The organism is Streptomyces sp. NPDC048659, assembly GCF_040650575.1.
Classification (GTDB): Bacteria; Actinomycetota; Actinomycetes; order Streptomycetales; family Streptomycetaceae; genus Streptomyces.
In genome coordinates, this window is record NZ_JBEZHM010000026.1 from 54,772 (window position 1) to 107,666 (window position 52,895).

Below are 52,895 nucleotides of genomic sequence, written 5' to 3' on the forward strand. Positions count from 1 at the left end.
GCGAGGGCGACCAGGTCCGCGTAGTCCGGGCCCCACAGGTCCTCGACGCCGTCCGGGAGCAGGATGATCCGCTCCGGGTCCAGCGCCGCGACGGCGCCCTCGTCGTGGGTGACCAGCACGACCGCGCCCTTGTACGTGCGCAGCGCGCCGAGGATCTCCTCGCGACTGGCCGGGTCGAGGTTGTTGGTGGGCTCGTCGAGGAGCAGCACGTTGGCCGAGGAGACGACCAGGGTCGCGAGCGCGAGCCGGGTCTTCTCGCCGCCGGAGAGCACCCCGGCCGGCTTGTCGACGTCGTCGCCGGAGAAGAGGAAGGAGCCGAGCACCTTGCGCACCTCGACCAGGTCGAGGTCGGGCGAGGCGGAGCGCATGTTCTCCAGGACGGAGCGCTCCGGGTCGAGGGTCTCGTGCTCCTGCGCGTAGTAGCCGAGCTTGAGGCCGTGGCCCGGGGTGACCTCGCCGGTGTCGGGCTGCTCGACGCCGCCGAGCAGGCGCAGCAGGGTCGTCTTGCCGGCGCCGTTGAGGCCGAGGATGACGACGCGGGAGCCCTTGTCGATGGCCAGGTCGACGTCGGTGAAGATCTCCAGGGAGCCGTACGACTTGGACAGGCCCTCGGCGGTGAGCGGGGTCTTGCCGCAGGGCGCGGGGTCCGGGAAGCGCAGCTTGGCGACCTTGTCGGAGACGCGGACCGCCTCCAGGCCGGAGAGCAGGCGCTCGGCGCGCTTGGCCATGTTCTGCGCGGCGACCGTCTTGGTGGCCTTGGCGCGCATCTTGTCGGCCTGCGAGTTGAGCGCGGCGGCCTTCTTCTCGGCGTTCTGGCGCTCGCGCTTGCGGCGCTTCTCGTCGGCCTCGCGCTGCTGCTGGTAGAGCTTCCAGCCCATGTTGTAGACGTCGATCACGGAGCGGTTGGCGTCCAGGTAGAAGACCTTGTTGACGACGGTCTCGACCAGGTCGACGTCGTGGGAGATCACGATGAAGCCGCCGCGGTAGGTCTTCAGGTAGTCGCGCAGCCAGATGATCGAGTCGGCGTCGAGGTGGTTGGTGGGCTCGTCGAGGAGCAGGGTGTCGGCGTCCGAGAAGAGGATCCGGGCCAGCTCGATCCGGCGGCGCTGACCGCCGGAGAGGGTGTGCAGCGGCTGGCCGAGGACCCGGTCGGGCAGGCCGAGCGCGGCGGCGATGGTGGACGCCTCGGCCTCGGCCGCGTACCCGCCCTTGGTGAGGAACTCGGTCTCCTGGCGCTCGTACTGCCGCATGGCCTTGTCGCGGGTGGCGCCGGCGCCGGTGGCGATGCGCTCCTCGTTCTGGCGCATCTTGCGGATCAGGGTGTCGAGGCCGCGGGCGGACAGGATGCGGTCGCGGGCCAGCACGTCCAGGTCGCCGGTGCGCGGGTCCTGCGGCAGGTAGCCGACCTCGCCGGAGCGGGTGATGGTGCCGCCGGCCGGCTGGCCCTCGCCCGCGAGGCACTTGGTGAGGGTGGTCTTGCCGGCGCCGTTGCGGCCGACCAGGCCGATGCGGTCGCCCTTGGCGACGCGGAAGGAAGCGGACTCGATGAGGACGCGCGCGCCGGCGCGCAGCTCGATTCCGGAAGCGGTGATCACGGACGGACTCCTGGGCGGTGGGAAGGGCGGAAGGACGGCTGATGCGGGCTTCGACGCCGCTAATGCACCCAGAGGAGACAGACCATGAGGTCAGTCTAACGGGCTTCCGCAACTGATTTTCGGCCGAGCGGTGGATCTCACATACCTCGCATGACGCACAAAAGGGGTGACAATCGGCGGTGCGCTCGATACTCGGCAGAGACGCGGAGGGCGGTGGCCATGCAGTTCGACGACGATGCCGACCTGGACACCTCGGAGGTCAAGGACGTCCGGGGCAGCCGGGTGCCCGGCGGCCGGGCCACCATCGGCGGCGGGATCGCCGGTGTCATCGCGCTGATCCTGGGCCTGCTCTTCGGGGTGGGCCCGGAGCAGCTGGGGCTGTCGTCCGGGCACGACGAGCCGGCCGTGAGCGCCTCGTCGGCGGCCCAGGTCGACCAGGCGTGCCGGAAGGGCTCGGACGCGAACGCGCGCGAGGACTGCCGGATCGTGGCGGTGGTCAACAGCGTGCAGGACTTCTGGCGGGCCGAGTACACCCGGCGGGGCGGCACCTACTCCCCCGCGCGGACCGTGCTGTTCACCCAGCGGGTCGCCACCGCCTGCGGCAACGCGACCTCCGCGGTCGGCCCGTTCTACTGCCCGGGCGACCGGCAGGTCTATCTGGACCTCGGCTTCTTCGACGAGCTGCGCACCAAGTTCGGCTCGACCGGCGGGCCCTTCGCGCAGGCGTACGTGGTGGCGCACGAGTACGGGCACCACGTGCAGAACCTGATGGGGACGCTGTCGAAGGCCCAGGACGGGCGGACCGGGGCGAACTCCAACGCGGTCCGGGTGGAGCTCCAGGCCGACTGCTACGCGGGGGTGTGGGCGCGGCACGCGACGACCACACCGGACGAGCGGACCGGCCGGCCGCTGTTCACGCGGCTGACCGACCAGGACATCCGGGACGGCCTGGACGCGGCGGCGGCGGTGGGCGACGACCGGATCCAGGAGCGCTTCCAGGGGCGGGTGACGCCGGAGAACTGGACGCACGGCTCGGCGGCGCAGCGGCAGCAGTGGTTCTACACCGGCTACAGCACCGGCGACATGGCGAAGTGCAACACCTTCCGGTGACCCGGCCTGGGTCACCTTCACTCATGCGAGAGGAAGTGGTCGGGATGGCCGAGGCACCCGACATCTGTCCGACACTGCGGTACGCGGACGCGAAGGCCGCGATCACGCTGCTGACAGAGGCGTTCGGCTTCACCGCGACGGCGGTGTACGAGGGCGAGGACGGGCGCGTGATGCACGCGGAGCTCACGTACGGGAACGGGATGGTGATGCTCGGCAGCGCGGGTTCGGGCAGCGAGTTCGACCGGCGGATGGCGGGCGGCGGCCCGACCGGGGTGTACGTGCACGTCGCCGACGTGGACGAGCACCACGCGCGGGCCGTGGCGCACGGCGTGGAGATCGCGATGCCGCCCACGGACCAGGACTACGGCTCCCGGGACTACATGGCGCTGGACGCGGAGGGCAACGTCTGGAGCTTCGGGACGTACGCGCCGGGCGCGGCGGACGAGTAGAGGACCGGACGGCCGGACGGGGCGGGCCGCCACCCGGCGGTGGCGGCCCGTCCCGTGTCCGGTGTCTCAGGCGCCGCCCGTGTGGACCTGGAAGGCGGCCCGGCGGACCGCCTTGGCCAGGGCCGGGTCGGGGTGCGCGGCGGCGAGCGCGACGAGGACCTGGACGGTGCGCGGGTGGCCGACGGCCCGGACCGCGTCGAGCAGGGCCGGGACGGTGCCCTGGACGGCCGAGTCCAGGTGGCGCACGAGCAGGGTGCCCTCGCCGTGGTCGGCGACGGCGGCCGCGGTGTCCACCCAGAGCCAGGTCGCCTCCTCGCGGGTGAGCACCTCGGGGGCGTCGTCGGGGTCGGCGCCCTCGTACTCGGCGAGCCACAGCAGCGCGTAGGGGCGCAGCGAGGGCTCGGCGAGGGCGGCGCGGACCTCGGGCTCGGCGGGGGCGCCGACCACCCGCAGGGCCTCGAAGGCGAGGCCGCGCAGCAGGGCGTCCTCGCCGCGGGCGACGGCGAGGAGCTCGGCGACGGCGCTGGAGAGGGTGCGGGCGGCGAGCCAGGCGCGGTACTCGTCGCGGGCCGGGCCGGGGGTGAGCCGGGCGCAGCCGCGCAGCATGTCCTCGGCGGACTGCTCGATGTTGCCCGCGGGGCTCTGCGCGGCGACGCAGATCTGCTCCAGCTTGACCCAGACCGCCCAGTTCCCGAGCGGGGTCAGGGTGGCCTGGCCGGGGCCGAGGGTGAGGGCGCCGACGTCGGCGAGGCCCTCCAGGGCCCAGTCGAGGAGCGCGGGCAGCCCTTCGGCGGCGGGGGCGGTCTCGACGGGGGTGCCGGGGGCGGGGACCTCGCAGCGCTCCTCGCGGAGCTCCTCGACGCGCTGGCCGAGCAGGTCGAGCAGGCTCGGCACCGGGACGGGTCCGGCGGAGAGCTGGAGCAGCGAGAGGACCTGGGGGACGGCCTCGACGACCTCGGCGACGGCACCGGGGGCGACGCCCTCGGGCGCCGGGTGGACCAGCGACCAGGCGTCGAAGAGGGCGACCCAGCCGCGCAGCACGGCGGAGTCGTCGCGGTCCCAGGCGTGCAGCCGCCAGCCGGGGCGGGCGGTGTCGCCGTGCAGTTCGACGAGTCCGGCGAGCCGGGCCCGGTCCCAGCCGGCCAGGACCTGGGCCGGTGTCAGGGCGAGGGCGGCGGCGGCGCGTTCGCCGTCGCCGAGGTCGGGGCCGGCCGCGCCGGCGGTGCGGTCCACGGCGGCCCAGCGGGCGATGCGTACGGCGTCGGCGAGGACGGCACGGGCGTGGCCGGCCAGCTCCGCCCGGGGCGGTGTCCCCTCGGGCGGCCGGGGTGCCGGGCGGGTGCGCCGGGTCGTCACGGCCCGCCGCGCGGTGGCGAGGGCCCGCGGACGGACGAGTCGGAGTCTGGAGTTGCGCGCCAATGGTTCATCGGGCTTTCGAGACGTCACGGGGGCAGTCTTCCCGCTGACGGCCCGAAAGCCCAATCGGAATCCGCAACGCCGCTGCATCGGTCCGGGCTTCGGGGCCGCCGCGGCCGGGGCGGGGAGGCGGGGCGCGCGGGGCCGGGTCCGGGCGGCGGGCCTCAGACGAGGGGGGTCAGGAAGCGCCGCAGGGCCTCCTCGTAGCGGAGCGGGTCGGCGTTCCACATGGCGGCGTGGGGGGCGTCGCGGACGGCGGTGAGGGTGACCAGGTCGGGGCGGAGCGCGGCGAGCTCCTGGGAGCGGGCCCAGGGGGCGATCGTGTCGTCGGGCCCGTGCAGGACGAGGGTGGGCACCCGCAGGCCCCGGGGGTCGGCGGCCTCGGCGAGCCGGTCGCCGTGGAGTCCGGTCCGGCCCTGCGCGGCGCGGACGGCGAGCGGGACGAGCGGTCCGGGGACGCCCCGGGCGGCGGCGAGGTTGCGCAGGGTGGCCTCCCAGTCGAGGACCGGGGAGTCGAGGACCAGGCCGCGGATCCGGTCGCGGACGCCGGAGCCGGCGGCGGCGTGCAGGGCCATCGCGGCGCCGGCGCCCCAGCCGAGCAGGACGACCTGTCCGGCGCCCCGGCTCACGGCGTAGCGGAGGGCGGCGTCGACGTCGCGCCACTCGGAGTCGCCCAGGTGGGCGAGGCCGTCGGGGGCGGGCGGCGCGCCCTCGTCGCCCCGGTAGGCGGGGACGAGGACGGGGATCCGGCGGCGCTGGAGGAAGGGGACGAGGTTGAGGGCGTGCTCCCGGGTGGTGCCGAGGCCGTGCAGGGCGATCACCCAGGTGGAGCGGGCGCCGGGGACGAGCCAGCCGGGGAGGGGGCCGAGCTCGCCGGGGATCTCGACGTCCTCGTGGGCGAGGCCGAGGGCGGTCTCGGGCGTGCCGCGGTGCAGCTGGGGGGTGAGGCGGACCCGGGCGCCGGTGGCGAGGGCGCCGAGCTCGACCCGTTCGAGCCGGCGGACCACGGTGTCGGCGGTGTGCGGGACACGGTCGAGGACGGGGCCGACGACGGCGTGCAGGCCGGGGGCCTCGATCCCGTAGGTGCCGGGGCGCAGCGAGGCGAGGCTGCGGGTGAGGGTGATCCGGCCGGGTGCCGTGGTGTGCACGGTGAGCCGGGGATCGCCGGGGAGGGGGCGTCCGGACGGCACCCTGAGGGCGGCGTCGCTGGCGTACCGGCCGGCCGCCACCGCGGCCGCGCCGACACCGATCACTGTGGTGACGGCCGCTGCCGTCGCTGTAGCCGGGCGCACGCTCCCAGTGTCGGCAGTGGGCGCGGAGGCTGCCACCGGACGGCACCCCGGACGGGTGACGGCGCGTGACGAGGGTCTCGTCGGCGGGGTCGTCCGTACGGCTGACGGGGGCGCGCGGGGTCCACGGGGCGGACCGGGCGGCGGGCGGCGGAACGGCCGGATGTCGCGGGTGTCCCGTTTCGCCTGCGATTACCCCGGGTCGCACCCTGCCCGCATGGTGGACAGAGGGCCGGCCAGGAGCGGAAGCGGAAGCTCCGGACCCCGGTTGGGGACACCGCGCAGCCCGGCTCAGTTCATCTTCCGTTCACCCAGGTTGCGTACGTTCGACCAGCCACTGACGTCAAACGATTGCCTGGGTAAATGGAACACATCACGCTGCTGCTCGCGATTGTGGTCGTGACAGCTCTCGTGTTCGATTTCACGAACGGTTTCCACGACACCGCCAACGCGATGGCGACGACCATCTCGACCGGTGCTCTCAAGCCCAAGACGGCGGTGGCCATGTCCGCCGTGCTGAACCTCGTCGGCGCGTTCCTGTCCGTGGAGGTCGCCAAGACGATCTCCGGCGGGATCATCAACGAAGAGGGCATTCGCACAGAAGTGATCTTCGCGGCGCTCGTCGGCGCCATCCTGTGGAACCTGCTGACCTGGCTGCTGGGCCTGCCGTCCAGCTCCTCCCACGCCCTCTTCGGCGGCCTCATCGGCGCCGCCGTGATGTCGGCGGGCTGGGACGCGGTCAACGGCCCGACCATCGTCACCAAGGTCCTCATCCCCGCCATCGCCGCCCCGATCGTGGCCGGTCTGGCCGCGATGGTCGCGACCCGCCTGACGTACCGCCTCGGCAAGAAGTCGAACACCGGGACCAAGGCGACCGCCAAGGGCTACCGGGCCGGCCAGATCGCCTCCGCCGGTCTCGTCTCGCTCGCGCACGGCACCAACGACGCGCAGAAGACGATGGGCATCATCACCCTCGCCCTGGTCACCAGCGGCGTCCTCGCCCCCGGCGCCAACCCGCCCATGTGGGTCATCGTCTCCGCCGGTGTCGCCATCGCGCTCGGCACCTACCTCGGCGGCTGGCGCATCATCCGCACCATGGGCAAGGGCCTCACCGACCTCCAGCCGCAGCAGGGCTTCGCCGCCCAGACCAGCGCGGCCACCGTCATCCTGGCCTCCTCGCACCTGGGCTTCTCGCTCTCCACCACCCAGTCCTGCTCGGGTGCCGTGATGGGCGCCGGCCTCGGCCGCAAGGGCGGAGTCGTCCGCTGGTCGACCGCCACCCGGATGTTCGTCGCCTGGGGTCTGACCCTGCCCGCCGCGGGCCTGGTCGGCGCCGCCGCCGAGTTCCTCACCAAGCAGGGCACCTGGGGCATCGCCGCCGTCGCGGTCCTGCTCGTCGCCGGCTCGGCCGTGATCTGGGCGCTCTCCCGCCGCAAGCCGGTCGACCACACCAACGTCACCGCCGACGACCTCGACAACCCGGGCGCCCCGGCCGAGCCCGCCGGCGTGGTCACCACCGCCATCGCGGCCGTCACCCCGCCGCCGGCCGCGGGCTCCGTCGCCGCCGTCGCGGACGCGGACCTGAAGACCACCATCCCCACCCCGGGCCCCACGGACCCGGCCGCTCCCCCGGCCCCCGCCGCCGCGGTCTAAGGAACTGGAACCAAGCATGAAGATCGACTGGGCAGCCCTCGGCTCCGTCTTCGGAGTCAGCCTCGTGGCGACCGTCGCCCTGGTGGGCCTCTTCACCCTCGGTGTCATGGGCCTCTCCAAGCAGGAGGAGGCCGCCGAGAACGGCGGCTCCGCCACCCTGGCCGTCACCGGCGCCTACGCCTGCTTCGCGCTGTGCCTGGCCGCCGTCTCCTACGGCATCTACCTGATCGTCGCCTGACGCACCGCGCACACCCGGCCGGGCGGTCCGCACCTCGTGGTGCGGGCCGCCCGGTCCTCGTGTCTGTGGCGCTCCGCACAGTGACCCGACGCAGGTCAAGGGTGAGTTGACGGCTGTTCGCACAGCGTGGTGGACTGCCGGGGCCATTACGGCGGCAGTAGAGGAAGTCCGGTGCGAATCCGGCGCGGTCCCGCCACTGTGACCGGCCCCCAGGGGCCGGGAGCCAGGAACTCTCGCCGCCGGTCACGTCGATCCAGGGCGCGGACCCTGAGTGAGGACAGAGCGCCATGCCCGGCCGCGGCCTCAGCCTTCCCGGCACCGACAGCGCCACCGGTGTCTTCGCGTACGGAGCGGCCGCCGGCCTCGCCGTCGACCGGCTCGCGGGCGACCCCCGCCGCGGCCACCCCGTCGCCGCCTTCGGCCGGGCCGCCGGCGCGGTCGAACGGCGCCTGTGGCGCGACCACCGCGGCTGGGGCGCCCTGCACACCGCCGTCTGCGCCGGCTCCACCGTCGCCCTCGGCGCGCTGGCCGCCCGTACGGCACGGGGCAGCCGCGCCGCCACCGTCGCCCTGACCGCCGCCTCCGTGTGGGCCGTGGTCGGCGGTACGACGCTGGGCCGCGAGGCCCGCGCGATCGGCGGGGCGCTCGCCGCCGGGGACCTGGAGGTCGCCCGGGAGCGCCTGCCGCACCTGTGCGGACGCGACCCGCACTCCCTGGACGGCCCCGCGATGGCCCGCGCGGTCGTCGAGTCCGTCGCCGAGAACACCTCCGACGCCGTGGTCGGCGCGCTCTTCTGGGGCGCCGTCGCCGGCGTGCCGGGGCTGCTCGGCTTCCGCGCGGTGAACACCCTGGACGCGATGGTCGGCCACAAGTCGCCGAGGTACCGCCGCTTCGGCTGGGCCTCGGCCCGCCTGGACGACCTGGCCGGCTGGCCCGGCGCCCGGCTCACCGCCGCGCTCGCCACCGTCGCGGGCGGGAACCCGCGCGGGGCGGCCCGCGCCTGGCGGGCGGACGCGGCGAAGCACCCCAGCCCCAACGCCGGACCCGTCGAGGCGTCCTTCGCCGGGGCCCTCGGCGTACGGCTCGGCGGCACCCTGGCGTACGGCGGACGGGTCGAGCACCGGCCCGTCCTCAACGGGGCGGGCCGTCCCGTCGAGGTCGCCGACATCGACCGGGCGGTGCGGCTGTCCCGCCGGATCACCGGACTGACCCTGGCCGCCTGCGTGGGCGGCCGGCTGATCGCGAGCACGCTGAAGCGGAGGAACGCATGAGGGGCGGGGGGCTGCTCGTCGCCGGGACCACGTCCGACGCGGGCAAGAGCGTCGTCACGGCCGGCATCTGCCGCTGGCTGGTCCGGCAGGGCGTCAAGGTGGCGCCGTTCAAGGGACAGAACATGTCCCTCAACTCCTTCGTGACCCGGGAGGGCGCCGAGATCGGGCGCGCCCAGGCCATGCAGGCGCAGGCCGCGCGCGTCGAGCCGACCGCGCTGATGAACCCGGTGCTGCTCAAGCCGGGCTCCGACCGCTCCAGCCAGGTCGTCCTGATGGGGAAGCCGGTCGGCGAGATGAGCGCCCGCGGCTACCACGGCGGACGGCAGGGCACCCTCTTCGAGCCGGTGCTGGCGTGCCTGGAGGAGCTCCGGGGCACGTACGACGCCGTGATCTGCGAGGGGGCGGGCAGCCCGGCCGAGATCAACCTGCGGCGCACCGACATCGTCAACATGGGCATAGCGCGGGCCGCCCGGCTGCCCGTCGTGGTCGTCGGCGACATCGACCGGGGCGGCGTCTTCGCCCAGTTCTTCGGCACCACCGCGCTGCTCGCGCCCGAGGACCAGGAGCTCGTCGCCGGGTACCTGGTGAACAAGTTCCGCGGCGACGTGACGCTCCTGGAGCCCGGCCTGGACATGCTCCACGGCCTCACCGGGCGCCGCACCTTCGGCGTCCTGCCGTACGCGCACGGCCTCGGCATCGACGAGGAGGACGGCCTGCGGGTCTCGCTGCGCGGCACGGTCCGCGAGTCGGTGGTGGCCCCGCCGGTCGGCGCCGACGTGCTGCGGGTCGCCGTCTGCGCCGTCCCGCTGATGTCGAACTTCACCGACGTGGACGCGCTGGCCGCCGAGCCGGGTGTGGTCGTCCGCTTCGTCGACCGGCCCGAGGAGCTCGTCGACGCCGACCTGGTCGTCGTGCCCGGCACCCGCGGCACCGTCAAGGCGCTGGCCTGGCTGCGCGAGCGCGGGCTGGCCGACGCGCTGGTCCGGCGGGCCGCCGAGGGCCGCCCGGTGCTCGGGATCTGCGGCGGCTTCCAGGCGCTCGGCGAGCGGATCGAGGACGAGGTCGAGTCGAAGGCGGGCCTGGTCGACGGGCTCGGGCTGCTGCCCGTACGCATCCGCTTCGGCGTCGAGAAGACCCTGGCCCGGCCGGTCGGCGAGGCGCTCGGCGAGCGCGTCGAGGGGTACGAGATCCACCACGGCGTCGCCACCGTCGAGGGCGGCGAGCCCTTCCTGGACGGCTGCCGGGTCGGCGCGGTCTGGGGCACCCACTGGCACGGCTCGCTGGAGAGCGACGGCTTCCGGCGCGCCTTCCTGCGCGAGGTCGCGGCGGCGTCCGGCCGGCGCTTCGTCCCGGCCCCCGACACCTCGTTCGGCACGCTCCGCGAGGAGCAGCTGGACCGGCTGGGCGACCTGATCGAGGAGCACGCCGACACGGACGCGCTGCTGCGGCTCATCGAGGAGGGCGCCCCGAAGGGGCTGCCGTTCGTGCCGCCGGGGGCGCCGTGAACGCCCCGGCCGGCCCGCCCGGCCCCACCACCTCCGTACGCCCCTCCGTACGCCCCTCCGCACGACTCGAAGGAGTGATCACCCGATGAGCACCCGCTATCCGTTCACCGCCGTCGTCGGCATGGACGACCTGCGGCTCGCGCTGCTGCTGAACTCGGTCAGCCCGGCGGTGGGTGGCGTCCTCGTGCGCGGCGAGAAGGGCACCGCCAAGTCCACCGCCGTGCGGGCCCTCGCCGAGCTGCTGCCGTCGGTGGCCGTCGTCGCGGACTGCCGCTTCAGCTGCGACCCGGCCTCGCCCGACCCCGGCTGCCCGGACGGGCCGCACGAGGTAGGGGCGGCCGACGCGCGGCCCGCGCGGATGGTCGAGCTGCCGGTCGGCGCGTCCGAGGACCGGCTGGTCGGCGCGCTCGACATCGAGCGGGCGCTCGCCGAGGGAGTCAAGGCGTTCGAGCCCGGACTGCTCGCCGCCGCGCACCGGGGCATCCTCTACGTCGACGAGGTCAACCTCCTGCACGACCACTTGATCGACCTCCTGCTCGACGCCGCCGCCATGGGGCAGTCGCACGTCGAGCGCGAGGGCGTCTCCGTGCGGCACGCCGCGCGGTTCCTGCTGGTCGGCACGATGAACCCCGAAGAGGGCGAGCTGCGGCCGCAGTTGCTCGACCGCTTCGGGCTGACCGTGGAGGTCGCCGCCTCCCGGGTGCCCGAGGAGCGCGTCGAGGTGGTCCGGCGGCGGCTCGCCTTCGAGGACGACCCGGCCGCGTTCGCCGCCCGCTGGGCCGGCGAGGAGGCCGCGCTGCGCGCACGGATCGTCGCCGCGCGGGAGCTGCTGCCGAAGGTGACCCTCGGGGACGCGGTGCTCCTCCAGATCGCCGCGACCTGCGCCGCGTTCGAGGTCGACGGGATGCGCGCCGACATCGTGATGGCCCGCACCGCGACCGCGCTCGCCGCGTGGGCGGGGCGGACCGAGGTCACCTCGGACGACGTGCGGCAGGCCGCGCTGCTGGCGCTCCCGCACCGGCGGCGGCGCAACCCCTTCGACGCCCCGGGCCTCGACGAGGACAAGCTGGACGAGACGCTGGAGCGGTTCAAGGGCGAGGACGAGCCGGACGACGAGCCGGAGCCGGACGGTCCGGGCGACGGCGGTCCCGGTGACGGCGGTCCCGGCGGTGGCGGCGGCGGGATCCCGCCGCAGGGCGACGGGCCCGCGCCCGAGCAGGCCCCGGCCCCCGAGGAGGCTCCCGCCGAGGCCCCCGCTCCCGCGCCCGCCCCGCAGAACAGCGGCTCCGGGTCCGGCCCCGGCTCCGGCGACCGCGCCGCCGTCCAGGCCGCCGAGCCGTTCCGTACGAAGACCCTGAGCGTGCCCGGTCTCGGCGAGGGCGCCGCCGGGCGCCGCTCCCGGGCCCGTACCGAGCACGGCCGCACCACCGGCTCCACCCGGCCCCGGGGCGCGCTGACCAAGCTGCACCTGGCCGCCACCGTGCACGCCGCCGCCCCGCACCAGAAGGCTCGCGGGCGCAGCGGGCCCGGCCTGGTGGTGCGCCGGGACGACCTGCGGCAGGCGACCCGCGAGGGCCGCGAGGGCAATCTGGTGCTGTTCGCCGTGGACGCCTCCGGTTCGATGGCGGCCCGGCAGCGGATGAGCGCGGTCAAGGGCGCGGTGCTCTCGCTGCTGCTCGACGCCTACCAGCGGCGCGACAAGGTCGGCCTGATCACCTTCCGGGGCCGCGCCGCGGAGCTCGCGCTGCCGCCGACCTCCTCGGTGGACGCGGCCGCGACCCGGCTGGAGCAGCTGCCGACGGGCGGCCGCACGCCGCTGTCGGCGGGGCTGCTGAAGGCGCACGACGTGCTGCGGATCGAGCGGCTGCGCGACCCCTCGCGCCGCCCGCTGCTGGTGGTCGTCACCGACGGCCGCGCGACCGGCGGCGGCCCCGATCCGCTGGCGCTCGCCGCCCGCGCCGCGCGGCTGCACGCCGCCGACGGCACGGCGAGCGTCGTCGTGGACTGCGAGACGGGACCGGTGCGGCTGGGCCTCGCCGGGACCCTCGCCCGTGAACTCGGCGGCACCGCCGTCACCCTGGACGAGCTGCGCGCCGACTCGATCGCGGGTCTCGTCAGGGACGTCAGGGACGTACAGGACAACCGTTTCGCCAGGAGGGCCGCCTGATGCCACAGGGACAGCCGACCGTCGTTCCCGACGACGGTCTCACCACCCGCCAGCGCCGCAACCGCGCACTCGTCATGGTGCACACGGGGGTCGGCAAGGGGAAGTCGACCGCCGCGTTCGGCATGGCGCTGCGCGCCTGGAACCAGGGCTGGCCGATCGGGGTGTTCCAGTTCGTCAAGTCCGCCAAGTGGAAGGTCGGCGAGGAGAACGCCCTCAAGGCGCTCGGCGAGACCGGCAAGGGCGGCACGGTCACCTGGAACAAGATGGGCGAGGGCTGGTCCTGGATCCAGCGCGAGGTCGCCGAGGGCGAGCAGTCGCACGAGGACAAGGCGCGTGAGGGCTGGGAGCAGGTCAAGCGGGACCTGGCCGAGGAGCGCTACAAGTTCTACGTCCTCGACGAGTTCGCGTACCTGCTGCACTGGGGCTGGATCGACGTGAAGGAGGTCGTCGAGGTGCTGCGGGACCGCCCCGGTCACCAGCACGTCGTGATCACCGGCCGCAACGCCCCGCAGGAGCTCGTGGACTTCGCGGACCTCGTGACCGACATGTCGAAGGTGAAGCACCCGATGGACGCGGGTCAGAAGGGCCAGCGGGGCATCGAGTGGTAGCACGTCTCGTCATCGCCGCGCCCTCCTCGGGCGCGGGCAAGACCACGGTCGCGACGGGCCTGATGGCCGCGTTCGCCGGCCGTGGCCTCGCGGTCTCCCCGCACAAGGTGGGCCCGGACTACATCGACCCGGGCTACCACGCGCTGGCCACCGGCCGGCCGGGCCGCAACCTCGACGCGTACATGTGCGGTACGGAGCTGATCGCGCCGCTCTTCGCGCACGGCGCGCGGGGCTGCGAGCTGGCGGTCGTCGAGGGTGTCATGGGGCTGTACGACGGGGCCGCCGGACAGGGCGAGCTGGCGTCCACGGCGCAGGTGGCGAAGCTGCTGCGGGCGCCGGTGGTGCTGGTGGTGGACGCCTCCTCGCAGTCCCGGTCGGTGGCCGCGCTGGTGCACGGCTTCGCGTCCTGGGACCCGGAGGTGCGCCTCGGCGGGGTGATCCTGAACAAGGTCGCGAGCGACCGGCACGAGCTGCTGCTGCGGGAGGCGCTGGAGGAGTCGGGCGTGCCGGTGCTCGGCGTGCTGCGGCGGGCGCCCTCGGTGGCGACGCCCTCGCGGCACCTGGGTCTGGTGCCGGTCGCGGAGCGGCAGGCGCAGGCCGTGGAGGCGGTGGCGGCGCAGGCGGAGCAGGTGCGGGCCGGCTGCGACCTGGAGGGGCTGCTGGCGCTGGCGCGTTCGGCCCCGGAGCTCGGCGCCGGGCCGTGGGACCCGGCCGCCGCGCTGGGCCCGCTGCCGGGGGCCGTCACGGGCGGCGGCCGGCCCCGGATCGCCGTCGCCGGGGGCGCGGCGTTCACGTTCTCGTACGCCGAGCACGCGGAGCTGCTGACGGCGGCGGGGGCGGAGGTCGTCACCTTCGACCCGCTGCGCGACGAAGCGCTCCCCGAGGGGACGCGCGGCCTCGTCATCGGCGGCGGCTTCCCCGAGATGTACGGCGAGCGGCTGTCCGCGAACGAGCCGCTGCGCGCGGCGGTGGCGGAGCTCGCCGCGTCCGGGGCGCCGGTCGCGGCCGAGTGCGCCGGGCTGCTGTATCTGGCGCGCTCGCTGGACGGGCACCCGATGTGCGGGGTGCTGGACGCGGACGCGCGCATGTCGGAGCGGCTGACGCTGGGCTACCGGGACGCGGTCGCGGTGAACGACAGCGTGCTGGCGGCGGCGGGCACCCGGATGCGGGGGCACGAGTTCCACCGCACGGTGATCGAGCCGGGCGCCGGGGAGCTCGCGGCCTGGGGGCTGCGGCAGCCGGAGCGCAGGGTGGAGGGCTTCGTACGGGGCGGGGTGCACGCCAGCTATGTGCACACGCACTGGGCGGGGGCCCCGGGCGCGGCCGCGCGCTTCGTGGAGCACTGCGGGTGAGTTCAGCCGCTGGACAGGCCCACCACCAGCCAGATGAAGCCGACACCCGCCACCGTGCACAGCAGGGTGGTGCGGGCGGGGTGGTCGTGGTGGGCCTCGGGCAGGATCTCGGCGGCGGCGAGGTAGAGCAGGGCGCCGCCGAAGAAGCCGAGATAGCTGCCCAGCAGTTCCTCCGGAAGGGTGAACAGCAGCGTGGAGGCGGCGCCGACGATCGGGGCGAGGGCGTCGGCGACGAGCATGGCGAGGGCCTTGCGGCGGGCGTTCCCGTACAGGCTGGTGATCGTGTACGTGTTGAAGCCGTCGGCGAAGTCGTGGGTGATGACCGCGAGCGCGACGGTGGCGCCCATGCCCCCGCCGACCTGGAAGGCGGCGCCGAGGGCGATGCCGTCCATGAGGCTGTGGCCGACCATCGCGGCGGCGGCGGTGAGCCCGACCTGGGGGACGCGCTCCCCCGGCTCGGCGCCGTGCGCGGCGCTGCGGACGGCGAGGAGGCGTTCCACCACGTGGGCGAAGAGGAAGCCGCCGACGAAGAGCAGCAGGGCCTGCGGGACGCCGAAGACCTTCTCGCCCGCGGCCTCCATGGCCTCGGGGAGCAGGTCGAGTCCGACGACGCCGAGCATGAGTCCGCCGGCCAGGCCGAGGACGAGGTGGCGCCGGTCGGTGACGCGTTGGGCCGTCCAGCCGCCGAACAGCGTCATCAGGAACGCGCCGAGCGCGACGACTACAGCCATGGGCCTTTGCTATCCGATGGCGGCTCGACCCCGCACCTCGAAGCGGGGGCCGGCCGGCTCGTGGCCGGCGTCGGCGCCCGGTCCGGGGCGACGGCGGACGAGGTGCTGGCGCTGATCGGGGCGGCGCTGGCCGAGGCGGGCCTCGGGTCCGGCGCGGTGGCCGCGCTGGCGACGCTGGAGGCGCGGGCCGGGGAGCCGGGGGTCGCGGGCGCGGCGGCGCGGCTCGGAGTGCCGGTGCGGGCCTTCCGGAGCGAGGAGCTGGCCGGGGTGCCCGTACCGCATCCGTCGGGGCGGGCGCTGGCGGCGACGGGGACGGCGTCGGTGGCGGAGGCGGCGGCGCTGCGCGGGGCGGGTCCGGGGGCGGTGCTGGTGGTGCCGAAACGGAAGGCGCGGAGCGTGACGTGTGCGATCGCCCGTTCTGTGGAGGTTCGTTCGGGTGACACGGTTCACTGGGGCGAAGTTGACTTAAGCGTACGGTTGTTGGGCCGGGGCCACGGGTACATCGCAGGCGAGCCCGGCTCATCCCCCACACGCACGTTCCCCCTCCCCACCCCCCACGCGACGGCGGCCATGGACATCCACACACATGCTGATGCACACGATCTGCGCCATCACGGCGACGCCGAGGTCCGGGACGAGAAGCTGACCGATCTCGCGGTCAACGTCCGGACGAACACCCCGCCGGACTGGCTGCGGGAGCGGATCGCCGACTCCCTGACCGGCCTGGCGGCCTATCCGGACGGGCGGGCGGCGCGGGCGGCGGTGGCCGAGCGGCACGATCTGCCGGCCCGGCGGGTGCTGCTGACGGCGGGGGCGGCGGAGGCGTTCGTGCTGCTCGCGCGGGCGCTGCCGGTGCGCCGGCCGGTCGTGGTGCATCCGCAGTTCACCGAGCCGGAGGCCGCGCTGCGGGACGCCGGGCACGAGGTGGAGCGGGTGCTGCTGCGCGAGGAGGACGGCTTCCGGCTGGATCCGGCCGCCGTGCCCGAGGACGCGGACCTGGTGGTGATCGGCAACCCGACGAACCCGACGTCCGTGCTGCACCCGGCGGCGGCGATCGCGGCGCTCGCCCGGCCGGGGCGGACGCTGGTGGTGGACGAGGCGTTCATGGACGCGGTGCCTGGTGAGCGGGAGTCGCTGGCGGGGCGGACGGACGTGCCGGGTCTGGTGGTGCTGCGGAGCCTGACGAAGACCTGGGGTCTGGCGGGGCTGCGGATCGGCTATGTGCTGGCGGAGCCGGAGACGGTCGCGGCGCTGGAGCGGACGCAGCCGCTGTGGCCGGTGTCGACCCCCGCGCTGGTGGCGGCGGAGGCGTGCGTGTCGCGGGCGGCGCTCGCGGAGGCGGAGGACGCGGCGCACCGGATCGGGGTGGAGCGGGCCCATCTGCTGGCGGGGCTCGCGGAGTTCGACGAGGTGCGGGTGGTCGAGGCGGCCGAGGGCCCGTTCGTGCTGGTGCGGATCGAGGGCGCGGACGCGGTGCGGGACCGGCTGCGGGGGCTCGGTTTCGCGGCCCGGCGCGGGGACACCTTCCCGGGCCTGGACCGGAACTGGCTGCGGCTGGCGGTACGGGACCGGGCGACGACGAATCGTTTCCTCCAGGCCCTGGACCAGGCGCTGCTGATGCTGGGCTGACGGCGGGCCGGTTGCTTGCGGGGGCCCGGATCCCCCACCGGGGCGGCGCCGTGTGCGCGGCGCCGCCCCGGTGTCCCCTGGTGTTCCCCCTCGGGCCGGTCAGCCGCGGGCGCGGGCGCGCCCGCGGGCGAGGACCATGGCGCCGCCGCCGACGCCGAGCAGCAGGACGGCGCCGCCGGCCAGGTACGGCGTCATGGAGCTGCCGCCGGTCTCGGCGAGGTTCTCGGTGGGCGTGGTGCCGCCGTTGTTGGTGCTCACTCCCGTGGCGTGGCTGGGCGAGGGCGAGGGGCGCTCGGAGGGCCGCTCGGACGGCTGCTGCGAGGGCTGCTCGGTCGGGCGCTCGGTGGGCTTGGTGCCCTTGGGCGTGGCGCAGGTGGCCTCGGCGAGGGTGACGGTGCCGTTGACCTCGGCGACGTTGAGGTTGAGCGGGTTGAGCGTGACCTTCAGCTCCAGGGCGGTGGCCGCGGCGGTGCGGGAGGTGGTGGCGGTGCGGGAGAGGTCGAGGACGACGTCTCCGACACCCGGCACGCTCACCTTGGTCTGGCCGCCGGTGGACAGGGTGGTCTTCTTGCCGAGGACCGTGATGTGGCCGAGCAGGTTGGACTCGGCGACCGGGCGCTTGCCGGCCTCGCAGACCGCCTTGGAGGTGACCTTCTCGATCTCGACGAGGGAGAGCAGCGGGAGGCCGGGGACGTGGACGCGGGCCTTGACCAGGTTGACGTAGCCCCGGGCGGTGTTGCCCTCGACGGTCGCCTCGGAGGTGGCGACGTCGGCGCGCAGGACGTCGACCGGCTCGTTGTTCTCCGCGCCCCGCACGGTGACCGAGAGGGCGGTCTTCTTGGCGGTGGCCGGGGCCTCGACCGCGTTCAGGGAGGCGCGCAGCGGCACGCTCACCGCCTTGTTGAGCAGGTTCACGTCGAGGCCGGTGCGCAGGACGACGGCGGTGGCGTGCCCCTCGGTGGTGCCCTGGCCGCCCGTGGCGTGGGCCGCCGGGGCGGCGAGGAGCACGGGGCCGACGGCGAGCGCGGCGACGCTCGCGGCGGCGGCGGAACGGCGTACGGGCAGGCGGAAGGTGTTGCTGTTCAAGACGGTGGAACCCCCACGAGAGACAAATGGCGTCGCCGGCCGCTCGCCACGGGGACTGTGGGTCGTTGCGGCTGCGGCGACTTGAGACACCGGAATCTTTACGCACTGTGGGTGAACTGACAGTCACCTGACGTGAGTTCACTCCAAAGGGTGGTTTCCGCGCTCATATTCGAATCTTTCGACACACGCGTTCTCGCGAGCCCCGCGTGTCGCGGCGGGGGCGGGGAGTGGGGGTGCGGAGCTGTTTTGGTTTAACGATCCGCGCCGAGCAGGGGTAACGGAACGTCAACCGGGCGCATGACGGGCGGGGGGTGGCGGGCGGCGGGCTACGGCCGAAGGCGGAGCGGCGACCGGGGACCGGCGACGGACGACCGCGCGATCCCGTCAGGGCCTCCGGCGGCGTCAGGGCCGCCAGTAGCCGAGCGCGTGGGTCCGCTCCTTGGGGAGGGCCAGCTCCTTGCGGACGAAGCCGGCGAGGGCCCGGGTGGTGGCGGTGTCGCAGGCGATCCAGACGTACGGGTCGGGGGCGGCGGCCAGGAGCGCGGGCAGCTCCGCCCGGACCCGGGCCGCGAGCGCCGCGCCCGCGTCCTCGCGCGGGACCCGGCGGAGCTCGTGCAGCGCCGGGTCGAGGCGCACCGGCAGGGCCTCGTCGGAGGCGTGGGCGGTCTCGAACCAGAGCGTGGCGGGGGTGGCCGGGAAGGCGCCGAGCAGGGAGTTCAGGGCGGGCAGCGAGGCGGCGTCGCCGACCAGGAGGAGGTGCCCGGGGGCCGGGTCGGGGGCGGTGAAGCCGGTGCCCTGGAGGGTGGCCTCGACGGTGTCGCCGGGGGCGCAGGAGCGGGCCCAGCGGCTGGCGACGCCGTCGTGGAGGGCGAACTCCAGGGCGAAGGTGCCGGTTTCGGGGTCCGGGTCGACGAGGGTGTAGGCGCGCTGGTGGGGCTTGCCGCCCTCCTCGAACCAGAGCCGCACCCACATGGTGGGGTGCGTCCCGGCGGCGGCGAGTAGCCCGCCGTCGGCGAGGCGCACCCTGCGGTAGTCCTCGGTGACCTGCTCGGCGCCGGTCACCGTGAACGTGAAGTCCCTGCCGCGGAACAGCTTGAGGACGACGCCCTCCCAGCCGTGGCCCGTACGACCCACCCCGGTCCCCTCTCCTGCCGGGCGCGCGGATCCGGCCGGTCCCGGGGGTCGGTCGGCACCGCGCGTCCTGTAGATTAATTTAGGTCAGCCTAACCTAAGAAACGACGATCGGATCGGGGCGGGACGCAGTGAGCATCGAGGTCTACCGGGACCCCTACGGCATCCCGCACCTGCGCGCCGACGGGCCGCGCGAACTGGCCCGCGCCCAGGGCCTGGTGACCGCGCGGGACCGGGCCTGGCAGCTGGAGGCCGAGCGGCACCGGGCGCAGGGCACGACGGCCGCGTTCCTCGGCGCGGCGGAGACCGGCTGGGACACCTTCGTACGGCAGGCCAGGCTGGCCGACACCGCGCGCCGCTGCCACGACCGGCTGGACGCGGAGACGGCGGCGTGGGTGCGGTCGTACGTGGACGGGGTCAACGAGGGCCTCGCGGAAGGCGCCCTGCGGGCCCCGGAGTTCGCGGCGACCGGCCTGGAGCCGGGGCGCTGGGAGCCCTGGACGCCGCTCGCGGTGTGGCTCTCCACCCACATCCTGTTCGCCGGCTTCCCCACCAAGCTGTGGCGCGACACGGTCGCGCGGCGGCTCGGCGAGGAGTGGACGGAGCTGTTCGCGACGGACGGGCCCGGCACCGCGGGCTCCAACGGCTGGGTCGTCTCCGGCGCCCGGACGGCGAGCGGGGCGGCGATCGTGGCCGGCGACCCGCACCGGTTCATCGAGGCGCCGGGCGTCTACCAGCAGATCCGGCTCTCGTGCCCCGACCACGACGTGCTCGGCCTCGCCGTGCCGGGCGTCCCCGGCCTCGCCCACTTCGGGCACACGGGCCGGGTGGCCTGGGCGATCACCAACGCGATGGCCGACTACCAGGACCTCTACCGCGAGCGGCTGCGCCGGCTGCCCGACGGGCGGGTCGAGGCGCTCGGCCCGGCGGGCTGGGAGCCCGCGACCGCGCACACGGAGACGATCCGGGTGGCGGGCGGGGCGGAGCCGGTCGAGATCGAGGTGATCGAGACGGCGCGGGGGCCGGTGATCATCGGGGCGGACGGCGCCGACGGGGCGGAGGGCTCGGACGAGGCGCGCGGTCCCGAGGCGCGCGGTCCCGAGGCGCGCGGCCCCGAGGCTCCCGCCGCCGGGACCCCCGCCGCCGAAGGCCCCGCCGCCGAGGCCCCGGTCTGGGAGGCGGTCAGCCTGCGCTACCCGCCCCGCGTCACCGGCGAGTCCGGCTTCGCCGCGCTGCCCGCGCTGCTGCGGGCGCGGAACGTCGGGGACGTGGACCGGGCGCTGGACCGCTGGATCGAGCCGGTGAACGTCGTGCAGGCGGCCGACGCGGACGGCGGGCTGCTGCACCGGGTCGCCGGGTACGTGCCGGTGCGCGACCGGCTCAACTCGCTGCGGGTGGTGCCCGCCTGGGAGAGCGCGTACGCCTGGACGGGCGAGGCCGCGGCCACCCCGCGCGCGGAGGTCGACGGGCACGCGGTGATGGCGAACGCGCGGGGGCTCGCCGCGCCGCTGGGCGTCGAGTTCGCGCCGCCGCACCGCGCCGAGCGGATCTCCGCGCTGCTGGACGGCTCGAAGGCGTGGACGCCGGGCGCGATGGCCGCCGTGCACACCGACACCGACAACCCCTCCGCCCGGCGGCTGCTCGACGCGCTGCGGGACACCGACGAGACGGCCCTCTCGCCCGCCGCGCGGGCCGTGCGCGGGACGCTGCTCGGCTGGGACCGGCGGATGGACGCCGACAGCGCCGACGCGGGCCTGTACGCGGCGGTGCGCGGGGCGGTCGTGCGCCGGCTCGCGGCCCACGACGCCTTCGCGGAGCTGCGGGTGCCCGCCCCGTACCCGGCGCTGTTCCAGCCCTGGCTGGCGCTCGGCCCGAGGGTCGCGTTCGCGCTGGAGACGCTGCTCGTCACCGGGCCCGTACCCGCCGGGGACGTACGGCGGATCGTGCGGGAGGCGGTCGAGGAGGTCGCCGCCGGCGAGGCGCCGCCCGCCTGGGGCGTCACGCACCGGCTGGCGCCCTGGCAGGCGCTGCCCGATCCGGACGACGCGCGGTGGCCGGGGCTCGGGGGCGACCACGACTGCGTGCTGTCCACGTCGAGCGTGCCCGGCTGGACCGACCGCAGCGCCCGCGCCTCGGCCGCCCGGTACGTCTGGGACCTCGGCGACCGCGCGCGCAGCCTGTGGGCCGTGCCGTTCGGCGCCTCGGGCGTGCCGGGCGACCCGCACCACGAAGACCAGCTGGCCCTGTGGCTGACGGGCGACCTCGCCCCGGTCGTCACCGACTGGAACGATCTCACGAAGGAAGAAGCATGAGCGGCACGAGCGACACGAACGGCACGAGCGGCGCCCGAAGGACCGAGTACACGCGGGACGTCGAGGACTTCGGCACCGTCCGGGTCGACCGCATCGACCCCGAGCGGGACGCCCCGCTGATCCACGGCTGGGTCAACGAGGAGCGCGGCCGGTTCTGGGGCATGGGCGGCACGACGGTGGAGCAGGTGCGGGAGGTCTACGCGCACCTCGACTCGCTCACCACCCACCACGGCTTCCTGGTGCACCGGGACGGGGAGCCGGTCGCGGTCTTCCAGACGTACGACCCCGAGGCCGACCGGATCTCCGAGTGCTACGAGGCGCTGCCGGGCGACATCGGCGTGCACCTCTTCGTCGCGCCGTCGGCGGCGCCGGAGCGCGGCTTCACGGAGAAGCTGTTCACCGTCCTGCTCGACTTCGCCCTGCTCGGCCACGCCCGCGTGGTGGGCGAGCCGGACGCCGCCAACGAGAAGGTCCTGGCCCGCCTCGCCCGCACCGGCTTCGAACTGGGCCCGGAGATCGTCCTGCCGGAGGTGGACCTGCCGGAGGTCTTCATCCCGGAGAAGAAGGCACGGCTGGTGTTCTACCGGAAGGGCTGAGCGGAGGCGGGGGTGGCCGGGGGCGGATCCCCCCGGCCCCCGGCCCCGGCCCCGCCCCTCAGCCGATGACGCGGCCGTTGACCACGACCCGGCGCGGGGCCGCCAGGACGCGGACGTCGGTGCGGGGGTCCTCGCCGTAGACGACGAGGTCCGCCGGGGCGCCCTCCTCCAGGGCGGGGCGGCCCAGCCAGGCGCGGGCGGCCCAGGCCGTCGCGGAGAGGGCGTCCAGGGCGGGCAGGCCCGCCTTCGTCAGCTCCTCGACCTCGGCGGCGACCAGGCCGTGCGCCAGCGAGCCGCCCGCGTCGGTGCCGACGAAGACCGGGACCCCGGCGTCCCAGGCGGCGCGGACCGTGTCGTAACGGCGCTCGTGGAGCCGGCGCATGTGCGCCGACCAGCGCGGGAACTTCTCCTGCCCGCCGTCCGCGAGGTGCGGGAAGGTCGCGATGTTGACCAGGGTCGGGACGATCGCGACACCCCGCTCGGCGAAGAGCGGGATCGTCTCCTCGGTGAGCCCGGTGGCGTGCTCGACGCAGTCGATGCCCGCCTCCACCAGGTCCCGCAGCGAGTCCTCGGCGAAGCAGTGCGCGGTGACCCGGGCGCCGAGCCGGTGCGCCTCCGCGATGGCCGCCTCGACCTCGGGGCGCGGCCACGAGGGGGCCAGGTCGCCGAGGTCGCGGTCGATCCAGTCGCCGACCAGCTTGACCCAGCCGTCGCCCCGGCGGGCCTCCCGCCCCACGTACGCGACGAGGTCGGCGGGCTCGATCTCGTGCGCGTAATTGCGGATGTACCGGCGGCTGCGGGCGATGTGCCGCCCGGCCCGGATGATCTTCGGCAGGTCCTCGCGCTCGTCGATCCACCGGGTGTCGGAGGGCGAGCCCGCGTCGCGGATGAGCAGCGTGCCCGCGTCCCGGTCGGTGAGGGCCTGCTTCTCGGCGGTGGCCGCGTCGACCGGGCCGTGCCGGTCCAGCCCGACGTGGCAGTGGGCGTCGACCAGGCCGGGCAGCGCCCAGCCCTCGACGCGGACGGCCCCGTCGGCCAGGCCCCCGGGCCGCTCGAAGGTGATCCGCCCGTCGACGCACCACAGTTCGTCCCGTACGTCCTCCGGGCCGACGAGCACCCGCCCCTTCACGTGCAGCACCGCGTGATCGCTCATGGCGGCACTCTACGGGCGCCCGCGCCCGGCGGTCCGGGGGGCCGTGGCGGGTCCGGCGGGGCCGGGCGGAGGAACCCTCTACGCTGGCGAGAGCTCCACCGCCGTACACACGTGCGCGCGTACGCGAGTCACGCGAGTCCGCGTACGCGGGTCCGCACCACGCATTCGACACCGAAGACCGAAGAAGGCACCGCCGTGACCGTGACACACCCGCTCCTGGACCTGGCCCCGCTGACCCCCGCGCACTTCGCGTCGATCGAGCGCCGGGTCGCCGCGCTGCTCTCCACCGAGCAGGACGTGGTGATCACCCAGGGCGAGGCGCTGCTGCCGCTGGAGGGCTGCATCCGCAGCGGCGCCCGGCCGGGCTCGACGGCCCTGAACATCGTCACCGGACCGTACGGGCAGACCTTCGGCAACTGGCTGCGCGACTGCGGGGCCACGGTCGTGGACCTGGAGGTGCCGTTCCACACGGCGGTCACCGCCGAGCAGGTGGCGCGGGCGTTCGCGGAGCACCCGGAGATCGACTTCGTGTCGCTGGTGCACGCGGAGGCGGCGACCGGCAACACCAACCCGGTCGCCGGGATCGGCGAGGTCGTGCGGGCGCACGACGCGCTGTTCTACCTGGACGCGGTGGCCTCGATCGGCGCCGAGCCCGTGCTGCCGGACGCGTGGGGCGTGGACCTGTGCATCATCGGCGCGCAGAAGGCCATGGGCGGCCCGGCCGGTGTCTCGGCGGTGTCGGTGAGCGAGCGGGCCTGGGAGCGCTTCGCGGCCAACCCGCAGGCGCCGCGCCGCTCGTACCTCTCGCTGCTGGACTGGAAGGAGCGCTGGATCGACGGCGGCCGCAAGGCGCTGCTGCACGCGCCGGCGCAGCTGGAGATGCTGGCGCTGGAGGCGTGCGTGGAGCGGATCGAGGCGGAGGGCCTGGACGCGCTGATGGCCCGGCACGCCTCGGCCGCGGCGGCGACCCGCGCGGGCGTGCTGGCGCTGGGCGGGGGCCTGGAGCCGTACGTGCGCGAGGCGCGGGACGCGGCCCCGGTGGCGACGACGCTGCGCTCCCCGGCCGGGGTGGACGCCTCGGAGCTGGTGGCGAAGGCGCTGGCGGCGGACCCGTCGCTGCCGCTGATCGCGGGCGGCGGGGCGCTGGCCAAGGAGATGATCCGGGTCAACCACTACGGGGTGGACGCGACGCCGGGCGCGGTCCAGTCCTCGCTGGCGGCCCTGGGCGCGGCCCTCACGGAGACGGGCCTCCAGGTCGACCTGGAGGCGGCCCGCCGCGCGGTGACGGAGGCGTGGGGGCGCTGACGCGGACCGGGGGGCCGGGCGCGGGTGACCGAGGCCCCGGTCACCCGGGCCGGACCCCGGCCGACCGCGCGCGGTCGGGGCCGTCCGGGCCCGGTCATTTGGACCGGCGCCGGCGCCCGGCGCCCGGGCCGACCCCAGGTCACCCGGACCCGAGGTCGTCCACCCGCGCGCGGCCCGGACCGCGTGGCCCCGGCCCCGGCGCTGGCCGTCCAGGCCCGGCCCTGGCCGTCCGGGGCAGCACACGGCAGCCCGGGGCCGCCCCCGTACCGCTCACCCCCCGATGATCTCCAGCGCCCGCTCCACGTCCGCCGAGGAGTTGTAGAGGTGGAAGGAGGCGCGGAGGTTGCCCGCGCGGGCGGAGAGGAGGACGCCTGCCTCGCGGAGGGCGTCGGCGCGGGCGCCGAGGCCCGGGACGCCGACGACCGTCGACTCGTCGGCGACGGGGGTGTGGCCGAGCTCGGTGAGGCCGGCGCGGAAGCGGGCCGCGAGGGCCTTGTTGTGGGCCTCGACGCGCTCGATGCCGATCTCCTCCAGGAGGGCCAGTGAGCGGGCGGCGCCGTGGTACGAGAGGAACGCGGCGGGCTCGTCGAAGCGGCGCGCGGAGCGGGCCAGTTCGCGCACCGGGCCGTAGCTGTTGACCCACCGCTCCTCGCCCGTCACCCAGCCCGCGTGGATCGGCAGCAGCGCGTCCTGCGCCTCGGCCGTCACCGTCAGGAACGAGGCCCCGCGCGGGCACAGCAGGTACTTGTAGCCGCCGGAGACGGTGAAGTCCCACTCCCCCGCGTACAGCGGCAGCCAGCCCGCCGACTGGGTCGCGTCGAGAAGCGTGCGCGCCCCGTGCGCCGCCGCGGCGGCCCGGATGGCGGCGAAGTCGGCGGTCCGGCCGTCCGCCGACTGCACGGCCGAGAAGGCGACGAGCGCGGTCTCGGGCCGCACGGACTCGGCCAGCAGCTCCAGCGGCACGAAGCGGACCTTCAGGTCGCCGCGCACGGTGAAGGGCGTGATGACGGAGGAGAAGTCGCCTTCGGGGAAGAGGATCTCGGCCCCGGCCGGCATGGACTGCGCCACCATGCCGACGTGGACGGAGACGGAGCTGCCGACCGCGACCCGGTCGGCCCCCACGTGCGCGAGCCGGGCGAACGCCGCCCTGGCCTCGTCGACGATGTCGAAGCTGCCGGCGCCGTCCGGCCGCCCCGCCGCCGTCTCCTCGGCGAGCAGGGTGACCGCCTCGACCGTCCGCCGGGGCAGCAGCGCGCAGGCGGAGGTGTTCAGATAGGTCTGCTTGGGGGCGAACTCGGCTCCGCCCAGGGGCTCCAGAATGTCCATGCCCCCAGCCTGGATTCCCCACGATCTCCCGTCAATCGCTATAGATCATGGGGAATCTCCAAGCGGTGCTTATGAGTCAGCCAGCCGAGCCGCCCGAGTCAGCAGCCCTTGCCGTCGACACCGCAGGCGTCGGCCCCGGCGCCGGTCTCCGCGTCGGCCCCGGTCCCGCCGCCCAGCGGCTGGAGCGCGCGGCCCTGCCACGCCTGCTCCAGCGCCCGGGTGAAGACCTCGGCGGGCTGCCCGCCGGAGACCCCGTACTTCCGGTTGCCGGTCAGTTCTCGCGGGGCAGCAGACCGAAGGCGGTTACGAGCCTCGCTCGCTCGAAAAGTTCGCGCGCCTTGCGGTTCTTCTGATACGGAAGAATTCGACTATGCATGGTCGCAATGTTGCGGTCACTGGCCGGACTGCACCAGAGGGTATATCTCCAATACCCGCCCCCACGTCTCGCACGCTGCCTCCAAGTGACCAACCTCCAACTGCCGCTCGGCCAGCATGGAAAGATAGCGAATACTCGTCCGCCGAAACGCGCTTGGGCGGAGCCGGTCAGATTCCTTGAGAGATTCGATGGAACCTGCCACGTCTCCAAGTTGGTAGCGCACTTGACCTACATGGTAAGCCAGCGAGGAAGGGTTGTAGGACCCGAAAGTCTTCGATTGCGATTCAGCCTTTTCCATGGCCGTCTCGGCTTCCCGAATGCGCCGTAGGGCCATGCGCCTGTTCCCCCCTCGCGCGGCTGCGTGCGCCTGCTGCCCAGCGAGGAAGGCTCGCATTCGGGGACCGGCCTGCGGGGAAGCAGCAGCGGCGGCATCAGCGAGACGCAGCGCTTCCGACCCGTGCCCGAGGTCGACGGCCTGGACGCTCATGCCCCGCAGTGTGGTGCAATAGGCGAGGTGATCCTCAGAGGCTCCGGCGAGTTCCAGCGCTTTCACGTAATAGCGCTGAGCCATTCCGTGTACGCCCTCATCCACGGCCATGTATCCCGTGAGATACGAAAGATCGGACGCGGCGGCCATCATCGCCTTACGGACAGCCTCGGGAGCTTCAGCACGCAGATAGGGGGCCACCGTGTTGACCATGTAGGCGGCAGCCATCGGTCGCGCCGTCCGGCCGCCAAATTGGTCGTCAATGTCTGAGAGGCGTTCGGTCATGGCGATGACCGATTGAACATCGGACATTCCGATGCGCTGCGTCTCGCCCTTCTGGGCCGCTTCCATTCGTCCGACCACGTCCGGCCAATTGGGCACGGTGAGTGCGACAGAGAACAGACCGACTCCGAGCACGCTCCGGCGCGATGGGTCCATGTCCGACCTCCCCAGATCTAGCCTCGATCTTTCGTGACGGCCCGTCGGTTCTACTGGCGATCCGTTTCGGTGTTCGGGCTGGTCGTGGGCATGTTCGTGTCCCGGCTGTCGCGTCGGGTGGGCGCCGGGTTCCACGGTTCCGGGCGGTGTGCTGCTGGTCGTAGGGGCGGGAAGGTACTGCTCAGCCGGGGTTCGGGAGGGTTTGGAGTCGTTCCAGTGCGTCGGTGATCACGTCGGTCCAGGGCCAGTGGCGTGCGAACCTCAGGCGCCTGCGGCGGGCGGTCGTAATGATCTGGGCGGCGGCGCTGAAGAGGCGGAGCCTCAGGCGGCGGGGCTCCCACCTGCGGGCTTCTCCGGTCAGGGCGAGCATCGGCATCCAGGCGAGCAGGTCGAGGGCGAGCTGGACGATCTCCAGCCAGATCTGGTTCTGCGCCGTGTCCTGCAGGGGGAGGTTGCGCAGGCCGGTGGCCCGCGCGCTTCGGATGCGGTCCTCGGCGCGGGCCCGCTGGCGGTGACGCAGCTCCAAGGGTGCGATCGGGACATCCACGGTGTTCGTGGCGAAGCAGGTCAGCCGCAGGCCGTCGGCATCGGTGATGCGCAACTGAGCGCCGGGGTGCGGTCGTTCCTTGCGTACAATCAACCGCATCCCCTTCGGCCAGCTCTTGAGGCAGTCTCCGTCGACCTCAGCGACCCAGGCGCCGTCGCGGACCTCGCCGTCCGGTTCGACAGCCGGCGTCCAGGCCGACGGCGGCACCTTCAAGACGGCCTGGTGGATGGCGTCGGTGAGGGTCATGCCGACCGAGTACGACAGCCACCGGCCACGCTGGGCGAGCCAGGCCACGAACTCATGCGTGCCACCGCCGGAATCGGTACGGATCAGCGTCTGCCGTCCGCGCCGGTAAGTCTTCGGCAGCTGGGCCAACGCCAGCTGAGCGGTGTGGATGTGATCGCTCGCAGTGTTCGAGCCTGCGTTGCCCGGCCGCAGCCGCCCCGCCACCGGCTCACCGGAGCCACCTGGGCCGTGGTCCACGAAGGCCATGAGCGGGTGGTGGCCGAAGGTCTTCTTCCAGGTCGCGGTCGCGTCCTGCTTCTCGGAGTGCGCGAGGACCAGGACGCCGTCGATGTCCACGATCACCTGCCCGCCCACGTCCGGCGCCACCTCGCCGGCCAACTTCCACACGCGGTCGCGGACTTCGGCGCGGGCCGCGCGGATCGCCGTCAGCGTTCGCCTGCCGCCCGAGGCGAGTGTGTCGATCAGACGGGAAACTGTCGGGTCGGAGGCCACCGGCCCGAACACACCCGGCTCGGCCCGCAGCATGGAGACGTCGGCCAGACAGTCCCCGCCGAGTGCAACCGTGAGTGCCACGTCGAGGAGGATCTTGCCGGGGTCGTGCACGGCCCGCGGCTTGCGCCAGGGCGCCAACCCCGCCGATATCGCCGCGTCCAGACCGGACTTACGGATCGTCTCGACCAGCAGCACGGCGCCGGCCTGCGAGACCACACCGCGACCACCCTTCTCGACACGGACACGCGGGTAGAACCCGATACGCTTCTTCACCTGTTAAGCGCCTCCGGACGGTGCGAGAACAAGGACCTCGACAATCCTCATTCTCGCTGGTCAGAGGCACTTTCTTCTGTTCTGATCACCTGCCGGACAGCCCGCTTCATGAAAAGCGCGAGGCTAACCCGAGTGGCGGCGCCGGGTTGAGGGCGGGTTCGTGTCTACCGGTAGGAGTAGCGAGTGCTCATCGATATGAACCGTGTACTTGCAGGCCATCGCACTGTTCGGTTGTCGCTCCCTCCGCTGGCACTGGGGGACGCCTGGATCCTCAGTTCGGTTCGGGTGATGCGAGGGGTTGCACGAGACAGCGGCTCCCCAGAGCCTGCGTACGGAGGGCGCGTCGGGGAGCTGGGGTCAGGATTCTGAGGCCGACACCTGTTGAGAGTGCTCCCAGAACCTGCGGTCACTGACGCGGGGCTCTCGGAGCCGTGGGCGCTGCTGGACGGTGCCCGGGGGGCATTCTCAGTTGTATTCGAACCAGGTAAGAATGGCCTTGACCCGTCGATTGTCCTCGTCGGGAGGCATGCCGAGCTTCACGAAAACGTTCGCAACGTGCTTACTGACGGCAGCGCCGGAGAGGAAGAGTTCCGCCGCGATCTCCGTGTTGGAGCGCCCTTCAGCCATGTGCGCGAGCACTTCCCTCTCGCGAGCGGTGAGCCGGGAAAGCGGACCCTGTGGCGAGTCCGCGCGGGTGACGTGGCGAACGACTTCGGGGTCGATCACGACGCCACCTGCGGAGACCGTCTCGACAGCTCTCAAGAAGTCGGCGACCCGGCCTACTTTCTCCTTGAGCAGATACCCGACGGCTCCGTCGGCACCTGGGCCGTTCAGAAGCTCCCTCACATAGGGGCCCGTGACGTAGGCGGAGAGAACCAGCACCGGAAGGTCCCGGTGGCGCGAGCGCAGATCGATCGCGGCACGCAGTCCGTCGTCGGTGTTCTTGGGGGGCATGCGGACATCCGTGACCACTATGTCCGGAGCAGCTCCGGAACGCACCAGCTCATCGACCACGGCAACCAGCTCGTCAGCGTCCTCGCATTCGCGGACGACATCATGATCGTGGGAGGTCAGGATCTCCCGGATGCCCGCTCTTATCAGAACGCTGTCATCTGCCAGAACAATTCTCATGATCCCTCCCTCCCGTGGGAAACATCTTGCTCCGTTCAATCACCATGGAGGTTGACTGGGAGCGGACGCCACAACCTGCGTCCCGCCACCAGGTGGGCTGAGGACCTCGAGATTTCCGCCGGCACTTCGCATTCGCTCGCGCAGTCCGGCGAGCCCGGATCCAGAGTCGATCCTCGCGCCGCCTACACCATCGTCACGCACACGCACGTGTACGTTGGTCGTGGAGCACTCCAGGTCGACCCGAGCGATTCCCACACCTGCGTGTTTCGAGATGTTCGTCAGGGCTTCGGACACCGTGAAGTATACGGCGGTCGCAGTCGGTGACGAAAGCTGGGAGTCATCGCCGGTGCTGGTCAGTTCGACCCGCAAAGGCGATCGCGCGACCAGCTCCCGGACGGCGGCGATGAGACCGAGATCGCTCAGTTCACGGGGATGGATGTCGCGCACCGTCTCCCTCAGCCGTTCGAGTGCGCGCTCCGCGTGAGCCTGGGCCTCCCGTGCCAGCCGCACGATGCGTTCCTGGTCGGCGGCTGGACCAGTGGCCGCGGCCTCCAGCATCCCAAGACGCATGACGACGGCGACGAGTTCCTGTTGGGCGCCGTCGTGCAGATCACGTTCAATGCGCTGCCGCTCGAATTCGAAGGCCGCCGTCAGCGAAGCGCGACTGGTCCTGAGCTCCTCCAGTTTCGCGAGCAGATCCGGGTCTCGGCTTCTAGAGAAGATGCGCAGAAAAAGGTCGCGAAGAAATGACGTGCCGGTCAGCACGGCCGTGGTGACCGCGCCGAGAATGACACCTGCTGGAACTGCGAGGAGGGTTTGCCCAACGGATTCAGGGGTGAATGGACCGACCTGCGCGGCAATACCGAGGAACCAGAATACGGGGGAGAACACCAGCACGGCAGCGCCGATGAACCCGAAGAAGGCCACCAGCAGCGACAGTGCGGACAGGAGGGCGGCGGTCACGAGAACCGGGAGGTCGGTGCGCCATATCGACCGTGAACGCAGCCTGAGCGCCACCCACTGGGCCCAGCTGTTGTCGGAGGGTTTCAGGGGCATCGTCTCGGCACCGCACCAGCGGGCTCTCGATCGGTCCGTCTCGGCCACCACCGGGGCCGAGACCGGGAAAACGAGAACTGAAATCAGCAGAATCGGAAAAGCCATTGCCGCGGTGCATTCCGTCAGCACTCTCCGGGCAATACGAATCCGCGCCATGCCCGTCATTGTCGCACACTGCGGATCGTGCAAGAGGTAGACCTAGGTCTACCTTCAAGCAGTTCAGGCACCAGTGTGGCTCCCGCCGTGCCCTGTTTAGCTCGATGCATGCCTATCGCAGCTACCGCTTCCGTGCCCTGCATCCGTTTGCGCGGCCTTCGTATGGACTTCCCCGTCCCGGGTCGTCGGCGTGAGACGACGCGTGTCCTGCACGACATCGACCTGGACATTCCTGAAGGCCGGCTGACCGCCATTGTCGGCCCCTCCGGCTCGGGCAAGTCGACGCTCCTGCTCTGCATTGCCGGTCTGGAGCCGGCGACCGCGGGTTCCATCGAGGTCCTGGGAACGGATGTCCTGTCGCTCCCCCCTCGCAAGCAGGCCGCATTCCGCAGTGAGAACGTCGGATTCATCTTCCAGGAGTACAACCTCGTCAGCTCACTGACGGTCGAGGACAACATCGCCCTGCCGGCGCGACTCGCCGGCCATCGGGTGCCAAGGTCGAGGGTCGGCGACGCCATGTCGAGGCTCGGCATCGCCCAGCACGCGCGGCGGCGCCCCGACCGGCTCTCCGGAGGCGAACGCCAGCGCGTCGCGGTGGCCCGGGTCGTCGCGAATCAGCCGCGGATCGTCTTCGCCGACGAGCCGACCGGCGCACTCGACCTCAAGTCGGGTCACGTTGTGCTCGATTGGCTGCAGGCACTTCCCACGCAGGGAACCACGGTCCTCATGGTCACACACGACCCCCATGCGGCCGCACGTGCCGATCAGGTCGTGGTGCTGGGGTCTGGGCGAGTGCACGCCGTCATTCCCGGTGGCGATTCCCACGCGGTGAGCGATGCCGTCCTCGCGGCGCAGTCGGAGGACGAAGCGGGAGAGCAGGCGTCGTGATGCGACTGGTCCTGTCGGACATCCGGATGCAGGCGTCCATGTGGCTGTGGACGTTCGTGTGCGCAGTGGTCGGTGCGGCATGCTCAGCGGGCTCGGTCATCGCCATGTTCTCCGCCGTCTCGGCAGCGCGGGCGGCGGGCGATACGCGGATGGTCTCCGCGTCGATCGCACTCGGCGGCAACGTCGTCTTCTTCACCGTGCTGGCCGCCGTGGGCATCGTCGCGTCCACCGTCGGTCTGACCTTGACGACCCAGCGCCGCGATCATGCCCTGTGGGCGATCCTCGGGATCCCGCGCCGTCGCATCAAACTCATTCTGCGTACGGAATTGGTCGTGCTCGGCGCCGCGGCCGGCGCGCTGGCGGTACCGCTGGCCCCTCTCGTCGCGAGCACCGCCCTCGCGCAGTGGACGGCTGAGGGACTCGACCTGCACGGGGCAACGGCCGGTTTCCAGCTCTGGCACGTCGGGGTGAGCGCGCTGTCCGGAGTGATCCCGTGTCTGCTCGGCGGATGGGGAGTCACGCGCCGCGCCGCCAGGACACCGGAGATGCGCGCGTTCCGAGACCTCTCCGATCCACCGGCGCGGCCCGGTGTCACGCGCGTCGTCCTCGCCCTCTGCCTCTTTGCCGGTGTGGTCGGCATGTGGATTCCCGGGCTGGGACTCGAGCTCGAAGGAGGGACCGAACAGCGGACAGCCTTCGCCTTCGCCGGGGACCTCTTCCTCATCTGCCTGCTGCTGCTGATGGGGCCGTGGGTGATGACACCGCTCATGAGGTTCTGGACCGCGCTCGTGCCCTCGCGCGGTGTCGCCTGGCACCTTGCCGTGCGATCGTGCCGCACCCGCGCCGCGAGAAGCGTCACCACGGTGCTGCCCTTCGCCCTCTCCCTGTCGTTCGTCGGACTCTTCATGGTCATGGGGAACGTCATGCCCGGAAGCACCGCCGCGCTGGACGATGTCCTGGTCGTGCTGGGCTGGGTCTTCGTCGTGTCCTGGGTCGGCGGCCTGGCTGTGATCGCTCTGGTCGGACGGGAACGCACACGTGATTCCGCCCTGGTGACGGTCGCCGGTGCGCGACCGGGCGTGGTCACCCGATCGACGATCTATGAGGGAGTGATCTACGCCGGGACGGCGATCGTCTTCAGCGCGATCACCCTCGCGGTGACGAGTGCCACTCTCGCGATCGGCGCCGAGATCAGCCTCGTCCGGGTTCTGGACGGCCTCCCCTGGACGACCCTCGGCGTGCTCGCCGGCGTGACGCTCGTGACCACCTGTCTCGCTCTGGCCCTCCAGGCCGTCCGTGTGTCGCGCACGGTCGCCGCCCGGGCTCTGCGCTCGTGAAGCAGGGCGACGTCCCCACCTGCCGTCGCGACAACGGAATCCCCCGGCCGGCATTTCACCATGAACGGCATGCGCCCATCTGCATGTCAGAACTACGAAGGAATGAATCCATGAGAATACGTCTTCACACCGTTCTCGCCCTCGGGGGCGTCGCGATCCTCACTGTCGCAGCTACGGGATGCGGCCCGGAAGTCACCCAGGCGAACACCGTCGCGGAATCGAAGACATTCGATTTCCGTGGAAACAGTCTGACGGTGAAGTCCGACTCCGCCGACCTGGAACTCGTCGCTTCCGACGCCAAGGACGTCCGGGTGACGCGGCAGGTCAGCGGCACGAAGGTCGGCGGTGAAGTGGAAGCCGGATGGAAGCTCGAAGGGGGCATTCTCGCGCTCGGGGTGGACTGCATGGGTCTCTCCGTCAACTGCGGTGCGAAGTACACCGTGAAGGTGCCGCGCGACGTCGCGATCACCGTCGAGAACGACAAGGGTCTCGTCGAAGCCACGGGCTTCACTGCAGACTTCTCGGCCAAGGCTGGCGACATGCGCTTGTCGGAACTCAGCGGGCCCCGTCTGGATCTGGAAGGCCGCGACGGAACCATCGAAGGCGACAGGATCTCCGCTGGGTCGGTCACCGTCGCCTCGCGGAACGGTGACAACGAGCTGAACTTCGCCTCAGCACCCGACCTCATCGATGTGCGCAGCCAGGACGGCGACGTGCGGCTCGGCCTGCCGGAGGCGACGTACGCGGTGGACACGGCCGCCAAGAAGGGCGACATCACGGTGGAGGTCACGAAGGACGACACGAGTGACCATGCCGTGAGGATCCACACTCGTAACGGGGACATCGTCATCGGCAGGAGTGAGACGCCGTGACGGCTCTACCGGATTGATCCCAACCTCCGATCTTTTGTGACGGTCCGTCGGTTCTGCTGGCGGTCCGTTTCGGTGTTCGGGCTGGTCGTGGGCATGTTCGTGTCCCGGCTGTCGCGTCGGGTGGGCGCCGGGTTCCACGGTTCCGGGCGGTGTGCTGCTGGTCGTAGGGGCGGGAACGTGCTGGTCAGCCGGGGTTCGGGAGGGTTTTACGGGAAACTGTCGGGTCGGAGGCCACCGGCCCGAACACACCCGGCTCGGCCCGCAGCATGGCGACGTCGGCCAGACAGTCCCCGCCGAGTGCAACCGCGAGTGCCACGTCGAGGAGGATCTTGCCGGGGTCGTGCACGGCCCGCGGCTTGCGCCAGGGCGCCAACCCCGCCGATATCGCCGCGTCCAGACCGGACTTACGGATCGTCTCGACCAGCAGCACGGCACCGGCCTGCGAGACCACACCGCGACCACCCTTCTCGACACGGACACGCGGGTAGAACCCGATACGCTTCTTCACCTGTTAAGCGCCTCCGGACGGTGCGAAAACAAGGACCTCGACAATCCTCATTCTCGCTGGTCAGAGGCACTTTCTTCTGTTCTGATCACCTGCCGGACAGCCCGCTTCATGAAAAGCGCGAGGCTAGAGTGCCTGCCCTCGTCCTCTCCCCGAGGACGGGGGCACCGCCGCGTTTCCCCCACCACAGCGAGGAATGCCCGTTGCCCGCACGACACGACATCGACGCCGAACGCGAACTCTGGGACACCTTCGCCGAGAGTACGAAAAACAAGGTGTTCGACTCCGACCCGGTGTTCTGCTGGACCCAGTACGCGGGTCACGGCCCCGGACCCGAAATTCTCGGCACGCCGACCACCGCCCTCGAAATCGGATGCGGCACCGGGCGGGCACTCGCCTACCTGACACAACAGGGGGTCAAGATGACCGGCCTGGACCTCTCACCCGTCATGGTCGGCAACACCACCGAGCGATGGGGACCTCTGGGAGCACAGTTCGTGTGCGCCGAAGTACTGGACCATCTCAGGGAAAGCGTGGAGACGTACGACGCCATCTATTCCGTCTTCGGCGCGGTCTGGTTCAGCGACCCGGCCAAGCTCCTGCCGCTCGTCGCGCGGCGGCTCAACCCCGGCGGGGTCTTCGCCTTCTCCCACCCGCCGGCCATCCCCGGGGCGTACGGCCCGCAGGGCATGTACAAGGGCGGGTTCGCCGGAAAGGCCATGTACACGTACCGGTACAGCTACACCCCGCGCAGGTGGACCAGCTTCCTGCTCAAAGCCGGGTTCACGAACCCTGCCGTGCAGGTCCTCGACGCACCCACTCCCGGTCACATCGGAACCCTGATCGCTCGCGCCACCAGGCCGTAGCTCTCCCGTTCACCGAGCTGCGCTTGCGAGTCCGGGCCGACCGGCCCGGCGGGGCCGACCGGACCCGGCCGGGCTCAGCAGCCCTTGCCGTCGACACCGCAGGCGTCGGCCCCGGCGCCGGTCTCCGCGTCGGCACCCGTCCCGCCGCCCAGCGGCTGGAGCGCGCGGCCCTGCCACGCCTGCTCCAGCGCCCGGGTGAAGACCTCGGCGGGCTGCCCGCCGGAGACCCCGTACTTCCGGTCCAGGACGAAGAACGGCACCCCGTTCGCGCCGAGTTCGGCGGCCTCGCGCTCGTCCGCCCGGACGGCGTCCGCGTACGCCGAGTCGTCGGCCAGCACGGCCCGTACCTCGGCCTCGTCGAGACCGGCCTCGACGCCGAGCGCGACCAGCGTCGCGGGCTCGAAGACCGAACGCTCCTCCGCGAAGTTGGCCCGGTAGGCGAGGTCGAGCAGCTCGTTCTGCCGGCCGCGCTCCTTCGCCAGGTGCAGCAGGCGGTGGATGTCGAAGGTGTTGCCGTGGTCGCGGCCCTCGGTGCGGTAGCCCAGGCCCTCGTCGTGCGCGTTCGACGCGACGTGCGCCTCCATGGCGCGGGCCTCGTCGAGGGTGCGGCCGTACTTCGCCGCCAGCATCTCCAGGACGGGCGCCGTGTCGCCCTTGGCGCTGTTCGGGTCGAGCTCGAAGGAGCGGTGCACGACCTCGACGTCGTCCCGGTGGGCGAAGGCCGCGAGGCCCTTCTCGAAGCGGGCCTTGCCTATGTAGCACCAGGGGCAGGCGATGTCGCTCCAGATCTCGACGCGCATGGTGGGGCTTCTCTCCAGACGGGGGGCGGGGTCGGGTGTCCGAGGGACGGAACGCCCCGGCCCGCCCGGTTCATTCCGCCGCCGCCTCCGGCGCGAGTGTGAGCCGGAGCACCAGGTGGTCCCCGGCGCGCGGCGTCTCCGGGTCCGGGCGCCAGCCGTGCGCCGCGTAGAACGCCTGGGCCCGGGTGTTCGGCGCGAACACCTCCAGGCGCGCGGCGGGCACCCCGGCGGCCCGCCAGGCGGCGACGCAGGCGGCGTGCAGGGCGGTGCCGACGCCGCCGCGCCAGCGGGACGGGGCGACGTGGAGCTGGGTCAGGTTCATGACGCCCTCGCGCTCCCCGTACGCGGCGACGCCGACGAGCGTCCCGTCCGCGTCCCGGGCCCGCAGCACCCGCCCGGCGCCGATCGCCGAGGCCCAGCCCGCCCGGGAGCGGGCGAGCTCCTCGGGCCCGGCGTAGGCGGCGTCGGGGAGGTGACCCCGGTAGTAGGTGGCGCGGGCCTCGGCGTGGACGGCGACGACGGCGTCGAGGTCGGCGGGGACGGCGGACGCGAGGTCGGTCCCGGCCCCGTCCGCATGGCTGTTCTCGATCATGAAACCTCAGGACGCGGCGCCGCCGCCCCCGGTTCCCGCGCGGGAACCGGGCTCAGCCGGCGGCCCGGTAGCGCCCGGGGGCGATCCCGTACTCCCGCTTGAACGCCTTGGCGAAGGCGAACTCGGAGGCGTACCCGGAGCGGCGGGCCACGGTCCGCAGCGGCAGGTCCTCGGCGCGCAGCAGGCGCCCGGCGGAGGTCATCCGCCACCAGGTGAGGTACGCGAGCGGCGGCCGGCCCACCAGGGCGGTGAAGCGGCGCGCGAACGCGGCCCGCGAGAGCCCCCCGAGCGCCCCGAGCTCCTCCACCGTCCAGGGGCGGGCCGGGTCCTCGTGCAGGGCGCGCAGGGCACCGGCGACGGCCGGGTCGCTCAGCGCGGCGGACCAGCCGGTGGACAGGTCGGCCCGCTCGGCCAGCCACCAGGTGCGCAGCAGGTAGAGCAGCAGGGTGTCGAGGAGCGCGGGCACGATCGTGTCGGCGCCGGGCTGGGGCTCGGCGAGTTCGGCGCCGAGCAGCTCCACGGCGGCGCGCAGCCGGGGGTGGGCGCCGACCCGGGCCGGGATGCGGACGTACGGGGGCAGGCCGGTGAGCAGCGGGTGGGCGCGGCCCCGGCTCAACTGGTACGACCCGCACAGCAGCAGGGTCTCGTCGGCGCCGACCGGGCCCCGGTCGGGCAGCGTGGCCCACGAGCCGTCGGGGGCGGGGACGGCGTCGGTGAGCGGGGTGTCCGGGCGGTCGGCGAGGCCGTGGCCGGTGCCGTGCGGCAGCAGCAGGACGTCGCCGGGGCCGAGCCGCAGGGGCGTGGAGTCGTCGGAGGGCAGCAGCCAGGCGGTGCCCTGGAGGACGACGTGGAATCCGGCGCCCTCGCTCGCGGGGAAGCGGATGCCCCAGGGGGCGAACCGCACGGTCCGGGAGGAGTGCGGCCGGCCGGTGCGCATGACGGCGATGGCATCGCTCAGTACGTCCATGCCCGGCACCGTAGCCCGGCGCCGCTCCCCCGCACCGGGCCGGCGAGACGATCGGACATGGCGCGGAGCCGGGGGGACATGGATCGTCTCGGCGGGTGTGCCTAGCGTCGTCGGCATGGAGAAGAACACGGGGAACGACACCGACAGCGGCCCGGCGTACGACGCGACCGGTGGTACGACCACGCGGGCCGTCCTCTTCCACGAGCTCGGCGGGCCCGAGGTGCTGGCCGTCGAGGAGGTGCCGCTGCGCGCGCCGGGGCCGGGCGAGCTGCTGATCCGGGTGGCGGCGATCGGCCTCAACCGGGCCGAGGCGCTGTTCCGTGCGGGCACCTACTACTACCGGCCGACGCTGCCGGGTTCGCGGCTCGGTTACGAGGCGGCCGGGGTGGTGGAGGAGGTCGGCGCCGGTGTCACTGTGTACGCGCCGGGCGACCCGGTGCTGGCCGCGGCCAACTTCGACTTCGGCGTGCACGGGGTGTACGCGGAGCGGGTGGTGCTGGCGGAGGAGTACGTGGTGCCGCGTCCCCCGGGGGTGGACGCGGTGGCCGGGGCGGCGGCGTGGCTGGCGTACTCGACCGCGTACGGCGGGATGGTGGAGGCGGGCGGGCTGCGGGCCGGGGACACGGTGGTGATCACCGGCGCGTCCAGCGGGGTCGGCACGGCCGCGGTCCAGACGGCGCTGCGGCTCGGCGCGGTGCCCGTCGCCGCCACGCGCGGGGCGGCGAAGCGGCGGCGGCTGCGGGAGCTCGGCGCCCCGCACGTGATCGCCACGGAGGAGGCGGACCTGGTCGCGGAGGTGCGCCGGATCACCGGCGGCCGGGGCGCCGACCTCGTCTTCGACCCGGTCGGCGGGCCCGGCTTCGCGCGGCTCGGCGGGGCGCTGCGCCCGGAGGGGACGGCGGTGCTGTACGGGTGGCTGGACCACCGTCCGGCGCAGATGCCCATGCAGTGGCCGCTGACGGTCCGCGGCTACGCGAACGGCGCTCTGGTACGTACGCCCGAGGGGCGGGCCCGGGTGGCCGGCTTCCTCGGCTCCGGGCTCCGCGACGGCTCGCTGGCGCCGGTGGTCGGTGAGGTCTTCGACGGCCTCGCGGCGATGCCGGACGCGCACCGGCTGATGGAGTCCGGCACCCACACCGGGAAGATCGTGGTGCGGGTGTAGGTGCCGGACTCCACCGCCGGGCGCGCCGGGCGCGCCGTCCCCCGGCGCCTCGCGTCGCGCCCGGCCCCGCCCCCGCCCCTCAGCCCCGCGGCACCCCCAGCGGATTGTCGTCGCGCAGCTCCAACGGAAGCAGGTGCTGCGGGGTCGACTGGTAGGTCACCGGCCGCAGCCAGCGCTCGACGGCGGTCGTGCCGACGGAGGTGCCGGTGGAGGTGGTCGCCGGGTACGGCCCGCCGTGGTGCTGGGCGGCGGCGACGGCCACGCCGGTCGGCCAGCCGTTGACGAGGATCCGTCCGGCGAGCGGGGTGAGTTCGGCGAGCAGCGAGGCGGCGCCGGGGTCCTCGTCGGCGATGTGCAGGGTGGCGGTCAGGTTGCCGGGCAGCAGCCCGAGGACGGCGCCGGCCTGCGCGCGGTCGGCGTAGCGGGCGACGACGGTGACGGGCCCGAAGCACTCCTCCAGGAGCGGTCCGTGGCCGCCCTCGGGCAGCAGGCCCGCGTCGACGGTGAGCACCCCGGCGCTGACGGTGTGCTCACCGCCCGCGCCCGGGGTGACGGGCGTGGTCACGCCGGGCAGCGCGGCCCGCTCGCGCACCCCGTCGAGGAAGGCGCCGCGCATCCGGTGGTCGAGCATCACGCCGGGCTCGGTCTCGCTGACGGCGGCGGTGAGGGCGGTGACGACCCGGTCGCCCGCCGGGCCCTCGGGGACGAGGACGAAGCCGGGCTTGGTGCAGAACTGGCCCTCGCCCAGGGTCATCGACCCGGCGAGCCCGGTGCCGATCTCCTCGGCGCGCTCCTCGGCGGCGCCGGGGGTGATCACCACCGGGTTGAGGGAGCCGAGTTCGCCGTGGAAGGGGATGGGTACGGGGCGGGCGGCGGCGGCGTCGAAGAGCGCCCGCCCGCCGCGTACCGAGCCGGTGAAGCCGGCCGCCGCGACGAGCGGGTGGCGGATCAGCTCCACCCCCGCGTCGAAGCCGTGCACGAGGGAGACGACGTCCTCGGGGAGCCCGGCCTTGGCGGCGGCCCGGCGCAGCAGGGCGGCGCAGAGCTCGGAGGTGGCGGGGTGGTCCGGGTGCGCCTTGACGACGACGGGGCAGCCGGCCGCGAGGGCGCTGGCGGTGTCGCCGCCGGGGACGGAGAAGGCGAGCGGGAAGTTGCTGGCCGCGTAGACGGCGACGACCCCGAGCGGGATCTTCATGCGGCGGAGGTCGGGGGTGGGCGGGGTGGTGGCCGGGTCGGGCCGGGAGATCCGTACGTCGAGGAAGGCCGCCGCGTCGACGGCCTCGGCGAAGGAGCGCAACTGGGCCGTGGTGCGGGCGAGTTCGCCGGTGAGCCGGACGGGCCCGAGGGCGGTCTCGGCGTCGGCGGCCTCGATGACGTGGTCGCGGGCCTCGTCGAGGAGGTCGGCCGCGGTCCGCAGCAGGGCGGCTCTGGCGGTGCGGTCGGCGAGCGCGCCGAGGGCGCCGCGGGCGGCGCGTACCGCCCGGTCGACCTCCTCGGGGGTGGCCTCCACCGCGACCTGTTCGCGCGCCTTTCCCGTCCGGGGGTCCACGCTCCACACTGGTTCTGCCGCCAACGCCACGCACCTCGTTCGCTATTCTGAACACCGTCCCGGTAGGTGAACCGAGGGACTCGGGGGACTCTATTGACGCCCGAGCCGTCTCCACAAGTGCTTCGGAAGAGGGCGAGCGATGCCGACGAGCGACGCGGGCGGGGCGCCGGTCAAGTCCGCCGTGCGGACGGTGGAGTTGCTGGAGTACTTCGCCGGGCGGCCCGGCATGCACTCGCTGGGCGCCGTGCAGGAGGCCGTCGGCTATCCGAAGTCCAGCCTGTACATGCTGCTGCGGACCCTGGTCGAGCTGGGCTGGGTGGAGACCGACGCGACCGGCACCCGGTACGGGATCGGGGTGCGGGCGCTGCTCGTCGGCACCTCGTACGTCGACGGCGACGAGGTGGTGGCCGCCGCCCGGTCCACGCTGGACCGGCTGTCCGACGACACCGCCGAGACCATCCACCTGGCCCGCCTGGACGGCTCCAGCGTCGTCTATCTGGCGACCCGTCAGTCTCCGCACCACCTGCGGCCGTTCAGCCGGGTGGGGCGCAGGCTGCCGGCCCACTCGACGGCGCTCGGCAAGGCGCTGCTCGCCACCCACAGCGACGCGCAGGTGCGGGCGCTGCTCCCCGAGACGCTGCCCGCGCTGACCGAGCACACGGTCACCGACCGGGAGCTGCTGATCGAGGAGCTGCGGGGCGTCCGGGAGCAGGGGTACGCGGTGGACCGCGAGGAGAACACGCTGGGGCTGCGCTGCTTCGGCGTCGCGCTGCCCTACCGGACCCCGGCCCGGGACGCGGTCAGCTGCTCGGTGCCGGCGGCCCGGCTGACCCCGGTGCACGAACAGCTCGTCAAGGACGCGCTGTTCGACGCCCGCGACCGGCTGGCCCTGGCGACCCGCCGCCTCTGAGCGCGGGGCCGCTCCCTGAGGACCGGGCCGTCTCCCCCGCGCGGCGGAGGCGGTTCACCGTACGGCAGGAGGCGTGGGGGCGGGTCCGGACGGGACGGTGGGGGCATGACCTCACCGACGCTCCCCACCGGCGCCGCCCGCGCCGCCGCAGACCGCACCACCGCCGACCGCGCCGCCTCGGCCGTCCCGGCAGCCGTCCCGCCGGGCCCGCTCCGCCCGGTCCTGCGGGCCCTCGCGATCGTGGCCTGCCTGCCGTACATCGCCCTCAAGTCCGTCTGGGTGGCGGGCGGGCGGCTCGGCATCCCGGACGGGAGCGTGCTGCTCGACCACCCGACGACGATGGGCGTGGCCAACGGGCTCTCCGTGCTCGCCGACGCGGCCGTGGTCCTGCTCGCGCTGCTGCTGACCCGGCCGTGGGGGCTGCGGGTGCGGGCCTGGCCGCTGCTCTTCCCGCTGTGGGCGGCGACCGGCCTGATCGGGCCGGTCATGGCGGCCTATCCGGCGCAACTCCTGGCCGGCGCGCTGGGCGGCTCCGGCGGCGGCAGCGCGGGCCCGCCCGACGAGCCCTTCCTGGACACGTGGGTCTTCCCCGTGGTCTACGGCGGCTTCATCGTCCAGGGGCTCTGCCTCGGCACGCTGTTCGCGCTGTACGCCCGCGACCGCTGGGGCCGGGTCTGGCGCGGGCGGCTCGGCGGCCCGCCCGCCTCGGCGAGCGGGCCCGGGACGCGCGCCGCCGCCGTCGCCGGGGCGCTGCTCGCCCTCGTACCGGCGACGTTGTGCCTGCTGTGGGCCGCGGGGCTCGGCGGGGGCCTGTCGCCCGCGTTCGCCGTCGCGTACGACACCGACCGGGCGGTCGTCGACGCGGTGCGGGGCGGCTTCCTGCTGCTCGCCGCCGGGTCCGTGCTGCTGCTCGCGCTGCGCCGGCCCGCCGGGCTCCGGGTGCGCGCCGTGCTGGGCGTGGCCTGGGTGTCCACGGGTGCGGCCGGGTGCTGGGGCGCGTACATGACGCTGGTCTCGCTGCTCCCGGCCGCCGAAGCGGGGAAAGCGCCCTCGGGCCTGATGGTCGCCGCCTACGCTGGCGAGATGATCACCGGATTCCTGCTGGCGGGCTGCCTCGCGGCGGTCCTCGGCCGCCGGAGCGCCGAGGCGTGACCCTGTTCCGGGGCGCCCTGTTCGGACAGCGGGCCCGGCGGCGCTGGCTGCATCTGATCCTCGGCGGCGCGCTGTTCATGCCGTACTGGCTGGTCGGCACGGTCGCCGTCGGCCCCTTCGCGCCGGACGGCAACGTCCTCGGGGGCGGCCTCGGCTTCCAGCTCGCGGCGTACGCGGTCGGGCTGCCGATCGCCGCGCTGACCGCGCTCTTCCCGCTCGCCCGGCCGATGTCGGTGGCGGCGGCGCGGGCGCTGTGCGGGGTGGCGCCCAGCCGGTTCGCCGACGGGCCGGCGCGGGGCGCGGGCGGCCGGGCCCGGACGGCGGCCTGGTTCGGGCTGCACCTGGGGACGGGCGCGCTGCTCAGCGGGGCGACGCTGGCGCTGCCGCCGTTCGCGCTGGCGGTGTGCGCGCTGCCGTTCTCGGCGGGGCTGCGCGCCTCGGAGCTGGGCCGCTTCTGGCACCTGGACCGGCCCTGGCTCGCCTGGGCGGGGCTGCCGCTGGGGCTGCTGATGCTGCTCGGGCTGGCGGCAGCCGCCGCCGGGACCGGCGCGCTGCTGGCCCGCGCGGCGCCCCGGCTGCTCGGGCCCGGCCCGGCGGACCGGCTGGCGGCGGCGGAGCGGCGGGCCGCCGAGCTGGCCGTGCGCAACCGGCTCGCCCGGGAGCTGCACGACTCGGTGGGGCACGCGCTGAGCGCGGTCACCCTCCAGGCGGGCGCGGCCCGGCGGGTCCTGGCGGCGGGAGGCGGGCGGGCGGCGGGCGCGGACCTGGACTTCGTACGGGAGGCGCTGACCGCGATCGAGGAGACCACCCGGCGCACGGTCGGCGAGCTGGACGCGGTCCTGGGGCTGCTGCGCCGCGGCGAGGACGACGGCGAGCTGGCCACACCCGGCCTCGGCGCGCCGGACGTGCTGGACGCGCTGGTGCGGGGCGCGGGCCCCGGGGTGCGGCTCGCGGTCGACGGGGACCTGGCGGAGCTGCCGGAGGCGGTGTCGCGGGAGGCGTACCGGATCGTGCAGGAGGGGCTGACGAACGCCGTGCGGCACGCGCGCGGGCGGCCGGTGACGGCGCGGATCGCGCTGTCGGGGAACGGACTGGAGATCACGATGGAGAACCCGCTGCCCGACGCCGCGCCGGTGGCCCGCCCGGACGGCGGCCGGGGGCTGCGCGGGGTCGCCGAGCGCGCCCGGCTGCTGGGCGGCACGGCCCACGCCGGTCCGGCGGACGGCCGCTGGCGGCTGACGGCCCGGCTGCCGGTGGGGGCGGTGGGGCTGGTGGGGCCGCCAGGCCCCGTAGGACCGGCGGGCCGGGTCGGAGGGGAGTTCTGATGGCGGGGGACGGCACGGTCAGGATCGTCCTGGCGGACGACGAGCGGATGGTGCGGACGGCGCTGCGGGTGATCCTGGACGCCGAGCCGGGACTGGAGGTCGTCGGGGAGGCGGCCACCGGCGCCGAGGCGGTGTCGGTGGTGCGGGAGCTGCGGCCCGACGTGGTCCTGATGGACGTGCGGATGCCCGAGGTGGACGGCATCCAGGCGACCCGTACGATCCTGGCCGCGCTGCCGGAGCCGCCCCGGATCGTGGTGGTCACCACCTTCGAGAACGACGCGTACGTGTACGAGGCGCTGCGGGTGGGCGCGGCCGGATTCCTGCTCAAGCGGGCCGCGCCGGAGGAGCTGGTGAGCGCGGTGCGGCTGGTGGCGACGAGCGAGTCGCTGCTCTACCCGGCGGCGGTGCGCGGGCTCGCCGCCGAGCACGCGCGCCGGAAGCCGCCGGCCGCCCCGGTGTGGGCGGCGCGGCTGACCGGGCGGGAGGCGGAGGTGCTGCGCCGGATGGCGAGGGGGCTGACCAACGCGGAGATCGCGGACGGGATGGGGGTCGGCCCCGCGACGGTGAAGTCGCACGTGGCGGCGGTGCTGGCGAAGACCGGGGCACGGGACCGCACCCAAGCGGTGATCGCCGCGTACGAGTCGGGGTTCATCACTCCGCGCTGACCCCGTGCTCACCCCGTGCTCACCCCGTGCTCACCCGGTGCTCGCCCCGTGCTGAACGTTCTCTGAGAAAGCTGAGAAACCTGAGAAAAGGGACACATCCGGAACGGCTCCCCCCGCGCCGTTCGTCCCCTCTGGTGGGATGAACAAGACGATCAGGCGCGCCTCGGTCTTCTCGCTGCTCCTGGTGCTGGCCCTGCTGGGCCGGGCCACCTGGGTGCAGGCGTACGAAGGCAAGGCCCTCGCGGACGAGAAGAAGAACCGGCGGAACGTGATAGCGCAGTACGCGCATCCGCTCGGGAACATCATCGTGGCCGGTTCACCGGTCACCGGTTCCAAGCAGACGAAGGGCGGCGACCTGGCGTACAAGCGCGACTACACCGACGGAAAGCTCTACGCGGCGGTCACCGGGTACAGCTCCCAGGCGTACGGGGCGACGCAGCTGGAGGGGATCTACTCCGACGTCCTGGACGGCACGGACACGCGGCTGAAGAACCCGCTGGACGCGATCACCCGCAAGCAGGCGGAGCCGGGCTCCGTCGTGACGACCATCGACCCGGCCGTGCAGAAGGCCGGCTACCAGGCGCTGGGGAACAAGAAGGGCGCCGCCGTCGCCATCGACCCGAAGACGGGCCGGATCCTCGGCATGGTGTCCACACCCTCGTACGACCCCGCGAAGATCGCCGGGCTCACCGACGGCGACCTGTGGCAGCAGCTCACGGACGACCCGGACAAGCCGCTGGTCAACCGGGCGCTGCGGCAGCCGCTGCCGCCGGGTTCGACGTTCAAGCTGGTCGTCGCGGCGGCGGGCCTGGAGGAGGGGCTGTACGACTCGGTGGACACGCCGACGCGCAGCCCGAACCCGTACAAGCTGCCGGGCTCGACCCGCTACCTGGAGAACGAGAACCCCTCGGCACCCTGTGAGAACGCGAGCCTGCGCACCGCGCTCCAGTACTCCTGCAACAACGTCTTCGCGAAGCTCGCGGTCGACCTGGGCCAGGACAAGGTGAAGGCGACGGCGGAGAAGTTCGGCTTCAACGACAAGGAGCTGGACGTCCCGGTCCGCGCCTACGCCAGCGTCTACCCCTCGGGCATGGACAAGGCGCAGACGGCGCTGACCGGCATCGGCCAGTTCGACGTGACGGCCACCCCGTTGCAGATGGCGATGGTGTCGGCGGCCATCTCCAACGACGGTCTGATGGCGAGCCCGCACATGGTCTCCCAGGTCGTCGACTCGAACGGGGACCCGCTGAAGACCTTCGAGGACGGCAAGACCGACCGGATCATGTCCTCGAAGACGGCGTCGCAGCTGCGCAGCGCGATGCAGACGGTGGTCGACAAGGGCACCGGCTCCAACGCGGCGATCTCCGGCATGGAGGTCGGCGGCAAGACGGGCACCGCGCAGCACGGCGAGAACAACAGCAAGACGCCGTACGCCTGGTTCACCTCGTACGCCAAGGACCCGGCCACCGGCAAGGAGGTCGCGGTGGCGGTGCTGATCGAGGACTCGGGCGCGGCGCGCTCGGAGGTCAGCGGCAACGGGCTGGCGGCGCCGGTGGCGCAGAAGATGATGAAGGCGGCGCTGAAGTGACGGCACGGGAAGTGACGTAACGGCCGAAGTGCCGTGGAAGCGGGGGTCGGTGGCGCACCGGCCCCCGCCCCGCGATATGCAGGGCACATGCTTTCGACCGCACGTCTGCCCCGTTCCCCGTCCGGCTGGACCATGGCCGTCTTCGGCGCGCTCGCCGCCGCCCTGGGAGTGGTGGGGCTGGTGTCGCCCGACACCATGATCCGGCTCATGGGCCTGGACCCCATATCCGCCGCGCACCGCGCGGACGGGGACCACACCCTGCTCTTCCTGACGGCCTCCTCCATGGCGGCGCTCAACATGGGCGTCTACTACGTCCTGGCCGCCCTGACCGACTGGAAGCCCTTCTTCCGCTGGACGGTCCCGTTCCGGCTGCTCACCTGCACCGTCTTCACCCTCGCCGTCGTCACCGGCCGCGCCCCGGCCGGTTTCCTGGGCGTGGGCCTGTGGGAGGGCCTGGGCGCGCTGGCCACCGGGCTGGCCCTGCGGTACGAGAAGCGCACGGCGGGCACCGAAGGCGCCGCAAGCTCCGGAGGCTCCCAAGCATCCGGGGCCTAGGCAAGCTCCTGAGCCTCCGGGGCCTCCGCGGGCTCCGGAAGCTAGGGCATCCGGCCGATCCGCCCCGGCCTCCTCAGAGGCCAGCCTGCGGACATGCGCCTTCCCCTCTATCTGTGCGCCGTGCTGGTCTCCGGCTTCGGCACCACCGCGATGTGGCTGGTCTCCGGGATCTGGGTGAAGTCCCTGACCGGCTCCGACTCCCTCGCGGCGCTCACCGCGTTCGCGCTGTGGGCGCCCGCGCTGCTGGGCCCGCTGCTCGGCGGGCTCGTCGACCGGCTGCCCCGCCGGCCGCTGCTGATGGCGGCGAACCTCGCCATGGCCGCCCTGCTGCCGTCGCTGCTGTGGGTGGACCGGGCCGACCGGGTGTGGCTGCTGTTCCTCGTGCTCTTCGTGTACGGGACGCAGGGCGCGCTCGTCGAGGCGGCGGAGGCGGCGCTCGCGGCGGGCGCGCTCGACCCGGAGCGGCTCGGCTCCTTCAACGGGCTGCGGCTGACCGTGAACGAGGCGGTGAAGCTGGTCGCCCCGCTGGTCGCCGCCGGGCTGTTCGCGCGGTACGGGGGCGGGCCCGTCGCGCTGCTCGACGCGGCGAGCTTCGCGCTGGCGGCGGGCGTCTTCGCGCTGCTGCGGGCGCGCGAGGCCCGGCTCCCCGCGACGGCCGGGGAGCGCGGCCGGCTCGCGGACGGGGCGCGGCTGCTGTGGGGCGCGCCGGTGCCGAGGGCGCTGGTGGCGGCGGGCGGCTTCACCATGTTCCTGGCCGGGCTCAACGGGGCCGCGCTCTACACGGTGGTGGACCGGGGGCTCGGGCACGCCCCCGCGTACGTGGGTGTGCTGTACGCGGTGCAGGGCGCGGGGTCGGTGGCGGCGGGGCTGGTGGCGGGGCCGCTGCTGCGGCGGCGGCCGGAGCGGCTGCTCGCGGCGGCCGGGCTCGCTCTGTTCGCCCTGGGCGCGGCGGCGCGGGCCGTGCCGTACGACGGGGCGGCGCTGGCCGGGAGCGCGCTGGTCGGGATCGGGCTGCCGTGGGTGCTGATCGCCGCGCTGACGGCGGTCCAGCGCGGTGTCCCGCCGGAGCTGACGGGCCGTGCGGCGGGCACCGCGCACACCCTGCTCTTCGCCCCGAACGCGGTGGCGCTGGCGGCGGGCGCGGGCCTGGTCGCGGTGGCGGACGTCCGGCTGCTGCTGCCGCTGCTGGCCGTGGCGGGCCTCGCGGGGGCGGCGGCGCTGGCGCGGGCGCCCGGGGCGCGGGCGGTGCGGGCCTCTTGAGCGGGGCGGCGGGCGTGGGCTTCGATGGCGGACAGGCGTCAGCAGACCCGACGAACGGAGCTCCGCCCATGCAGCCCACGCCGCGTATACAGCCCATGCAGCCCACGCCGCTCGCACCGTGCACGCAACCCGCGCCGCCCAGGCCCCCCGAACCCCGCGCCGTCCTCCTCACCGGCGCCGCCGGGGGCGTCGGGACGCACATGCGGGAGCTGCTGCCCGCGTACGGCTACGCGCTGCGCCCGCTCGACGCGCGGCCCGTCCCCGGCGCCCCGGAGGCGGTCGTCGCCGATCTCGCCGACCGGGCCGCGCTGCGGGAGGCGGTGCGCGGGGTGGACGCGGTGGTGCACCTCGCCGGGATCGCGCTGGAGGCGGAGTTCGACGCGATCGTGGCCGCCAACGTGACCGGGCTCCAGCACCTGTACGAGGCGGTACGCGAGGAGGGGGTGCGCCGGGTGGTGTTCGCGTCCAGCAACCACGCGGTCGGCTTCTCGCCCCGCCCGCGCCGGGGCGAGCCGCCCCTCCCGGTCGCCACCCCGCACCGGCCCGACACCTTCTACGGCCTGTCCAAGGCGTTCGGCGAGGACCTGGCCCAGTACTACTGGGACCGGCACGGGGTGGAGACCGTGTCGGTGCGGATCGGCTCCTGCCAGGCCGAGCCGGAGTCGGTGCGGATGCTGTCCACGTGGCTGAGCCCGGCGGACTGCGCGCGCCTGTTCCACGCGGCGCTCGCCGCGCCGGAGGTCGGGCACACCGTGGTCTACGGCTCCTCCGCCAACACCCGCGCCTGGTGGGACCTCGGCTCCGCGCGGGCGCTCGGCTACGCGCCGGAGGACGACGCCGAGGCGTTCGCGGAGCGGATCCTCGCCGCGCACGGGCGGCCGGTCCCGGGCAGCGCCGAGGACCTGTACGTGGGCGGGGACTTCTGCGCGGACCCGCCGCGCCTGGCGCGCTGAGAAGGGCGGGCCCGGCCGGACGATGCGGGGGAGCCGGCCAGGCCCGGGTCGACGCGTGCGGCGAACGCACGCGGACATTCCGACGATATGACCCGCCCAAGATCATCGCGAGCCGCGGAACGCGACAGCCGTCCGGAAAACGCGGAGCGTTCCCGCCATCCGGCCGGTCCGCGCCCCTCGGAACGGGTCCGGGCGGGTCCCGGCGGATCCCGGCGGATCCCGGCGGATCCCGGCGGATCCCGGCGGCCGCCCGTCAGCGGCGCAGGGTCGCCGACGGGGACTCGCCGTACCGCTCCCGGTAGCGCGCCGCGAACCGGCCCGGGTGGGCGAAGCCCCAGCGCCAGGCCACCTCCGTCACGCTCAGCCCGTCCGGCGCGCCCGCCCGCAGCTCCTCGTGGACCCGCTCCAGCCGCACCTCCCGCACGTACGCCATCGGCGACATCCCCACGTACTCCCGGAAGGACTCCTGGAGGCGGCGCACGCTGACCCGGGCGAGGGCGGCCAGCTCGGTGCTGGTGAAGGGGTGTTCGGGGTGCGCCCGCACCGCGTCCATGGCGCGTTTCACCGGCCCGGGGCGGGCCGGGCCGCCCGGGTGGGCGAGCTCCTCGCGCCAGGGGTGCTCGGCGGCCAGCAGCAGCCCGTTGAGCAGGGCCTCCTGGAGCGGCCTGGAGACCAGCTCGTGGGTGGCGAGGCCGTCCCCGGCGAGCGCCCCGGCCGCCACCTGCCGGGCGAAGGTCACCCAGCTCAGGCCGGGGCCCCGGGAGATGTCGAGCCCGGCGGCGAAGGCGAGCCGGCCGCGCGGCGGGCGCCCGATCAGCCGCTCCAGGCGCTCGTGCAGCGCGGTCGCGTCGATCTTGACCGAGAGGGCGCGGCAGTCCCCGCTCCACCGGTCGAGGAAGGTGTCGCCCGCCGGGTCGAGCAGCACCGCCTCCCGGCTCGTGGCCACCATCCGGCGGCCCCCGGCGCCCTGGCGGAGCTCCATGGAGCCGCTCAGCGGGGCGTTGAGGTGGAAGGCGCCCAGCTCGCCGAAGCGCATCCGGACGTCGGCGCCGCAGGTGAGGTCGCCGATCATCAGCGGCCCGAGCCCGACGGTGTCGAAGCGGGCGGCGAAGGGCCGCTCCCCCACGTCGATGACGTCCATGAAGTTGGCGTAATAGCGCGCGCCTATCTCCTCGCGCGCCTCGTCCACGTCCCGCGTCCGGAAAGAGCTCCCACCCACGATTCGTAAGAGTAGGCGCAGGGAGGGGCGGGCGATCGGTCGGCTCCGGTGTCACACCTGTCACCTGGGGCACCCCCGTCACCCGTGTCACCGAAGTGGCCGAACGGGACGAAGGTAAGGGAACGGCAAAAGCGTCTCGTTCGTTACCCCCGGCATGACCGCAATGACCCCCGGCTCGAACATCCCTCTCACCGCCGCGCGCGTGGCGGTGGACGTCGCCGCGCCCGTGCGGCTCGACGTGTCGGGCCTGCTGCTCGGCGCCGACGGCAAGGTGCGCTCCGACGCCGACTTCATCTTCTACAACCAGCCCGCCGGCCCCGGCGTCTCCTACCGCTCCGGCGGCGGCACCGCCCCCGACGCGATCGTGGTGGACACCGCCGCCGTCCCGGCGGGCATCGAGAAGATCGTCGTGACGGCGAGCCCCGACGCCGCCGGTCAGACCTTCCAGGGCATCGAGCCCACGGCGACCGTGCGCGACGCCGACGACGGCAGCGTCCTGGCCACCTTCACCCCGCCGCGGCTCGGCACCGAGACGGCCCTCGTGGTCATCGAGATCTACCTGCGCAACGGCGCCTGGAAGGCCCGCGCGGTCGGCCAGGGGTACGCGAACGGGCTGGCCGGGATCGCGACCGACTTCGGCGTCAGCGTCGAGGAGGAGCCGGCGCCCGCGCCCGCCGCCCCGGTCGCCGCGCCGGTCCAGGCGCCCGCGCCCGTCGCCGTCCCCCAGGTCCCGGCCGCGCCGCCCGCCGCGCCCCCCGCCGCCCCCGCCCCGGCCCCGGCCGGCAGCGGGAAGATCAACCTGGACAAGGGCCGGGTCAGCCTCCAGAAGAACCAGACGGTGTCCCTGGTCAAGGGCGGCCGCCCGCTGCTCTCCCAGGTCAAGATGGGCCTCGGCTGGGAGCCCGCCTACCGCGGCAAGGACATCGACCTCGACGCCTCGGTCATCGCCTACGGCCCCCAGCGCAACCACCTGGACAGCTGCTACTTCGGCAAGCTGTCCATCCTCAACGGCTCGATCAAGCACTCCGGCGACAACCTGACCGGCGAGGGCGCGGGCGACGACGAGGTCATCGTGGTCGACCTCGGCCGGCTGCCTGCCGAGGCGACCGGCCTGGTCTTCACGGTGAACTCCTTCTCCGGGCAGAAGTTCACCGAGGTCGCCAAGGCGTACTGCCGGCTCATCGACGCCGCCACCGGCGAGGAGCTGGTCCGCTTCGACCTCACCACCGCCGAGCCGCAGACCGGCGTGATGATGGCCAAGCTGATCAAGCAGTTCACCGGCGAGTGGGAGATGACGGCGATGGGCGAGTTCGTGAAGTCGCGGACCGTCCGGGGCATGGTCAAGCCCGCGGCCCAGGCCCTCTGAGACCCAGGCGCACCACGGACCGCCCCCGGGGCGCGCCCGCGCGCGCCCCGGCCGGTCCAGCGCGCTGTCAGAACAGCGCGCTGTACGCGTTGAGGGCCGGCTGGCCGCCCAGGTGGACGTAGAGCACGGTCGAGTCCGCGCCGATCTCGCCCCGCTCCACCAGGTCGACCATGCCGGCCATCGACTTCCCCTCGTAGACGGGGTCGGTGACCATGCCCTCGGTCCGCGCGGCCAGCCGCATCGCGTCCAGCGTCGCCTCGTCCGGGACGCCGTACACGCCCGCGTGGTAGCGGGCGTCCAGCTCGACGTCGGCGGCGGTCAGCGGGCGCTCCACGCCGATGAGGGCGGCGGTGTCCCGGGCGATCCGGGTGATCTGCTCGTGCGTCTCCACCGGCTTCGCGGAGGCGTCGACGCCGAGCACCCGCCGGGCCCGCCCGCCCTCCTCGGCGAGCGCGGCGAAGCCCGCGACCATGCCCGCCTGGGTGGAGCCGGTCACCGAGCAGACCACCACCGTGTCGAAGAAGACGCCCAGTTCGCGCTCCTGCTCGGCCACCTCGTACGCCCAGCGGGCGAAGCCGAGGCCGCCGAGCCGGTGGTCGGAGGCGCCCGCGGGGATGGCGTACGGCCTGCCGCCGGACTCCTCGACCTCGCGCAGCGCCAGCTCCCAGCTCTCCTTGAAGCCGATCCCGAACCCGGCCCGCACCAGCCGCACGTCGGCGCCCGCGAGGCGGCTCACCAGGATGTTGCCGACCTTGTCGTAGACGGAGTCGGGCCACTCGACCCAGCTCTCCTGGACCAGCACGCAGCGCAGCCCGGCGTGCGCGGCGACGGCCGCGACCTGGCGGGTGTGGTTGGACTGCACGCCGCCGATGGAGACGAGGGTGTCGCAGCCCTGGGCGAGGGCGTCGGCGACCAGGTACTCCAGCTTGCGGGTCTTGTTCCCGCCGTACGCGATGCCGGAGTTGCAGTCCTCCCGCTTGGCCCACAGGGTGGCGCCGCCGAGGTGTCCGGTGAGCCGCTGGAGGGGGTGCACGGGCGAGGGCCCGAAGAGCAGCGGATAGCGCTCGAAGTCGTCGATCGTCGGCATACGGGCTCCCTGGGTGGTCGCGGTGGTGCGGGTCCTGGACGCGTCCGGCGGCGGTCCGGTACCGGTGTCGGCGGTGGTCGTGCTCGTGCGGGACGGGACCCGGCGCGACTGGTGGTCGCCGCTGGTGGGCGACGCGGGGTTCTCGGCGGCGGC

The 52,895-nt window shown here is 73.8% G+C and carries 44 protein-coding genes, 3 pseudogenes and 1 riboswitch (1 of these 48 running past the window's edge); of the genes and pseudogenes, 27 read left to right on the plus strand and 20 right to left on the minus strand.

The genetic code is table 11. The features are described 5' to 3' along the window. Window positions 1-1,595, minus strand: partial view of an ABC-F family ATP-binding cassette domain-containing protein gene (locus AB0C99_RS20895; RefSeq protein ID WP_362476933.1) — the 5' portion only. The gene continues 4 nt to the left of window position 1, outside the view; the window shows 1,595 of its 1,599 coding nt (coding positions 1-1,595); it begins with the start codon at window positions 1,593-1,595; its stop codon lies off the left edge, out of view. A 219-nt stretch (window positions 1,596-1,814) separates the two neighbouring features. Here AB0C99_RS20895 and AB0C99_RS20900 point away from each other — a divergent pair, with 219 nt between their 5' ends. Then, window positions 1,815-2,705: a neutral zinc metallopeptidase gene (locus AB0C99_RS20900; protein ID WP_362476935.1), complete on the plus strand. Its 891-nt coding sequence runs from the start codon at window positions 1,815-1,817 to the stop codon at window positions 2,703-2,705. Between the two features lie 44 nt (window positions 2,706-2,749). Continuing rightward, window positions 2,750-3,154 carry a VOC family protein gene (locus tag AB0C99_RS20905; RefSeq protein WP_362476937.1) on the plus strand — a complete coding sequence of 135 codons (405 nt, stop codon included), beginning with the start codon at window positions 2,750-2,752 and terminating at the stop codon, window positions 3,152-3,154. A 66-nt stretch (window positions 3,155-3,220) separates the two neighbouring features. On the opposite strand, the gene AB0C99_RS20910 is transcribed toward AB0C99_RS20905, so the two are convergent. Together AB0C99_RS20910 and AB0C99_RS20915 are read right to left on the minus strand one after the other, a co-directional pair. After that, window positions 3,221-4,510, minus strand: a complete 1,290-nt coding sequence (locus AB0C99_RS20910; protein WP_362476939.1) for a hypothetical protein — start codon at window positions 4,508-4,510, stop codon at window positions 3,221-3,223. 224 nt (window positions 4,511-4,734) lie between these two features. Then, window positions 4,735-5,862 (minus strand): hypothetical protein, encoded by a 1,128-nt coding sequence (locus AB0C99_RS20915; RefSeq protein ID WP_362476941.1) that lies wholly within the window; start codon window positions 5,860-5,862, stop codon window positions 4,735-4,737. Between the two features lie 360 nt (window positions 5,863-6,222). Between AB0C99_RS20915 and AB0C99_RS20920 the strand changes: the two genes are divergently transcribed. The 7 genes from AB0C99_RS20920 to AB0C99_RS20950 all read left to right on the plus strand — a co-directional run bounded on the left by AB0C99_RS20920 (window position 6,223) and on the right by AB0C99_RS20950 (window position 14,653). Next, window positions 6,223-7,512, plus strand: a complete 1,290-nt coding sequence (locus tag AB0C99_RS20920) for an inorganic phosphate transporter (RefSeq protein WP_362476943.1) — start codon at window positions 6,223-6,225, stop codon at window positions 7,510-7,512. Window positions 7,513-7,528: 16 nt separating this feature from the next. Beyond that, window positions 7,529-7,750, plus strand: coding sequence for a hypothetical protein (locus AB0C99_RS20925; protein ID WP_351664959.1), 222 nt, complete (start codon window positions 7,529-7,531; stop codon window positions 7,748-7,750). A 121-nt stretch (window positions 7,751-7,871) separates the two neighbouring features. Further along, window positions 7,872-8,003: riboswitch (cobalamin riboswitch) on the plus strand. Between the two features lie 34 nt (window positions 8,004-8,037). Further along, window positions 8,038-9,021: a cobalamin biosynthesis protein gene (locus AB0C99_RS20930; protein ID WP_362476945.1), complete on the plus strand. Its 984-nt coding sequence runs from the start codon at window positions 8,038-8,040 to the stop codon at window positions 9,019-9,021. Next, complete coding sequence (locus AB0C99_RS20935) at window positions 9,018-10,526, plus strand: cobyric acid synthase (protein WP_362476947.1); 1,509 nt, start codon at window positions 9,018-9,020, stop codon at window positions 10,524-10,526. Before AB0C99_RS20930 ends, AB0C99_RS20935 begins: the two co-directional genes overlap by 4 nt. 85 nt (window positions 10,527-10,611) lie before the next feature. Continuing rightward, window positions 10,612-12,693, plus strand: a complete 2,082-nt coding sequence (locus tag AB0C99_RS20940; protein WP_362476949.1) for a putative cobaltochelatase — start codon at window positions 10,612-10,614, stop codon at window positions 12,691-12,693. After that, a complete protein-coding gene (cobO, locus tag AB0C99_RS20945; protein WP_043219477.1) occupies window positions 12,693-13,301 on the plus strand; it encodes a cob(I)yrinic acid a,c-diamide adenosyltransferase in 609 nt (202 codons plus the stop codon). Before AB0C99_RS20940 ends, cobO begins: the two co-directional genes overlap by 1 nt. Then, window positions 13,295-14,653: a cobyrinate a,c-diamide synthase gene (locus AB0C99_RS20950; protein WP_362476951.1), complete on the plus strand. Its 1,359-nt coding sequence runs from the start codon at window positions 13,295-13,297 to the stop codon at window positions 14,651-14,653. Before cobO ends, AB0C99_RS20950 begins: the two co-directional genes overlap by 7 nt. A gap of 2 nt (window positions 14,654-14,655) precedes the next feature. Here the strand turns inward: AB0C99_RS20950 and AB0C99_RS20955 are convergent, their stop codons facing one another. Continuing rightward, window positions 14,656-15,384: a ZIP family metal transporter gene (locus AB0C99_RS20955; RefSeq protein ID WP_362476952.1), complete on the minus strand. Its 729-nt coding sequence runs from the start codon at window positions 15,382-15,384 to the stop codon at window positions 14,656-14,658. A gap of 6 nt (window positions 15,385-15,390) precedes the next feature. On the opposite strand from AB0C99_RS20955, the gene cobC reads away from it, so the two are divergent. Then, a complete protein-coding gene (gene cobC, locus AB0C99_RS20960; RefSeq protein ID WP_362476954.1) occupies window positions 15,391-17,013 on the plus strand; it encodes an Rv2231c family pyridoxal phosphate-dependent protein CobC in 1,623 nt (540 codons plus the stop codon). A 99-nt stretch (window positions 17,014-17,112) separates the two neighbouring features. Here the strand turns inward: cobC and AB0C99_RS20965 are convergent, their stop codons facing one another. After that, complete coding sequence (locus tag AB0C99_RS20965) at window positions 17,113-18,099, minus strand: SCO1860 family LAETG-anchored protein (RefSeq protein WP_362476956.1); 987 nt, start codon at window positions 18,097-18,099, stop codon at window positions 17,113-17,115. A gap of 402 nt (window positions 18,100-18,501) precedes the next feature. Then, on the minus strand, window positions 18,502-19,233 hold the full coding sequence (locus AB0C99_RS20970) for a siderophore-interacting protein (RefSeq protein ID WP_362476958.1): 732 nt from the start codon (window positions 19,231-19,233) through the stop codon (window positions 18,502-18,504). 128 nt (window positions 19,234-19,361) lie between these two features. On the opposite strand from AB0C99_RS20970, the gene AB0C99_RS20975 reads away from it, so the two are divergent. Continuing rightward, window positions 19,362-21,542, plus strand: coding sequence for a penicillin acylase family protein (locus AB0C99_RS20975; protein WP_362476960.1), 2,181 nt, complete (start codon window positions 19,362-19,364; stop codon window positions 21,540-21,542). After that, window positions 21,539-22,138, plus strand: coding sequence for a GNAT family N-acetyltransferase (locus AB0C99_RS20980; protein WP_362476961.1), 600 nt, complete (start codon window positions 21,539-21,541; stop codon window positions 22,136-22,138). Before AB0C99_RS20975 ends, AB0C99_RS20980 begins: the two co-directional genes overlap by 4 nt. Window positions 22,139-22,196: 58 nt before the next feature. On the opposite strand, the gene AB0C99_RS20985 is transcribed toward AB0C99_RS20980, so the two are convergent. Continuing rightward, complete coding sequence (locus tag AB0C99_RS20985) at window positions 22,197-23,291, minus strand: amidohydrolase family protein (protein WP_362476963.1); 1,095 nt, start codon at window positions 23,289-23,291, stop codon at window positions 22,197-22,199. A 201-nt stretch (window positions 23,292-23,492) separates the two neighbouring features. Between AB0C99_RS20985 and AB0C99_RS20990 the strand changes: the two genes are divergently transcribed. Further along, entirely contained in the window at window positions 23,493-24,596 is a 1,104-nt protein-coding gene (locus AB0C99_RS20990; RefSeq protein WP_362477007.1) for an aminotransferase class V-fold PLP-dependent enzyme, read from the plus strand. Window positions 24,597-24,866: 270 nt separating this feature from the next. On the opposite strand, the gene AB0C99_RS20995 is transcribed toward AB0C99_RS20990, so the two are convergent. The 6 genes and pseudogenes from AB0C99_RS20995 to AB0C99_RS21020 all read right to left on the minus strand — a co-directional run bounded on the left by AB0C99_RS20995 (window position 24,867) and on the right by AB0C99_RS21020 (window position 31,124). After that, entirely contained in the window at window positions 24,867-25,922 is a 1,056-nt protein-coding gene (locus AB0C99_RS20995; protein WP_362476965.1) for an aminotransferase class V-fold PLP-dependent enzyme, read from the minus strand. Between the two features lie 98 nt (window positions 25,923-26,020). Then, window positions 26,021-26,188 (minus strand): annotated as a pseudogene (locus AB0C99_RS21000) (DsbA family oxidoreductase); the annotation flags it as partial. 5 nt (window positions 26,189-26,193) lie between these two features. Beyond that, window positions 26,194-27,223: pseudogene (locus tag AB0C99_RS21005) on the minus strand (tetratricopeptide repeat protein). A gap of 181 nt (window positions 27,224-27,404) precedes the next feature. Further along, window positions 27,405-28,781 carry an IS1380 family transposase gene (locus AB0C99_RS21010; protein WP_362476967.1) on the minus strand — a complete coding sequence of 459 codons (1,377 nt, stop codon included), beginning with the start codon at window positions 28,779-28,781 and terminating at the stop codon, window positions 27,405-27,407. Window positions 28,782-29,246: 465 nt separating this feature from the next. Beyond that, window positions 29,247-29,912 carry a response regulator transcription factor gene (locus AB0C99_RS21015; RefSeq protein ID WP_362476969.1) on the minus strand — a complete coding sequence of 222 codons (666 nt, stop codon included), beginning with the start codon at window positions 29,910-29,912 and terminating at the stop codon, window positions 29,247-29,249. A gap of 39 nt (window positions 29,913-29,951) precedes the next feature. Then, window positions 29,952-31,124: a sensor histidine kinase gene (locus AB0C99_RS21020; protein WP_362476971.1), complete on the minus strand. Its 1,173-nt coding sequence runs from the start codon at window positions 31,122-31,124 to the stop codon at window positions 29,952-29,954. A gap of 162 nt (window positions 31,125-31,286) precedes the next feature. Between AB0C99_RS21020 and AB0C99_RS21025 the strand changes: the two genes are divergently transcribed. The 3 genes from AB0C99_RS21025 (at window position 31,287) to AB0C99_RS21035 (ending at window position 34,221) form a co-directional block, all read left to right on the plus strand. Beyond that, entirely contained in the window at window positions 31,287-32,012 is a 726-nt protein-coding gene (locus AB0C99_RS21025; protein ID WP_362476972.1) for an ABC transporter ATP-binding protein, read from the plus strand. Next, the gene (locus tag AB0C99_RS21030) at window positions 32,012-33,349 is read left to right on the plus strand and encodes an ABC transporter permease (RefSeq protein ID WP_362477009.1); all 1,338 of its coding nucleotides are present in this window, start codon (window positions 32,012-32,014) and stop codon (window positions 33,347-33,349) included. Before AB0C99_RS21025 ends, AB0C99_RS21030 begins: the two co-directional genes overlap by 1 nt. A 110-nt stretch (window positions 33,350-33,459) precedes the next feature. Further along, entirely contained in the window at window positions 33,460-34,221 is a 762-nt protein-coding gene (locus AB0C99_RS21035; RefSeq protein WP_362476974.1) for a DUF4097 family beta strand repeat-containing protein, read from the plus strand. A 208-nt stretch (window positions 34,222-34,429) separates the two neighbouring features. Here AB0C99_RS21035 and AB0C99_RS21040 read toward each other — a convergent pair. Beyond that, window positions 34,430-34,729: pseudogene (locus tag AB0C99_RS21040) on the minus strand (transposase); the annotation flags it as partial. A gap of 200 nt (window positions 34,730-34,929) precedes the next feature. On the opposite strand from AB0C99_RS21040, the gene AB0C99_RS21045 reads away from it, so the two are divergent. Beyond that, window positions 34,930-35,592, plus strand: a complete 663-nt coding sequence (locus tag AB0C99_RS21045; protein WP_362476976.1) for a class I SAM-dependent methyltransferase — start codon at window positions 34,930-34,932, stop codon at window positions 35,590-35,592. A gap of 74 nt (window positions 35,593-35,666) precedes the next feature. Here the strand turns inward: AB0C99_RS21045 and AB0C99_RS21050 are convergent, their stop codons facing one another. The 3 genes from AB0C99_RS21050 to AB0C99_RS21060 form a co-directional block, all read right to left on the minus strand. Continuing rightward, complete coding sequence (locus AB0C99_RS21050) at window positions 35,667-36,392, minus strand: DsbA family oxidoreductase (RefSeq protein WP_362476978.1); 726 nt, start codon at window positions 36,390-36,392, stop codon at window positions 35,667-35,669. Between the two features lie 70 nt (window positions 36,393-36,462). Then, entirely contained in the window at window positions 36,463-36,984 is a 522-nt protein-coding gene (locus AB0C99_RS21055) for a GNAT family N-acetyltransferase (RefSeq protein WP_362476980.1), read from the minus strand. Window positions 36,985-37,036: 52 nt separating this feature from the next. Beyond that, window positions 37,037-37,951, minus strand: a complete 915-nt coding sequence (locus AB0C99_RS21060) for an AraC family transcriptional regulator (RefSeq protein ID WP_362476982.1) — start codon at window positions 37,949-37,951, stop codon at window positions 37,037-37,039. 115 nt (window positions 37,952-38,066) lie between these two features. Between AB0C99_RS21060 and AB0C99_RS21065 the strand changes: the two genes are divergently transcribed. After that, window positions 38,067-39,113, plus strand: a complete 1,047-nt coding sequence (locus AB0C99_RS21065) for a zinc-dependent alcohol dehydrogenase family protein (protein ID WP_362476984.1) — start codon at window positions 38,067-38,069, stop codon at window positions 39,111-39,113. Between the two features lie 79 nt (window positions 39,114-39,192). On the opposite strand, the gene AB0C99_RS21070 is transcribed toward AB0C99_RS21065, so the two are convergent. Next, a complete protein-coding gene (locus tag AB0C99_RS21070; RefSeq protein WP_362476986.1) occupies window positions 39,193-40,686 on the minus strand; it encodes an aldehyde dehydrogenase family protein in 1,494 nt (497 codons plus the stop codon). Between the two features lie 115 nt (window positions 40,687-40,801). Here AB0C99_RS21070 and AB0C99_RS21075 point away from each other — a divergent pair, with 115 nt between their 5' ends. The 8 genes from AB0C99_RS21075 to AB0C99_RS21110 all read left to right on the plus strand — a co-directional run bounded on the left by AB0C99_RS21075 (window position 40,802) and on the right by AB0C99_RS21110 (window position 49,070). Further along, entirely contained in the window at window positions 40,802-41,572 is a 771-nt protein-coding gene (locus AB0C99_RS21075; protein ID WP_362476988.1) for an IclR family transcriptional regulator, read from the plus strand. 105 nt (window positions 41,573-41,677) lie between these two features. Continuing rightward, complete coding sequence (locus tag AB0C99_RS21080; RefSeq protein ID WP_362476989.1) at window positions 41,678-42,724, plus strand: hypothetical protein; 1,047 nt, start codon at window positions 41,678-41,680, stop codon at window positions 42,722-42,724. Next, entirely contained in the window at window positions 42,721-44,049 is a 1,329-nt protein-coding gene (locus AB0C99_RS21085) for a histidine kinase (protein WP_362476990.1), read from the plus strand. Before AB0C99_RS21080 ends, AB0C99_RS21085 begins: the two co-directional genes overlap by 4 nt. Then, window positions 44,049-44,714, plus strand: a complete 666-nt coding sequence (locus tag AB0C99_RS21090) for a response regulator transcription factor (protein ID WP_362476991.1) — start codon at window positions 44,049-44,051, stop codon at window positions 44,712-44,714. The genes AB0C99_RS21085 and AB0C99_RS21090 overlap by 1 nt, the downstream gene beginning before the upstream one ends. A 139-nt stretch (window positions 44,715-44,853) precedes the next feature. Further along, window positions 44,854-46,302: a penicillin-binding transpeptidase domain-containing protein gene (locus AB0C99_RS21095; RefSeq protein WP_362476993.1), complete on the plus strand. Its 1,449-nt coding sequence runs from the start codon at window positions 44,854-44,856 to the stop codon at window positions 46,300-46,302. A gap of 87 nt (window positions 46,303-46,389) precedes the next feature. Continuing rightward, the gene (locus tag AB0C99_RS21100) at window positions 46,390-46,857 is read left to right on the plus strand and encodes a hypothetical protein (RefSeq protein ID WP_362476995.1); all 468 of its coding nucleotides are present in this window, start codon (window positions 46,390-46,392) and stop codon (window positions 46,855-46,857) included. A 93-nt stretch (window positions 46,858-46,950) separates the two neighbouring features. After that, window positions 46,951-48,117 (plus strand): MFS transporter, encoded by a 1,167-nt coding sequence (locus AB0C99_RS21105; protein ID WP_362476997.1) that lies wholly within the window; start codon window positions 46,951-46,953, stop codon window positions 48,115-48,117. 95 nt (window positions 48,118-48,212) lie between these two features. Further along, window positions 48,213-49,070, plus strand: coding sequence for an NAD(P)-dependent oxidoreductase (locus AB0C99_RS21110; RefSeq protein ID WP_362476999.1), 858 nt, complete (start codon window positions 48,213-48,215; stop codon window positions 49,068-49,070). Between the two features lie 253 nt (window positions 49,071-49,323). Here the strand turns inward: AB0C99_RS21110 and AB0C99_RS21115 are convergent, their stop codons facing one another. Beyond that, the gene (locus AB0C99_RS21115; protein ID WP_362477000.1) at window positions 49,324-50,289 is read right to left on the minus strand and encodes an AraC family transcriptional regulator; all 966 of its coding nucleotides are present in this window, start codon (window positions 50,287-50,289) and stop codon (window positions 49,324-49,326) included. A gap of 154 nt (window positions 50,290-50,443) precedes the next feature. Between AB0C99_RS21115 and AB0C99_RS21120 the strand changes: the two genes are divergently transcribed. After that, window positions 50,444-51,655 (plus strand): TerD family protein, encoded by a 1,212-nt coding sequence (locus tag AB0C99_RS21120; protein WP_362477002.1) that lies wholly within the window; start codon window positions 50,444-50,446, stop codon window positions 51,653-51,655. A 67-nt stretch (window positions 51,656-51,722) separates the two neighbouring features. On the opposite strand, the gene AB0C99_RS21125 is transcribed toward AB0C99_RS21120, so the two are convergent. Then, the gene (locus AB0C99_RS21125) at window positions 51,723-52,742 is read right to left on the minus strand and encodes a 1-aminocyclopropane-1-carboxylate deaminase (RefSeq protein WP_362477004.1); all 1,020 of its coding nucleotides are present in this window, start codon (window positions 52,740-52,742) and stop codon (window positions 51,723-51,725) included. Between the last annotated feature and the right edge of the window lie 153 nt (window positions 52,743-52,895).

Bases quoted from the DNA above. Each gene is read 5' to 3' on its own strand.
- AB0C99_RS20900 (WP_362476935.1), top strand. From the start codon at position 1,815: ATGCAGTTCGACGACGATGCCGACCTGGACACCTCGGAGGTCAAGGAC.
- AB0C99_RS20905 (WP_362476937.1), top strand. From the start codon at position 2,750: ATGGCCGAGGCACCCGACATCTGTCCGACACTGCGGTACGCGGACGCG.
- AB0C99_RS20920 (WP_362476943.1), top strand. From the start codon at position 6,223: ATGGAACACATCACGCTGCTGCTCGCGATTGTGGTCGTGACAGCTCTC.
- AB0C99_RS20925 (WP_351664959.1), top strand. From the start codon at position 7,529: ATGAAGATCGACTGGGCAGCCCTCGGCTCCGTCTTCGGAGTCAGCCTC.
- AB0C99_RS20930 (WP_362476945.1), top strand. From the start codon at position 8,038: ATGCCCGGCCGCGGCCTCAGCCTTCCCGGCACCGACAGCGCCACCGGT.
- AB0C99_RS20935 (WP_362476947.1), top strand. From the start codon at position 9,018: ATGAGGGGCGGGGGGCTGCTCGTCGCCGGGACCACGTCCGACGCGGGC.
- AB0C99_RS20940 (WP_362476949.1), top strand. From the start codon at position 10,612: ATGAGCACCCGCTATCCGTTCACCGCCGTCGTCGGCATGGACGACCTG.
- cobO (WP_043219477.1), top strand. From the start codon at position 12,693: ATGCCACAGGGACAGCCGACCGTCGTTCCCGACGACGGTCTCACCACC.
- AB0C99_RS20955 (WP_362476952.1), bottom strand. From the start codon at position 15,384: ATGGCTGTAGTCGTCGCGCTCGGCGCGTTCCTGATGACGCTGTTCGGC.
- AB0C99_RS20980 (WP_362476961.1), top strand. From the start codon at position 21,539: ATGAGCGGCACGAGCGACACGAACGGCACGAGCGGCGCCCGAAGGACC.
- AB0C99_RS20985 (WP_362476963.1), bottom strand. From the start codon at position 23,291: ATGAGCGATCACGCGGTGCTGCACGTGAAGGGGCGGGTGCTCGTCGGC.
- AB0C99_RS20995 (WP_362476965.1), bottom strand. From the start codon at position 25,922: ATGGACATTCTGGAGCCCCTGGGCGGAGCCGAGTTCGCCCCCAAGCAG.
- AB0C99_RS21015 (WP_362476969.1), bottom strand. From the start codon at position 29,912: ATGAGAATTGTTCTGGCAGATGACAGCGTTCTGATAAGAGCGGGCATC.
- AB0C99_RS21020 (WP_362476971.1), bottom strand. From the start codon at position 31,124: ATGGCGCGGATTCGTATTGCCCGGAGAGTGCTGACGGAATGCACCGCG.
- AB0C99_RS21025 (WP_362476972.1), top strand. From the start codon at position 31,287: ATGGACTTCCCCGTCCCGGGTCGTCGGCGTGAGACGACGCGTGTCCTG.
- AB0C99_RS21030 (WP_362477009.1), top strand. From the start codon at position 32,012: ATGCGACTGGTCCTGTCGGACATCCGGATGCAGGCGTCCATGTGGCTG.
- AB0C99_RS21035 (WP_362476974.1), top strand. From the start codon at position 33,460: ATGAGAATACGTCTTCACACCGTTCTCGCCCTCGGGGGCGTCGCGATC.
- AB0C99_RS21050 (WP_362476978.1), bottom strand. From the start codon at position 36,392: ATGCGCGTCGAGATCTGGAGCGACATCGCCTGCCCCTGGTGCTACATA.
- AB0C99_RS21055 (WP_362476980.1), bottom strand. From the start codon at position 36,984: ATGATCGAGAACAGCCATGCGGACGGGGCCGGGACCGACCTCGCGTCC.
- AB0C99_RS21060 (WP_362476982.1), bottom strand. From the start codon at position 37,951: ATGGACGTACTGAGCGATGCCATCGCCGTCATGCGCACCGGCCGGCCG.
- AB0C99_RS21065 (WP_362476984.1), top strand. From the start codon at position 38,067: ATGGAGAAGAACACGGGGAACGACACCGACAGCGGCCCGGCGTACGAC.
- AB0C99_RS21075 (WP_362476988.1), top strand. From the start codon at position 40,802: ATGCCGACGAGCGACGCGGGCGGGGCGCCGGTCAAGTCCGCCGTGCGG.
- AB0C99_RS21080 (WP_362476989.1), top strand. From the start codon at position 41,678: ATGACCTCACCGACGCTCCCCACCGGCGCCGCCCGCGCCGCCGCAGAC.
- AB0C99_RS21090 (WP_362476991.1), top strand. From the start codon at position 44,049: ATGGCGGGGGACGGCACGGTCAGGATCGTCCTGGCGGACGACGAGCGG.
- AB0C99_RS21095 (WP_362476993.1), top strand. From the start codon at position 44,854: ATGAACAAGACGATCAGGCGCGCCTCGGTCTTCTCGCTGCTCCTGGTG.
- AB0C99_RS21100 (WP_362476995.1), top strand. From the start codon at position 46,390: ATGCTTTCGACCGCACGTCTGCCCCGTTCCCCGTCCGGCTGGACCATG.
- AB0C99_RS21105 (WP_362476997.1), top strand. From the start codon at position 46,951: ATGCGCCTTCCCCTCTATCTGTGCGCCGTGCTGGTCTCCGGCTTCGGC.
- AB0C99_RS21110 (WP_362476999.1), top strand. From the start codon at position 48,213: ATGCAGCCCACGCCGCTCGCACCGTGCACGCAACCCGCGCCGCCCAGG.
- AB0C99_RS21120 (WP_362477002.1), top strand. From the start codon at position 50,444: ATGACCGCAATGACCCCCGGCTCGAACATCCCTCTCACCGCCGCGCGC.
- AB0C99_RS21125 (WP_362477004.1), bottom strand. From the start codon at position 52,742: ATGCCGACGATCGACGACTTCGAGCGCTATCCGCTGCTCTTCGGGCCC.